Here is a 56,677-nt window from a genome sequence, read left to right on the forward strand (position 1 = left end):
GGCAGGGAGGGGACGGTGGTGAGAGTCTGGCAGTGGGGCTGGCTGCACCCGGGTTCGAAGGTGGAGGTGGGGGTGGAGAAAGGGAACAGCCACGTTGTACAGGCGCTGAGCAAGAGGGGTAACGCCGCCCCCGTGATGAGAATCCCTATCCATGGAGAGAAAAGCGATTTCTTCACGATACCAGGTTCCCGTTTACCAGGAGCACGGGTATCAGCATCACCGTTGGGCGCCCGACAACGGTAATTTCAACCGCAAAACGGATGACGTCACCCTGCACGTGGTCGGTAACCAGCTCAAAGGCAGCCTCGGTGGCGGGCTGGTGAGCCAGCCAGGCGGTGGGGGCAAACAGGCTGCCATCGGCGGAAGGGAAGACCTGCCAGCCATCGGGCAGGTACCAGTGAATACGCAGATGATCCTGAATTTTGTAAAGATTACGAATACGGAGGATTACTTTTTTGGATTGTCCGTCCCGCACCAGTGGATCGGCGCCGAGGTCCACAGAAATTTCATAGAACGGGAATCGGTGGATCACAGCATGCAGGTTGCTGTAATCGGGTGGGGCGGAGGGGCGGGGCGTCAGGCTCTCCAGGGAGCGGATCGAAGGCTCTCTGGCAAACAGGGAATCCGCCTGAAAGCCCGAAAGATCCGTTGCGGCTTCGGTCAGCTGTACGGGAAGGTGGAAGCCGGCCAGCACCTGCCGGGCAATGGCCTCGGTGCGGCGAGTCATTTCGTCCACATCCTGGGGGAGCTGGTTGCCGAAATATCCCAGTTCTCCGAGGTTGAGGCAGGCGGTTTTAATTTTTCGCCCGATGGGTTCGATCCAGCGCGGTGGAATGGCATGGAAGCCATTTAAAATGCCGAAGATCGATCCGGCAGTGGCGGCGGTGCAGTCGGTATCTTCTCCGCAATTGACGGCAGTACAAACGGTGCGGGCAAAGTCATTTTCACCATATAGGAGAGCCAGCGCAAGCAGGCCAAGGTTGGAGGGAGCATCCCAGCCGCGTTTACCCTCGTGAAAACCTTTCTCGCGGTCGGGGAGCGAGGTGAGTTCAGGGACACCCGCGTGGCTGCTGCCGCGGAAGTGTTGCAAAATGAGATCGCGGGCGGCGTCCCAGGGTTGTCCTTCATCGTAAGCCTGCATGGCCAGGCGCACAGCCCCGGAGATGGCGCAATCGGTGGGGATGTAGGAAAGGCCGATTTCGATAAGCCTGCGCAGGTTGTGTTCGACAAAGGCGGCGCTTTCGAGTGTGGCGCAGAAGACAGCCGCAAAAGTCCCTTCTCCATCTCCGTGATCGAGGATGGCATCCTGATAGGCATAATGAGCAGCCAGCTGAGGGCAACCGGGGGCAATGCACGCCCAGATTTCTGAACGAATAAAAGCTCCACAGCTATCCTTATATTCGTTTTGGAAACTGCCCGAGTAGGGGGGCAACAGGCCCAGGCGCATGTTGTTTTTTGCCGTACCGTATTCGGCCCAGTGAGGGGTCACATAAATGCACCAGTATTCGGCCAGGGTGCGGGCATCCAGATGAATGCCCATTTCTTCCAGGGCTACCAGCCAGAGCAGTTGAATATCCAGATCGTCGTTAGGGAGGGGATCGCCGCCCAGATCCTGGGTGTAAAACGTCACCTGGTTGGTTTGCCGACGCCATTCGAAGGGGGCACCGAGCGTCCCGCCGATGTTTTTCCCCATCCAGCAACCGAGCACCCTGTCACGATATTCCTGTAGATTGAGATAGATCATACCAAACCTTCCGTGGGGAAGAAGAGCCCTGGTGAGAGAATTTTCATGCCCCTGAGAAAATGGAATGGAAGCGAACCTTATACTATTATATATCTATGGATGGACGGAAGGATGTGAATGTGGAGGGAAAGATGGAGTGGACCTCAAGGGAAATCGTTCGACGGACGGTGTTGTTTCAGGGGGCACCCCGGTTGCCCTATGATTTTCCAGAACCTTACGGGAGTGATTTTCTCTGGGTGGGGCTTTCTCCTTCCCCGGATAACCGTCCCTCTTCAGGGCAAGATGAGTGGGGGGCTGTGTGGGCGAATAAGGGGTTTACTCAGCTCGGTGAGGTGAAGGATTTTCCGCTTAAGGATTGGGCAGACTTTGAGCGCCTTAAAATTCCGGATATTCGTGAAGAGCGCCGCTGGCGTGTATTGGATGGTTTGCGCGAGCGAGCTGGCGATCGTTTTATTCTGGCTTCGGGCCTATCGATTTACGAGCGGGTGCATTTCATCCGTGGACTGGAAAACACCTGGATGGACATTTATGACGCCCCCGACCGGCTTGGTGAATTGCTTGACATCCTGGTGGATATGAATCTGTACGCCATTCAGCGGTATGCTGAGGCAGGCGCCGACGGCCTGATTTTTAGCGATGACTGGGGATTGCAAAACCGTTTGATGATCTCTCCCCAGGCCTGGCGGCGAATCTGGAAACCGCGGTACGCGCGCATCTTTGGCGCGGCACGCGAAGCCGGTTTGCTGACTTTTCTGCATTCATGCGGCTATATTGTGGATATTCTGGATGACTTGATCGAGATCGGGCTGCAGGTGATCCACATGGATCAGCAGGAAAACATGGGGTTGGAAACTCTGGGGGCACGGTTTGGGGGACGGTTAACTTTCTTTGCGCCAGTGGATATTCAAAAGACCATGGTGTACGGTACGCTGGATGAAATTCGTGCTTACTGCCGCAAAATGGCCGCACTGCTGGGTCGCCCGGAAGGTGGGTTCATTCCCAGGTGGTACACCGACCCGCGTGGGGCGGGTCATCGACCGGAGGCCATTCAGGCCATGTGTGAAGAATTTTTAAAAATCGGCGCGCATGGGATTTGAATTGTGATAGGATAAAGAAACCAGAACCAGCGCATGCCACGATCTCCGGCGCTTCTGGTCGTTATTGCCTTTCCAGGTGGATCGAAAGGAGAGGTTTTATGGTTCGGGTGAAGTATCCAGCGCTGGCAGGAATCGTTCTGGGAATGATCCTGGCGGTGGGCATGGCGGCATGTGGAGGAAAGCCTGCCGCTGAAGAGCCTGCGCGTCCGTTGAATCCCGGTGGGGCAGGTGAGGCGGTCAATCTGAAGGGTGATCCCGTCAAAGGGGCAGAGATTTTCCAGGCGAACTGTGTTTCGTGCCACGGGGAAGAAGGAAAAGGAGGGGTGGCTAACCCGGGCTCTGACGATGGCGAGGTGCCTGCGTTAAACCCGATTGACCCGACGCTCGTGAGCCAGGATGCCAAAACCTTTGCCACCAATATCGACCTGTTCCTGGAACATGGGTCGACTCCGGCAGGGAGCAGCCCTGCCCTTTCGATGCCGAAATTTGGCGATGACGGGATGCTTCAGCCGCAAGAAATTGCGGATGTGATTGCGTATGTAATCCAGCTCAATCAAAAGTAAGTCTCCCGTTTCTGCCTCCTTCCGGCTATAATCGGGGCATGTTTTTCCGCATGCCCCGATATTTTTGGATCTCTTTGCTGGTGCTCCCGCTGTTGTGGCTGGGCCGGGTGAACCACGCCGCGGCACAGGGTATTCCTACCTCGACGCCGATGCCCGATGGTGCGATTGTTCACATCGTAGCGGAGGGAGAAAGCCTGGCGATGATCGCGGCCTCGTATGGGGTCAGTATGGAAGAAATTCGCGGCCTGAATGGCATGGCCCCCACCTCGAACCTGATTTTTCCCGGCCAGAAGTTAATCATCCGGCTGGCGCCAACCGTTACTCTCACCCCCACCATTACACCGGTAACACCACGGCCTACCCGCACGCCAACGCCGGTCACGCCGACCCGCACGCCTGTTCCCACGCGCACTCCTTTGCCAACTTTCACCCCTACCCCCACTCTTTCGCCCCTGATTGCGGCTTCAACGGAGCTGGTAACCCACTTCCGGCGCCCTTTGCTGATCGGGATGATTGTGGTATGCGCGCTGGGGCTGGTCTGGACAATCTGGGCGGGTTTCCGCAAGTCGTGAAAATTACAAATTCTGGCGGAGCGATTCCAGCTCCTGTTCTAACTGTTCTACTTGCCGCAGGAGCTTCTGAAGGTCGGGTGCGCGGTTCTGTGGTTCATTGAGGGGCCGCTCAGGAGAAAAACGGGTTGACTCCCAGCGGTGGGCGGGGTCAAGTAAAAGGTCAAGTAAGCGCGAAGCCTCAGACACTGCCAGTTTTTCTTCCAGCACCAGGTTTTCGACCCGACGGCGGATTTCGTCTTCGACCATGCCCTGAGGGTCAAATGCGGCCAGAAGCCGGGCACGTATGGTTTCCAGGGTTTCATCGCCGGTGCGGATCAGATGGGTGAGCACGGCGCGGGGGAGCAGCTCACCCAGTTTTTTTTCTTCCTGAAAAAGGATTTGCATCAGTGTGAGCGAGGTCAGGTCGCGACCGGTGAGATGATCCACCACCCTGACTTCCTCCCCGCGCCGGATGAATTCTGCAACATCCTCAAGGGTGACGTACTGCCCGGACTGGGTATCGTAAAGTTTGCGGTTGGCGTAACGTTTAATCAGCGGCATGTCACTTTTCAGAGGCTTTTTTCAGCTCCTCGATCTGCCGACTCAGTTCAGCGATGCGTGCGGCAAGGGCTTCGATGTCTGCCCGGGTGATGGGGGTGGCGCCGCTGGTCTTCTGTTCCTGCTGGCGCCGTTCGCGTTCGATCTTCTCGCGGCGCTCCATCACCTCGCGCACCAGCTTGCGGGCATCGGCTTCGGCCATTTCACCACGCTCGACCAGCCGGTCCATAAAGGCCGAGAGTTCGTCCTGGGCCAGCGAAGCTGCGCCAATGGCGGCGAGTAAGAGGGTGCGGGTGGCTTCGTAAAGCGAGCCCCGAACTTTACTCTTTTCTTCTTTTTCTGCAGTCATTTTATCCTCCAATTCTCATGACGCGATGCGTTATTACACTCATTATAACGCGTCGCGTCATCCTGTCAAGCATCTGTAAAGCATGAACGGTGGGGTTTATGCTATACTGGATTTAAAGTCAGCCATTTCGGCGCTTCTCTTCTTTTTCTATCACACTGCATGAATGTTCGTATCCGGTTTTCCTGGCTGGTAGTCTTCAGCTTGCTGGCGGCATTGCTGGCGAGCTTTTTTTCACAATGGTATCAGACGAATCGCCAGATTGCCGTTCTCAAACAGACCTTTGCCGAGAGCGAGCAAGAGGTAACGCATGCCGTTGTAGATGCGCTCACGGATTCGATTCAATGGGATAACTGGGGGCTGGTGGTGCGGCAGGTAGGCTGGCTGCAACAGGCTACCCGTGCCCAGCGCCTGATGCTGTTGCGAGAAAACGGTCAGGTGATTGTGGAAAGCCGCAGCGGTGGCATGGATGATCCGCTCCCCGCGGCGTTGATCACCGAGGCGCTGGATCAAGGACATGCCTTTCGGTGGAAACCGAAGGGTGATGTTTTACAGGTTGCGGTTCGAATTCCTGCGGAAAACCCTCAACAGGCGCGCCTCTTACTTCGCGAAGTTACCCTGCAGCCTGAACTGCTCGATGTCCGCTTGATGCAGTTTGAAGGCATTCTGCGGAGCGTGCTGCTGGCGTTGGTGCTCGGTTTTGCTGCTGTGGGGCTGCTCTGGACGATGAGCGTGCTTCCGCTCGGGCGTCTGCATGACCTGGCGCTGAGAATTTCGCAGGGCGACTGGCAATTGCGAGCCGGGCCGCATGCCCTGGCCGAGCTGGATGATCTGAGCCGGGCGCTCAACCAGATGCTCGATCGGATTGAAGAGCAACAGCGGGAACTGGAGGCGTTGAACCGCAGTCTGGAGCTTACGGTAGCCGAACGTACGGCTGAACTGGAACAGGCTAACCGGGACCTGGCGCAGCGGGCGGCTGGTCTGGAAATGCTTAACCGCGTTATCGCCAGTGCGTCGTCGGCTTTTACGGTGCATGAGCTGGCCGAAAATTCTCTGCGCCTGATTTTACCCACCCTGGGGGCGGAATTTGGGTGGATCGTGCTGGACGGGAAGGTGGTGGCGGCAAGTTACCCGGAAGAATTCCGCCAGCTGGCCGATCAGGTGATGGGATATGTCCATACTCATTACGATGTTCGGCTGGCTGTGCAGGATTGGATGAAAGATGCGCTTCCTCCCGAACAGGCTTTTTATGCCAGAGACATTGTGCAAAACCGCATCCGCACTTCGGTCAGCATGGCGATTCGCGCCGGTCAGCAGGCCATCGGGCGGATTGACCTGGCCAGTTTACAGCCACGGCAGTGGGTAGAAACCGATCTTCACTTGCTGGAGATCATTGGCCAGCAACTGGGGGTGGCCTTCCAGCGGCTGCAGGATTTCCAGGAAAGCCGTGAAAATTCACGGCTGATGAGCCGACTGGCAGGGCTGGCCAGCCTTTTAAATCGCCCGTTGAGCGTTAACGAAGTGATCGATACCATCGGAAATGGCCTGATCGATCTTTCGGGTGCTTCACGGGCGGCAATCTTCCAGCGCGATTCCGAAGGAACCCTGAGCGCGTTGTGGACGCATCATTTACCTGCCCGCCTGGTGCGTTCACTTCTCGCCCGTGAGAAAGCCTCTCCGGGGTTCTTTTTGCCGGTCAGCCCAGCGCCCGAAGTGATAGAGTGCCTGGATGCGCTCCCCGAAGAACCGCGTTCCTTCTGGCAACAGGCAGGCGGGGGAATTCAGGGGTACGCTGCCTGGCCACTGGCAACCGGTGGAGACCCGATGGTTAGCCTGGTCTGCTTCCATGACCGCCCGGTGGCATACAGCGCTATCCAGAAAGAGGTGCTGGAGGCCTTTTCGCGCCAGGCGGCGATTGCCCTGCGGAATGCCCGTCTGCTCCAGGCCGAACACGAACAACGCGTGCTGGCTGAAGCTCTGCGCGATGTAACAGCTGCACTTTCCAGTACACTGGAGTTTGAAGAGGTCATTGACCGCCTGCTGGAAAACCTGGAAAAGGTGGTTGCCCACGATGGCGCCAACCTGATGATGCTGGAAGACGACATGTTGCGAATGGTGCGAAAGCGGGGGAGATCGCAACTGGAACCCCAGGCCCGGGAGTGGCGCTATCCACTCAGCCAGTTTAAAGTGATGGAGCGTGCCTATTCCACCGGCCAGGTGGTCATCATACCCGATACCTGGCGCGAATCAGAATGGGTGCACCAGCCAGAATCGAGCTGGATTCGCTCTTTTGCAACGGCTCCGGTGCACTCGCGCGGGAAGGTGATTGGCTTTGTCAATGTAAGCAGTGCTCAACCGGGGTTCTACCACGAAAAACACAGTGAACCGTTACAGGCCTTTGCCAATCAGGCCTCTGTGGCGATGGAGAATGCCCGGTTGTATCAGGCCACACGCACCCAGGCGGAAGAGACCAACACGCTGTTGCGTGCCCTGGCGCCCCTGTTTGCCGCCGGGAGTGACCTGGCCACAGTGGCGGAAGAAATTACCCGGGCAATGGTGCAGGAATTCAACCGTGCTCATTGTGGCCTTCTGCTGGTTGACCGAGAGCGTCAGCAATTGAATCTGTTCCGTGAAGGGGGAGATATGCCCCTGGGTTCTTTTTCGCTCCCCCTGGATGGCCCCGGCCTGACGGTGGCAGCGGTTAGAAGCGGAGAAGTGGTGTATGCACCGGATGTATCGCGTGACCCGCGTTATATTAATGCCGATCCACATATTCGTTCGGAACTGGTTGTGCCATTGATTGCCGGTGGCGAGGTGATTGGCGCACTCAACCTGGAAAGCCCTGAACTGGACGCCTTTGACGAGAGCCGCCGGCGCATGCTGGTTACCTTTGCCGAGCGGGCCGCCTGGGTGGTGGCCAATGCCCAGCTCCTCGAGTCCACGCGGAAAACGGCGCGCCAATTAATGCTGCTGAATGAGATCACTCAGCTGGCACTGGCAGGGGGAGAGGCCTCAGGTGTGCTGAAGGAGGTGATTCGCCGGGTGGCGGCGCTGGTAGACGCCGATGGGGCGTATATGACGGCCTGGGAGGAGGAGACGAGGCAAACGATCCCTCTGGCGGCATACGGGCCGAATGCTGATTTGTACACACAGGATATCCCCGAACCAGGGGAAATTAATCTTACCTTTACGATGATGCGGGATGGCCGTTCGGTGGTGGTGGAGGATATTCGTCAGAGTTCTATAATTCCTCCGCATGTTGCAAGTATTTTCCCGATCACTTCTCTGCTGGGGGTGCCATTAAAAGTGAACCAGCAGAAGCTGGGTGGTTTGCTGGTGGGGTTTGTGAACTACTACCAGTTTACCCCCTCCGAAATCGCTGTGATTGAGCAGGCCGCCGGACAAATCGCCTTGATCCTGGCGCGGATGAACGCCCTGCACGAGGCAGAACGAAGGGCCGCTGAATCGGAGCGCTTACGGCAGGCCGGACTCGCCCTGACTACTACCCTGGATCTGGGCGAGGTGGCGCAACTTATCATCCAGCACCTTGAAACACTGATTGCCTTTGATACGGCGGTTGTTTATCTTTACACCCCGGAAGGAATACGTCCTCTGGCTTATCGCAACATTCCTATGGGAGAAGCCTTCCTCAGGCAGTGTTTTCCGAAGGATGATCCTTTGCAACGAGACCTGGAGGCCAGGGACCAACCGCTTTTATTGACGGATGCTCAGAGTGATCCGCGTTTTAAAAACTGGGGCGAAACTTATTCGATTCGCTCATGGATGGGTATTTTATTACGGGCGGGGAATGAAACCATCGGGACGATTGCTCTGGGGCGGACGAAGGTGCAGCCGTTTACGTCAGCCGAGGCGTTACTGGCGCAGTTGTACAGTCATCAGGCAGGCATGGCGCTGCAAAACGCTGTGCTCCATTCTCACCAGCAGCAACTGGCCATGACCGACCCCCTGACTGGTTTATACAACCGACGGGGGTTCTTTGAACTTGCCCGGCATGAGCTGGAGCGCAGTCGGCGCTTCAATCGCCCGCTCACTCTGCTGATCGCTGATATCGACCACTTTAAGCTGGTCAATGACCGTTATGGTCACCCGGTGGGAGATGGTGTGTTACGCGAACTGGCGCGGCGCTTTCGCAGTGTGATGCGTGAGGTCGATCTCATTGGTCGGTATGGGGGTGAAGAGTTCTGTTTTGTACTTCCGGAGAGCGGATGCCAGCCTTCTTGCCCGGCGGCTGAACGCCTGCTGGAGGTGGTGCGCTCCAGGCCGTTCCAGGTGGGTGAGGTGAACGTTACAATCACCATTTCGATCGGGGTCACCACCCTCACCGAGCCGACCATTTCGCTGGAAGCACTGGTGAAGCAGGCCGACGAGGCCCTCTATCGGGCTAAAGCTAATGGGCGCGATCGCCTGGAATACTGGCGTCAGGTTTCGCTGGATCAGTCAATCACAGATGCACATCGTGGCAGGCAGGCCGACGAACCGTAAACTGCGATTCCACAGGTGGCGGGTGATGGGGGTATGGTAAGGCTCCAGGAAAGAAGGGGCGCTCTTCCCGCGTTTAGAATATTTGTTGTCCAGATCAGGTTAGCATTCCGGCGCCCCGCGGAAGAAACGTTGACCACCCGGGCCGGGGCAAAGGCCAGAACCCCATCCAATCTTCTGTGACCTTACCGCGCTTCTCTTGGTGGAGATTCAAACCCTGCTATGACCTGTGTAATTCGTCCTTCCCATTTGCGAATACTGGCCAGCATAGGTGATGAGGCTACGCCTTGCCCGACGCGGTAATTTCAGGGACCAAACCCTGGAGGATCATTGGCGTTATCGCGGGTGGGTAGAGATGCGATCCGTGTTTGCCGGAAAAGGATGTGACTGTGACACGAGACCGCCCCCGGCAAAATGGAACCGGGGGCGGTCTCGGTAACGGAAAAAGGTGCGATGGGTGCCTTAAATGACCCGTTCGCGCAACTTGGCGCTCAGGTAGTCCATGCTGGCGACTACGATGGCAATGGCCAGCATCTGGGCGCTGGCCGCACGGTAGTTAAGCAGATTGATGTTCTGATAAAGCAGGAAGCCAATGCCGCCGCCCCCTGCAAAGCCGATGATGGTGGACATGCGCACATTAATATCCCAGCGGTACATGGTAAAAGAAATATACGGGGGAATGATCTGAGGGATGACTGCATACATGATGGTTTGAAGCCGGCTGGCGCCAGTAGCGGATACCGCTTCGATGGGCCCTTCCATGATGCTTTCAACCTGCTCGGAATAAAGTTTGGCCAGGGCAGCTACGGTGTGCAATGAAAGCGCCAGCACCCCGGCAAAGGGACCAATTCCCACCCAGACCACAAAGACAATCACCATAATGAGCGCTTCGATGGAACGCAGGGCATTGAAAATGGTGCGTGAAATGAAGTAAATGGCCATGCCCACAGGCAATTCATCGTGCACGCCCAGGCGCAGGGCAATGACAGCCCCCAGAATGGCCCCGATGCCAGCGGGGATGATTCGGGTTACCAGAGGATTGTTGAATTGATAAAACCAGTCGAGGGCGGCCATCATGAGCATAAGGAGGAGCGCTCCCGCTGCTGCGGCAAGTACTACGTTAAGCATTTTCAGGCCCGATTCTGGAAGTCTCCGGCTGAGGTGGCGCCCGATGGAGCCTGCCAGACTGGTGGCCAGCCCTGCACCCCCAAGCGCGGCGATGACCGAGAGGAGCATGCCCAGAATATCGCCCAGATCAGCGATGAAAGTCCCGATGAACCCGAAATTCCCCAGATGACTCTCCAGCCAGCTGCCGCTGAGGATGAGGATGCTGGAGAAGAAGGAGAAGACGGCCAGGGCAAGAAGAGAGGCCCCAAGGAGCACGAGGATGCGTGCCAGACGCAACCATGGGCCAGGGGAAGCCAGGTCTTCAGGAGGGATGGCCCAGCGAATAGCCAAGTAGACCAGGCTCAGACCTGCTCCCATTCCGAGGAGACTCCACAGGGCGCTGGTGCGGAGCGGAGAGGTCAGGTTCCCGATCAGGCCTGCGGCCTGTGAACCCAGCCAGAACCCTACCGGGAGCAGGAGCAGATTAAGGGCTACTGCCAGAACCGGGCTGGTGACGTCTCTCATCAGGTTATAGGCGGCAAAGAAACTGAGAGGTACAGCCAGTAAGGTGCCGAAGGTGGTGGCCAGAAGGGCCAGGAATACCGTTTCAACGATTTTGTCCCAGGTTTCGATGGCAGTACGCGAGGGCATGGGAGCCCCTACGCTCAGGCGGGTAGTCGCACGCAGGTGCTGTACTTCGGGGCTGTCTCGTTTGGGCAGTTTGACCTGCAACGAGAAGTTGCCCTGTTCGTCGGCCTGGATGGTGCCTATGGTCAATTTAACCCCGCTGGGGGGGATGAAATTGAGCGGGCCTTTGGAATTGGGGGCAAAATGATACCCATGCACGGTGATCGTCTCGCCCGGAGAAGCGCAGGGTGGATCGGCTTCGATATAGGGCCGGGAACGATCTATCGTGGGTTCAGGAACGCCTCCCTCGGGGCAGGGAACATAATAAGGCAGATCAATTTCTACTTCCTGTTGCTGGAAGGTGACCAGGTCGGGTTTGGCCAGTGCCCGTAGAATGCGCACAAGTTGTTCCTGCCGACGCGGTGAGCGGGTTTCATCAAGGTTAACTTTGGTGACCTGAAACCCATAAGCATATACCACTAACCCGAAAAGGATGGCCAGCCCCAGCCCAGCAGATTTAAGCAATTGCCGGTTTGGTTTCTGCATAGTTTCTACCCCACTCGTTCGGCGTCGCGGCCGTAGATTTCTTTGAATTTCTGATCATCAATTTCTCCCGGCAGGCCATCAAATACTTTCCGGCCTTCGTTGAGCGCCACAACCCGGTCGGCATAACGATGTACAAGGTCGAGAAAATGCAGGCTGCAGAGCACGGTGACGCCGTCTTCCTTGTTGATTTTTTCCAGGTATTGCATAATGCTGTGGGCAAGGACGGGATCGAGGGAGGCCACGGGCTCATCTGCCAGAATCATATCCGGATCCTGCATCATGGCGCGGGCAATGCCTACCCGTTGTTGCTGGCCGCCCGAAAGGTCATCAGCACGGACGTTGGCTTTGTCGGCGATGCCCACCCGTTCTAACTGACGCATGGCTTTTTCAATATCCTTCCGGGGAAAGCGGTTAATCAGGCTGAGCGCCGGGTTGACATATCCCAGCCGCCCGCTGAGCACGTTGGTCAGCACGGTAGAACGCTGGACGAGGTTGAAGTGCTGGAATACCATTCCGATCCGCCGACGGATGAGGCGGAGGTCTTCTCGAGATGCAGCGGTGATGTCCAGCCCGTCCCAGAGAATTTGCCCGGAGGTAGGCTCAACCAGCCGGTTTATACACCGCAGCAGGGTCGATTTGCCCGAGCCACTGAGGCCGATGATGGCCACGAACTGCCCTGCGGGCACGTCAAAGCTCACATCGGTCAGAGCCTGGACGCCCCCGGGATAAATTTTGGTCAGGTTCTTAATTTCAAGCATGGGTCATGAATGGTAGAACAGAACGGGCAGGAGTGCCCTGCCCGTTCTGTGAGTAAAAAACGGAATTACTTGCCGAGGCTTTCGAGGGTGATGCCGGCGGCTTCGACCATCTTGCGGACGAAGTCATAGTCGGCGTCCTTGGCCGGGCTGAGGCCCGTCCAGCCGTAGAAATCCTGGCTGCCGATTGATTTCTGCCAGTCTTCGGTCTTGGCAAATTCCACCAGCGCCTTTTCGATCTGAGCGCGCAGGTCGGCGGGGAATTCAGGACCGAAGGAAAGGGTATCGTTGGGGATAGCGGGCGAAATGGCCAGTACGCGCACTTTCTGGATCACGTCGGGGGCTTCCTCACGGATGTTGCGGCGGGCATCCAGAACCGTCCAGCCAGAGCAGTCGATATTCTTCTTGTCTTCGGTGACCTTGCAGGTAGGCACAAGCTCATCGGGAATATCGGGAGCATCCCCTTCCTTCCATTTTGGCTGGTCGGCGGGCTTCAGGGGCGGGGTATAGAACGTGGTGGCGAAATCCACCTCTCCGTTGTACACAGCTTTAACGGCCTGGGGGTGTCCGCCGGTTTCAACTGATTCTCCGGGTTTGATACCGGCATCTTTGAACATGGCCAGAGGAACGAGGTAACCGGAGGTGGAACCGGGGTCGGTGTAACCCCACTTCTTGCCATCCAGGTCCTTCAGTTCTTTGATATCACTGTCGCGAGGGACCAGAATCTGGGCCCAGTAGACATCCGACCCGAAGCGCACGGCCTTGAAAGCCACGTCAACACCACACAGCTGGTTGGCAAGCACATAACCGAGTCCGGGGATAAAGCCGATGGTGTCCTTGGGTGAGGCGCACATTTCCTCGATGGTGGCCGCATAGGAGGTGGGCACGCTCACTTCGAAGGTAAGGCCGGTGGCTTTGTTGAGGGCATCGGCCATGATCTTCCCGCCGGAGACGATGACGTTGGCGTCTACTGAGGGGACGAACAGCACCTTAATGGGGTGTTCAGGAGAGCCAATGGCGGGTTCAGGGGTAGCCGTGGGCGGTTCCGGCGTGGGTGAAGGGGGCACCGGGGTATTAGTAGGTGCCTGGGTGGGGGTAGCCGTCGGTTCGGGCGTTGCCGCTGGCTGGCAGGCCGCCAGCAACAGGGTGGCTGTCACCAGGACAGCCAGAAGAATGTGAGTTAAGCGCGAGACTTTCACTTTCCTCTCCTCGATGAAAAGATTTCGGGTTTAAAGACCCGACAGGAATAATCTTAATCCCATTTGGGTTAACGGACAACTATTTTTAAGTTAAGAAACAGTGATACTGTTATAGGTTCGGGCACTTTACCGGGCGCAACTTTTTTATCTGTGTGGCGTATACCTGAATGATCAGTGAAACATTATCGGATTACCAGGGATGAAAGGAGCATGAGATGATGGGACCAACCGTTACTGTTGAAACCAAACGCAACCCCGGTTGCCTGGTGCAACTTCTGTGGTTTGCTTTTGTGGGTATCTGGCTGGGGCAGATCTGGATGGTGATCGCCTGGGTGCTGATGATCACCGTGCTTGGCCTGCCGATCGGGATTGCCATGTTGAACAAGCTGCCGCGGGTGATTGCACTGCGAGAGCCTGATCGGGAAGTGAAGGTGGTTCGGTTTGAGGATGGCCGGGTGATGCTGAGCGAAGCACAGCGCCCTCAACTGCCTTTCCTGTTGCGAGCCTTATACTTCTTGCTGGTTGGCTGGTGGTTCTCAGCCCTGTGGATGGAGGCAGCTTATCTGCTGTGCACCACAGTGATCGGTATTCCTCTGGGGTTCTGGATGTTTGATCAGGTTCCTGCGGTGCTTACGCTGCGCCGTTAATGCCTGAGTGGAGCATCCAACCAGGGTGCTGGAAAAATCCAGAGGCGCGGGTTATCCTGCCCGCGCCTCTGGATTCTGAGGCTACTGGCCGGTATAAATGACCCGATAGATACGGTTGCTTTTATCGTCTGAAATGAACATTTCACCTCTGGGGCTGGTTACAACATCCGCCGGGCGTCCGTAGGATGAGGAGTCACCACATTTTTGCCCCGGGGCGCGAAAACCATTGACAAAGCTCATACTCCCGGTCACCGCTCCCCCTTCGATCAGAATGCGCTCCACTTTACAATCCCGATAATTGGCGGGATTGTTGGTATTCCATGATCCGTGCAGGGCCAGGTAGAGATCATCGCGATAGGCGGCAGGCCATTCACTGTTTGGCCCCCAGCCCAGGCCGATTGGTGCGGCATGGGCCGGGCCGGTGAAAAGGGCCGGGATGGCCATGGCACAGGTAAAACCGGCCGGCAGAGGCATTCGCAGATCACGGATTTCGGGCTGGGGTGGGTTGTTTAAGCCTGAAACGGGGGTATAACAGTAAGGCCAGCCGTGGCTTTGCCCTGCCTGCACCGGAATGATCAGCTCTTCGGGGGGAAGGGTATCGGGCTGGCCATTGCTATCGAGCAAATTGTCGGAACCGTGAGAACTGGCCCAGAGTTGCCCTGAGGGAGACCAGGTAAAATCCACGCTGTTGCGCAGCCCGTAGGCCCAGACGGCGCGCAACCGGGTATCAGACGCGTTTCTAAAGGGGTTATCGCTGGGAATGGTGCCGTCCGGATTGTAACGCAGGATGGCCGCCCGGCGCGGGTCGTACCCACTGGCCGTATAGGGTCCAGATTCGTCACAGATGTTGCAACTTGAGCCAACCGAGACATAGAGTTTGCCGTCCGGGCCAAAATGAAGGGTACGTGTGGAGTGTCCCAGGGGGCCGGGAAGGTCAATCTGAAAGGAAGGATCACGCTCAAAGAGGCCGTCTCCATTGGCGTCGGTAAAGCGCTGGATTTTATCGTTCTGAGCCACATACAGGAAGCCATCGAACCATTCCAGGTTGTGCGGGCCGCTCAGGCCGTTGATGACCGTCTCCACCCCATCAGCCAGGCCATCCTGGTTGCGGTCAGGCAGGCGCACAATCTTCCCGGCGTCAAGAAGGGCCACATAAAGCGAGCCATCCGGGCCGATTTCCATCAGGCGGGGGCGGGCAGGCAAGCCGGAGGCGTAGATACGAATGGCAAATCCGGGTGGAACGCTGAGACGGTTGCTGGCTTCATCGGGTGGGGGCAGGGGCAGCCCTCCCCGGCTGATTACGGGGAGATAAATGACCGGCCCGGGCGTCACAGCGGTGACGGAAAAGGGGGTGAAAACGCCAGCGAAGAGAAGCAGGGCCAGCGTGACCATTCCCCCCCGCAGCCAGGAAGAAAAAAAGTGGTGCTGGAATGGTTTCTTATTCTCCCTGGAGGCATGTGAGGGTTTTTCAAAACGTTCTTGATTCATCCTGAAGTCTCGATTCCGGGATCTAACTGGTAAGTTTAACTGGTTTTATTTTATCTGATAAGTCTTGTTTTTGGTGAAATGGTTACGCCGTTGAACGCCTTTACAGAAGTCTGGCTGCCAACCTCCTCCGGGAGAACACTTCATGGTAAAACTAAAGCACCACGAGGAGAAACATGCTCGAAGTACAGGAACTCACCAAAACATACGACGGCCAGCCGCTTTTACGAGGGATCACCTTCAGTTTGCAGGAGGGAGAGACGCTCTGCCTGCTGGGACCTTCGGGGAGCGGGAAAAGCACACTCTTGCGCATCATTGCCGGGATTGAAGAAGCTGAAAGCGGGCGAGTTTTATGGTCGGGGGTAGATCTGGCCAGGGTACCGGTTCATCGACGGGGTTTTGGCCTGATGTTTCAGGATTACGCCTTATTCCCGCATTTAAATGTGGCGCAAAATGTGGCTTTTGGCCTGCGTATGCAGGGCCTGCCGCGCGCTGAGGTGGAAGCGCGGGTGGCGGAAGCTTTGAAGCAGGTTAACCTGGAGAAATTCGCCTCCCGCCGGGTGACGGATCTCTCGGGTGGAGAACAACAGCGGGTGGCACTGGCGCGCGCCCTGGCACCCCGCCCGCGACTGTTAATGCTGGATGAGCCGCTGGGGGCGCTTGATCGCACTCTGCGGGAGCAGTTGCTGGAAGAACTTCGTCATTTACTGCGCACTACCCGCATCCCGGCGATTTACGTCACCCACGACCAGGAAGAGGCTTTTCAGCTGGCCGACCGCCTTTTGTTGTTGCATGAGGGGCGAATTGAGCAGGCCGGCACCCCGGATGAGGTGTATACCCATCCGGCCACTCCCTGGGTGGCGGCGTTCCTGGGGCAGATGAACCTGACTCGTGGACGCGTGGTTAAAGTAGAACCGCTTGAGGTTGAAACCTCCCTGGGGCGGTTCCGTGCCAGCCCGGCAGGGGGAGATGTATTTCGGATCGGTGATGAGGCAGTTCTGCTCTTTCGCCCGGAGGGCGCCCGGTTAGAGGGAGCGGATTCAGAAGGGGTTCTTATCCGAGGACACGTAGATGATGTGGTGTTCCGTGGGGGAGGGTATTACCTGGAGTTGCGCCTGCCAGAGGGTGAAGTGTTCTCGTTCCATGTCAATCGAGCCGTCTCCCGGGGAGCAAAGGTGGGGCTTGTGCTTCCGGCTGAGAATATTCTGGCATACCGGGAGGCACGCTGATGGATGATGTGACGGTGATTAAACTGAATATCAGCGGGGAAGAAACCTGGCGGTACCACGGCAGGTTAGTCAGGTGCACCGGGCGGGGGGTGTTTCTGGAAGCACATTTCAACCGCGATGATCTCCCCTTTCACGAGATTGTCATGCGGCGGGGCGACCTGTTCCTGGAGGCCTATTTCAACGACCGCTGGTACAACCTGTTTGAAATCCACGATCGGGAAAGCGGGGAGATCAAAGCCTGGTACTGTAACGTTACCCGCCCGGCGGAGTTTACCGGGCGGGAGATCCGGTATGTAGACCTGGCGCTTGATATTCTGGTTTACCCCGATGGCCGCCAGCTGGTGCTCGATGCAGACGAGTTTGCCCTGCTTGAGCTGGATGCGCCCACAAGGCAACAGGCCTGGGCGGCGCTGGAAGAGCTGAAGAGGCTGGTGAAACCGGAGCAGGGTTTCCGCCTCACGCCTGACTTCCTGCCCGAATAAACCGGGCAGGAAGTCAGGTGACGAAGGGTTTATGCCGGTAGCAGGCGCAGCAGCTGGCTGAAGTTGAACATTTCCTGGACGGGCACGAAAGCCAGAATGACCGCCACCACGACTACACAACAGCAACAGAGCACGGCCAGGACGATGAGCAGAATGACCCACCACTTAAGACTGCCTTTTGCGGCTGGCGCGCCGGGCGGAGGCGGCACAGTGCCGCCCGTCTGAGGTGTGGGGGATGGGGTGAATGGCTCAGCAGGGGGTGGCGCTGCTGGTTGTTCAACCTGGCCGGATGATGCCGCCTCGCCACCGGGGAAGGAAGAAGCATCGATGCTGGGGGGAGCAAACAATTCCGGGGCGGGGGTGGTGTCGCTCATTTCGGCAGGAGGTTCAGCAGTGGGCGGGGTGTAATCTTCCACAGGCTGGTAGGGCTCGCTTGCGCTTTCCTGGGGCTGTTCATCGAAGGGTTGTTTTTCTTCACTCATGGGTTTGTCTCCTTATTACTGTGAATCAATGCGGATAAGCGGCTCTTCCACCCCTGAGGATGAGCTCAGGCGTTGGGAAGGCTTCGGCGGCGGTAAAGCCTCCAGATAATATACGCAGTAAGAAGCACAAGGATGCAGGCGATCAGCACTGGAAGGACAACTGCAATGATCGAAAGCGCGGTTGAGAGGGCATCCTCGGCAATGGAAACTGGTACATTGCCAGCCCCACCGGTGGCGGCAGTAACCGTCGGGCGCACAGCCAGCGATTTAACCGCATGGACACCCCCTGCTATCAGAATCCCGGCTCCAATGGCCAGAATGGGATGGATCTCGGTTATGACGTGCGCACTGGCGGCGAAAGCAATGGCCCCCGCGGCCGGGCGGATAAAGGTCTGGATGAGGTCGTTGATGTGATTGACGGCGGGGATTTTATCGGCGAAAAATTCGATCAACGAAAGCACCACCAGCAGGCCAATGATCCACCAGCTGGTGAGGGCGTCCCAGGGTTTGCTTAACTGGATCAGATGGGTAAAGCGCGCCAGCAGAGCGATGACCAGCAGAGGGATATAGGCGTTCAGGCCAGCGCTGGCTGAAAGCCCGAAGGCTGAGAAAATGCCCAGAAGATCCACGAGTCCTCCCTTCTGACCAAATTAACCGGGGAGATTGAAGCCTGACCAGGTGCCAGTGAGAATGAAGCGCACAGCGTCTAATAGCGCAATTTGCGACAGGGCGGTGGCAAAACCAGCTAGGAGCGGCACCCACGCCTCTCTCCATTGATGATACCTGTTTTCTCGTTTGAAGAAAAGCACCCAGAGGGTAGAATAGGTCAGGGTGAGGATGGAAAGGACGGCCAGACCGCTCAGCACGGCCAGTGGATAAACCAGAAAAGGGTTTTCGCTGAGGATGGCCAGATCGAGCAAGGCAGCCAACCCCAGCAGTGTCAACAGCTCCCGCCAGGAGCCGAGGGACGGGCGCGAATCGAAATTTGCCCAGAGGGCCTGGTTGAATACCGGTGCGAGGAGAGCGCCGATCCCCATACCGACCCCTGTTCCGGTGAGAAGGCGCAGCCAGTTTTGAGAGGGGTACAGGGAGGGTGCCCCTGGAAGGGTGTGTGCGAGTGAATTGACTCCATCCAGCCCGAAGGCCACGGCAAAAACTCCCAGCAGGAGGGAGGTTTTCAGGTCGGGCAGTTCACCGCGCCGTCCCAGGCGCAGGATGAAGATGAGGGTCATTAATCCGCTCAGGAAGGTACCCGAACAACGGGCGCACAGGGGGAGGGGCCGGTCTCCCAGCAGGAAGGAGCGGGCCGGGGCGCGGTGACATACGGCGTAGCCCACGGCATCGGCTTTGCCCAGCAGGCCGGGGGGCGTCTCAATCAGCCAGACACCCAATAAAACCAGGGTAAAGAGCACAAGCAGGGCTTTCCAGAAGAGCGATCGGAACATAAAAGGATTATACTCATAACCATTCTCTGGTGTCGGTTTTTTGATATACTCCAAAGAATGATGAGGAAAAACCCTGTGACCATGAAACTCTTCCTGCGAATGCTGTGCCCGGCGCTGATTCTGCTCAGCGCATGTTCGGTGGTGATTCCCCAGGCCCCAACTCCCACGCTTACTCCAACCCGGGCGCTGCCCACCCCCACTTCTTTGCCGCCCACTTCAACCCTGGCGCCAAGCGCTACCCCTGAACCCACTGCTACTCCGTACCCCACCCCCAATTACCCGCCCCAGGGGATGGGGCCAACGAACTTTCCTGCAGACGTCAACCCTCTGACAGGCTTGAAGGTAGCCGACCCTGCCGTGCTCGATCGGCGCCCCTTGCTGATTAAAGTGGAAAACCTTCCCCGCGACGACCGCCCACAATTTGGGCTTTCGCGGGCTGATCTGGTTTACGAGTATTACACCGAACAGGGCGGTACGCGCTTTGCGGCTGTTTTCTACGGCACGGATGCCGAAAAAGTGGGCCCCATTCGTTCCGGGCGATTCTTTGATACCATGCTTGTGCCCATGTATCGGGCGGTCTTTATTTTTGGTTCGGCGTACTGGGCGGTATGGAATCGGATTGTGAACTCTGACTTCTCGTCTCGCCTGGTGCTGGAGAATAACTTTTCGTGTCCGGCTCTGTGCCGTTTTGAACCAGAGAAGCGGAATTTTCTCATGGCCAACACGACCGAGATGAATGCTTACCTTAAAAGCCGCGGGATTGACAACACCCGTCAGGTGCTGGATGGAATGTTCTTCCAGATGCAGCCCCCGGAGGGCGGCGGAGAAGGCAACCGTGTGTTTGTGCGTTACTCTGGAGCCATTTATAATCGCTGGGATTACGACTCCGTCAGTGGTCGTTATTTTCGCTTCGTCGATGCACAGAATGATGTCAACCGCAACAACGAGGTTTATGTTCAGTTGACTGATCAGCTCACCGGCGAGCCCATTGCCGCCGATAATGTGGTAACGATGTGTGTGCCCCACCAGTATTTTTATCGATCCAATGAAATTGAGGTGGTAGAAATTCTTCTCGATCCGAATGCGGGGCGATATACTGCCTGTGATGGCCAGCAATATGATGGAGGCAGTGGCCCGGCGTGGCTGGCGCGCGATGGAAAAGTGTACAAAGTCACCTATAAGCGGGCCGGAAAAGACACCCCCCTTACCCTGCTGGGGAGTGACGGGCAACCTTTCCCCTTTAAACCCGGCCAGACGTGGTTTGAGGTGATCGGTGCTTCTTCAAAGGTGGAACAGCAGGCGGATGGAGCCTGGCGCTTTACCTTCGGCATTGTGCCATAAAAAAAGCCCGGGTTATGCCCGGGCCGATGGATTGACGGGTTAGAATTTCTCCACATCGTGGGGGCCGGATTCTTCCATGCCAGCCCGGGTAATGGGGATAAATTCGGCTTTTTCCCAAAGCTCTTCGATGTTGCGGGCACCGGCATAACTTAAGCCGGAGCGCAGACCCCCCACCAGTTGGTGGAGAATATCAGCCACTGCGCCGCGTGCGGGCACGACCGCCTCAACTCCTTCGGGTACGACCTCACCCCAGTCTTCCTCACTGATTTCTCCCTTTTCAATGGCTTTGCGCTGGATGTTGGCGGTAAGCGAGGCCATACCCCGCACCACTTTATACCGCCGGCCTCCGCGTACAACTGGCGCACCGGGGCTTTCGTCGGTTCCGGCCAGCATACTTCCCAGCATCACTGTGCTGGCACCAGCGGCAAGCGCTTTCACCAGGTCGCCTGAGTTGCGCACTCCGCCATCTGCGATGATGGGTACCTTCATGCGGTGGCCCATTTCGGCGCATTCCAGGATGGCGGTAAGTTGTGGAACGCCGAACCCGGTAACCAGGCGGGTGATGCAGATGGAACCGGCCCCCACCCCCACCTTCACCGCATCAGCGCCGGCATCGGCCAGGTCGCGCACGCCTTCGGCGGTTGCCACGTTTCCGGCGATGACGGGAACGGAGAAGCGTTTTTTAAGGCTGGAGACCATCTGCAGGGTGTGGTCTGAATGACCATGGGCAATATCCACTACCAGCACATCGGCGCCAGCGGCCACACAGGCGGCGGCACGTTCAAGGTCGTCGGCGCGAGCGCCAACGGCCACGCCCACCATTAACCGCCCGCGCGAGTCTTTGGTGGCATCGGGATGTTGCTCAATTTTCACGATATCCTGGGTGGTGATCAGCCCGACGATGTGCCCTTCCTCATCAACCAGAGGGAGTTTTTCGATGCGGTAAGAGTGCAGTTTGCGGCGGGCGTTTTCCAGCGTTTCGTCTTTGCTGGCCACAATCAACCGTTCGCGGGGTGTCATCACCGTTTGCACCGAATCGGAAGGAGTTTCGGCAAGGAGCACATCGCGGGTGGTGACCACGCCCAGCAAGATCCCGTTTTCATCGGTGACCATCAGGCCGCCGACCTCTTCCTCGGCCATCAGCTGGCGTGCCTGGGCAATGGTGGCGCTGGCACGGATGGAAATAGGATCTTCAACGACCATGTTTTCGGCGCGTTTGACTCGCTCCACCATCTCAGCCTGTTGCTGGATGGTCATGAAGCGGTGGATGATTCCGATGCCGCCGTGCTGGGCCATGGCAATGGCCATGCGTGTTTCGGTAACCGTATCCATATTGGCGGAGACGATGGGAATCTGCAGGCGGATGTCGGGGGTTAACCAGGAAGCCGTGGAAACATCTCGCCGACTGCGGATCGCCGAACGGCGTGGAACCAGTAACACATCATCAAAAGTCAGCCCTGGGTCAGGACGGATTTTCATATTTCCTCCGGTAAAAGTTCATGGCAAAACGAATTTTAGCCAAGTTCTCCGCTTTGCCTGGCGGTTTCTATTGTACAATATCCGCCGTATGCTGTCACCGCTTCCAGCTTCATTTTACGAGCGGAATACCGTCGAGGTGGCGCGCGCTTTGCTGGGGATGCGCCTGGTGCGATGGTATCGGCAAACACGCCTGTGCGGCATTATCGTAGAGGCTGAGGCGTACCGTGGTGAAGAGGATCTGGCCTGCCATGCCCGCTCCGGGTATACCTCGCGGACACGGGTGATGTATGGCCCGCCCGGGCATGCGTATGTGTATTTTACTTATGGAATGCACTGGATGCTCAATGTGGTGACCGAACGGGAGGGGTTCCCGGCGGCGGTGCTGATCCGGGCAGTGGAGGTGGTGGAGGGTCACTCCGTGGTGGCGGAGCGGCGTGCCGGGGTGCCCGCTCACCACTGGACGGATGGCCCGGCCAAACTCTGTCAGGCGTTCGCGATTGATGGTTCTCTCAACTCGGCTGACCTGACCAATCCTGAAAGCGGGCTGTGGATTGAGCCGGGTACGCCCTTCACTGACTCCATCATCCTCAGCGGCCCTCGGGTGGGTATAGACCGGGTGCCCGAACCCTGGCGTTCCATGCCCTGGCGTTTTCGAGTTGATACTCACCGGGGACATCCATTTGAGACAAGTATGGTATAAAAGAATTATGGCCGCAGTTGCTGTGCAAATTCCATCTCTGGAAAATTCAGGACCGATTTGGGTTGCCAGTCTGGCGATCCGTGAGGGGCAACCTGTGGAGCAGGGGCAGTTGTTAGCCGGTTTAGAGAGCCGCCATGAACGGGTGGAATTACATGCCGCCACCAGCGGCTATGTGGTTGGGCTTCACGCCCGTCCCGGCCAGACGGTTCTCCCCGGCGCGGTGCTGTGTTATCTGGCTGAAGCGCCCACCGTGGCTTCGGGTAAGCCCACCGGCAGCCTGGTGCCGTATGCTGAGCAGGCGCCCCTGGAGGCCGCCGGGATTCTGGTTTATGGCGGCGGTGGGCATGGAAAAGCCGTGATCGAATTGCTGAGGGCCATGCGTACTTTCCGCGTGGTGGGGGTGATTGATGATGGTATGCCGCACGGCAGTGATGTGCTGGGGGTGCCGGTGCTCGGCGGGGCCGATCAATTGAAAGACTGGCATGACCGCGGGGTACGCCTGGCGGCCAACGGCGTGGGGGGCATTGGTAATCCGCAATCGCGCCAGCGAGTTTTTGACGTGCTGGCGCAGGCTGGTTTTGCCTGCCCGGTGCTGGTTCACCCGACGGCTGTGGTTGAACCGAGTGCGGTACTGGAAGGTGGGGTGCAGGTCATGCCCAAGGCGTATATCGGCAGTGCCGTGCGTGTGGGTTTCGGCTCAGTGATCAACGTGGGAGCCATTGTGGCGCATGATTGTATTCTCGGCCGGGTTACCAATGTATCACCGGGGGCGGCCCTGGCCGGTGGGGTGCATGTGGAGGAATTCACGCAAATTGGGATGAACGCCACCGTCAACCTGAATGTGAGGGTGGGTGCCGGGTGCATGATTGGAAACGGAGCCGATGTCAAAGCCGATGTGCCGGCAGGCACACGGGTATGGGCGGGAAGCCTCTGGCCGCCCCGCCCGGGGGGCAGTTCGGGAGTGAGGGAGGAAGGGGATGTTTCGTAAACAACAGCCACAGACACCTCCTGTAGCGCCGCCGGTGGAACGGGTTACCTCCGTGCTGGGGCCGGGGATCCTCTGGAAGGGCAACCTGCGAGGTACAGGGGGGGTGCGTATTGAAGGGGCATTCGAGGGAGACATTACTCTGCGGGGGCTGGTGGTGATTGGTGAAACAGGGCGGTTGGTTTGCCAGACGTTACAGGCTAACACGGTGATTGTGGCTGGAACGGTGAGCGGGAATATCATCGCCGAAAAACTGGAAATCCGTGGAACCGGGCGCGTGTGGGGTGATGTGGTGACGACTTCTCTCTCCACAGAAGAAGGGGCTTTCTTGCGCGGACAGGTGCGCATGGAAGAGAAGATCGAGATTGTCATTGAGGAAGAACCGGTGGAGGGTACGCAACCCGCCGGTGAAGAAGCCTGACCTTATTGAGGAATTCCCTTGTATACAACATCCATTGTTGCATTGATTACTGAGTGGCTGGGGGTCATTGCGGTGACCTGGCTGTTATCTCTTTCTCCGCGGTTCAGGCACCCTCCCATTGGCTTTAAGTATGCCCGGAGAGATGGACTGGTTGCCATAACTCTGGCGCTGGTGGTTATTTTATTTTCGTTTCTGTTTGCCACCGGGAAGCTGGGTGGAATGCTTGGGGGGTGGTTCCCATTGCCCGGCGTGGCCGCGGAATTGAGTCGTCCGCTGGCGCTGGCGGTGTTCTCACTGCTGGCTGTGGGAGTGGCGCTGCTCCTGCGCGGGCAGCCTGTGCGCAGTGCGGGGTGGAATGGTGCTGCAACCGGGCCAGCCTTGCGAGTGGGGTTGGCGCTGGCTTTGCTGACGATTTTCCTGCGTAACCGGGTGATGGACGTGGTGAATGGCATTAGCAGTGAAGAGGCCTGGTATCTGCTCGGTGCGTTTGGGATTGCTTTCGCGGAAGAGACGATTTTCCGCGGTTATATCCAGTTACGATTATCCTGGTGGCTGGGAGACGCACAGGGCTGGCTGGTGGCTGGCCTGGCATACGCAGCCTGGCGCCTGCCCCTGATTCTATCCGGGGGTTCTTTGCCAGCGACGTTCATCGGGCTGGGGTTGGTACTGGGGCAGGGGTTGGTTTGTGGCTGGCTCATGCGAAAAAGCGGTCATGTGCTTGCACCGATCCTTTATCGTACAATGTCACTCTGGTTGAACGTCTTCGTTTGATGGCTTATGCAGTTTTTGCGTTTGTTTTCCCAGACTCGCCGTGAAGTTCCCGCTGATCTCTCAATCGTGGGGCAGCAGTGGCTGGCACGAGCGGGGTATATTCAGCCACTGGAGGGTGGCCTGGTGGCGCTGCTACCGCTGGGAGAGCTGGCTCTGCGAAGCCTTGAGGGGCAAATTCGCCAGGGGCTGATGGGGCTGGGGGCGATGGAACTGGGGCTACCGGCCGAGAATTCCGGTTTTTGGTTGTTTTTTGAGCTGGCGCGTTCCCATTTGCGCTCATACCGACAGCTTCCTGAGTTCCTTTACCGTTCGGGATGGCAGGATTTACCGGGCGTGGGCCATGCCTGTGGTTTACTGGGTGGGCGCGCGGCGTGGGGGGTAGAGGTTTTCAGTCTCACCGGTTCTCAGAACCCTCTTACCGGAGAAGGAAAAGAGGGAGTGGAAGAAGTGCTGGAGCGTTTCTTTGCTTCCTGCAGACTGCCTGTGAAATCGGCTGAAGACCTGAGCTCGGCCCGCGAAATGATCGGGCGGAGCTGGTTTTATCCCCACCCGGCAGGGGATGAGGAGTGGCTTTCCTGTGACGGTTGCGGTTATTCTGCAACCCCGGCGGCGGCGCAGTTCAGGCGGCCTCAGGCGGCAGAGGAAGCCCCTGCCCCCCTGGAGCGGGTGGCTACGCCGGGATGCAAGTCGATTGCGGCACTGGCGGCGTTTCTGGGGATTCCCGAATCGCGCACGGCCAAAGCGGTTTTCCTGACCCTGAACGAGTCGAAGCTGGTTTTCGCCGTGGTGCGCGGTGATCGAGAGGTTAACGAGATGGCATTGCGGCGTGTACTGGGTAGTGATCGGGTGCGCCCGGCCACAGAAGATGAAATTCGTGCGGTAGGAGCTGTGCCAGGGTATGCTTCACCGGTGGGATTGAACGGGGCACTGGTAGTGGTGGACGTGGAGGTGACCCAGTCGCCCAATTTGACGGCGGGAGCCAACGAGGAAGGATACCATTTACGCAACGTTTGTTTTGGGCGTGATTACACCGCTGACCTTGTCGCAGAGATTGCCCTTGCCACGGAAGGAGATGCCTGTCCGCGTTGCGGCGGCTCATTACGGGCTCAAAAGGGGTTTTCGCTGGCGGAATCGCGGGGCTATTCTCAAGAATTTGCTGCCGAACAGGGGGTGCGCTTCTTGAACGAAAGTGGGAAGAGCATGCCCCCCCGGGTAAAGATGCACCGTTTTTACCTGACGCGCACCCTGGGGTGCCTGGCCGAAGAACATCATGACGGAAATGGCCTGATTCTGCCAGAAGCGGCGGCGCCTTTCAGGGTTCAGGTGGTGGTTTTAGATTCAAAGAAGCCAGAGGTTGCTGCCATGGCGCGGGCTCTGGAGCAGACCCTGGCCGGCATGGGGATGGAGGCGCTGGTGGACGACCGGCCTGAAAGTCCGGGGGTGAAGTTCAACGATGCGGATCTGATTGGTCTGCCACTGCGCGTGACTGTTAGCGAAAGGGCGATCCAGCAGGGCGGGGTGGAGGTAAAATGGCGTGCACGCCCCGAGAGATGGATTCTCCGGCTGGAGGAAGTTCCCGGGTTATTGCAAGAGAGGATTTGAAATGCTTGAACAGGGGGCGATGCTCAATAATCGTTATCGCATTCGAAATAAACTCGGTGAGGGGGGGATGGGGACGGTTTATCTGGCGTTTGATACGTCCTTGAATATAGACGTGGCCATCAAGGCCAGTTTACGCCCGCTCCCCGAAGTGGAACGTCAGTTTCTCCGTGAAGCGCATTTGCTGGCCGGGTTGCGCCATCCCAATTTGCCCAGAGTAATCGATTATTTCGTGCTGGATAATGTCCCCTATCTGGTGATGGATTATATTCCAGGGCAGGATCTGGAGACCCTGATCAAGAAGGAGGGCCGCCAGAGTGTGGAACGCGTGCTGGAATGGGCCCGGCAGATTGGTGGCGCGGTGAAGTATTTGCATAGCCAGAACCCGCCCGTGATTCACCGGGATATCAAACCGGGGAATATCCGCCTTTCGGTAGAGGGAGAGGCCGTTCTGGTGGATTTTGGCATTGCCAAGACGGTGATGGGAGACCAGGTCACTGAGACTGCCGCGCGCAGTTATACCCCCGGCTACGCTCCCCCTGAGCAATATGGAGCCATGCGCACCGGCCCCAAATCGGATCAATACGCACTGGCAGCCACCCTGTATGCCCTGCTCGCCGGGCAAAAGCCAGCCGATGCCGTTCAGCGAGCCCTGGGAGAGGCGACGCTGACACCGCTGTCTCAACTGGCACCGGAGGTTCCTGCCGGGATTTGTGCGGCTATTGAAAGAGGACTGGCGGTGCGCCCGGAAGATCGTTTCCCGGATGTAGAGAGCCTGCTCCATGCCCTGGAGGATCCTCTGGCTCAACCGACGGTGCCGGTGCCATCGGTTATACCAGAGAGGGCGGCTCACCCTGTGAAGGGGAGAAATATTCCCAAACGCAGGCGATGGTGGCTGGCCGGGGCGGCCCTCAGTGGTGTGATGTTTCTGATGCTCTTCGGGGGTATTTTCTGGCAGGGGGTGGGGCGTATGAGTCAGATGCCTGCTACGCCGACGGTTTCCCCATCCGCTGAGCCAACTTCGACCCATCCACCTGAAGCAACTGCTACGAGGGTGGTTTTGGGGGCGGCTGACCTTTCTCATGAAGCTACCGAAACTCCCGTGTTACCCACCTTCACCCCGGTAACTCCCACGCCCGTTCTGTTACCGGTGGGAGGAACAGGGCGGATCGCCTTTGCCAGCGATCGTGGAGATGGGGTAACTTTACAGATCTGGACCGCGAGGGTGATGCTCACCGACGAGGGCATGTTGGAGGTGTCAGATTTCCAGCAGGTGACGCATTCACCCGGAGATAAGACTCAGCTCCGCTGGTCACCGGACGGCAGATGGATTCTCTTTGTGGCTCCGGCGGAGGGCGATACTGGTCTGGATGTGTGGGCGATACCGGCAGATGGCAGCCTTCCACCCCTAAACCTTACCCGCCGTAAGGGAGATGATACCGAACCGGCCTTTTCACCCGATGGACGCCTGATTGCATTTACCAACAATGGCCGTGAGGATGGGGTGAGACAGCTCTATCTGATGAATGTGGATGGGAGCGGGCAGACCCGGTTGAGCTATGATCAGGAAGAATTCGGGGCGACCTGGTCACCCGATATGCGCATGCTCGCCTTTGTGATGAATGTTTCGGGGCGGCAGATTCTCAACCTGCGCGGGGAGTCAGACCCGGCAGTTGAATCCAGACCTTATTATGTCACACCGCAACGGTTTGATTTTTCGAGCCTGGCGGGAAGTTTGGGGCAGGTGGCGCAGCCAACCTGGTCTCCAGATGGAAACTGGGTGGCATACACGCGGGAAGAGGGGAGCACCCGGCGTATTTTTATGGCACGGTATCCCCTGCGCAACCCTGAAATGGAAGTGGTGCGGTTGAGCGATGGCCCCAGAGATAGCGCGCCGGCCTGGTCAGTCGATGCACAGTGGCTGGCCTTCAACCGTGTGGTGGATGGAGACGCGGAAGTTTTCATCATGCGGGCTAACGGCCAATTCCAGAGAAACCTGAGTCAGTCACCGGGGCGCGATCAGGATGCAGCCTGGTGCCCGGTGCCATAAAAAAACCGGTCTGGTTTTACAGACCGGTCACCTGTGTGATGCTGGTGGTTTACGGACGGCTGGGGCGGGAGCCTTTTTTGCTGGGCGCCGTGGGGGTGAACTTCCGGTTGCGCTGCCTGGGCCGCCCGGCGTTGGGGTTGAGAAGCAGATTGAGCTGGCTGAGAGCGTGAGGGTCGTACTCACGCCGCCCGCACACATCGCAAACCCAGGCCGGAAAGTCGGGCACGGTGATTAATTCGTCTCCCAGCCAGGTGAAATAGGTGACGTAAGCCCGCCGTAAGTGCCCGGCCTGACATTCTCCACAGGAGAAGGTCTGGTTCTCTGATTGATTCATGAAGTTACCTCTCCAAACCCGCTTCCTGAACAATTTTGACTCCTGCACTGCTTCCAAGGCGTGTGGCTCCGGCGAGCAACATGGCGCGCGCGTCAGCCAGGGTACGAACCCCCCCGGCGGCTTTGACTCCCATTGCAGGCCCCACGACCCGCCGCATTAACTCCACATCTGCGGTGGTCGCTCCTCCCGGCCCAAAGCCGGTGGATGTTTTAACAAAATCAGCCCCGGCGGCCTTAGCGAGCAGGCATCCGGCGATTTTCTCCTGCTGATTGAGCAGAGCCATTTCGAGGATGACCTTGATCTGCCCGCCCTGGCTGTGGGTTGCCTCGGTCACAGCCTGAATATCTTCCAGCACGGCAGCATATTCCCCGGCGCGCAACAGGCCGATGGGGATGACCATGTCAATTTCCTGAGCGCCTTCCTCCAGACAGACCCGGGTTTCAAAGACTTTAACACGGGTGGGGGTAGCACCCAGAGGAAAGCCAACCACACAGCAGGTGCGCACGGGGCTTTCTGCCAGCAGGCGGGCCACCAGGGTGACGTAAAGCGGATTAACGCAAACCGCAGCAAACTGGAACTGAAGCGCTTCGCGGCTCAGTTGAATAATTTGCTCGGGTAAAGCCTCTGGTTTGAGCAAGGTGTGATCGATCCAGGAGGCAATGGGGCGGTCACCGGGGTGACCTTCGGGTAAAACCAACGGAGGGAGCTGATGCGTGTATTCTTCGAGCAGGGCACGCACCTGTTGCAAATCCATGCGAGGGGAAAATTCAGTTTGCGGCATTGACCACCGGTGTCTGGTTCAGAATTTTGATGTCGTTGAGGGGCCAGTATACGACCAGAGCCCGACCAACGACGAGGTTACGGGGGACAAACCCCCAGCTGTGCGAATCGGAAGATTGATTGCGGTTATCGCCTAAAACAAAAACCTGGTCTTCCGGCACCACCCATTCTCCAGTGTACTGAGGTGGTGCGGAGATGTACGGTTCGTCGAGAGGTTGTCCATTGATGTACACGCGGCCATCCCTGATGGTGACGGTTTCGCCGGGCAGTCCGACCACGCGCTTGATGTAATCTTCGTGAGGATCACGCGGATAGTGGAAGATGATCACATCTCCCCGTTTAAATTCACCCAGGCGGTATGCCAGTTTATTGACCAGGATGAATTGCCCTGGCCTGACGGTGGGTTCCATGCTGATATTTTCAACGCGCACCCTCCCAAGCACGAGGTCAATCAAAAAATAAAGCACCAGCGCCATGAGAATAGTCTGAATGGTTTCCAAAAGGAAACTGATCACCGGGTTTCTGCGCGGCGCGGGGCGGGTTGGCTCCTCGTTGGGCAGGGGTTCGGAGCGAAACGACTCCAATTTTTACCTCCAGAAATCACCACTAAATCCATCCATACCGGATAATGAGATCATTGATAGGTAAGGATAGAACTCTCTGATTTTGATTATAAATCGCCTTGATAGTCTGGGCAAGGGCAGGAAAGAAGCGTTCAATGGGAAATTCCGCGAATAAAAGTGCTCACGATATACTGAAAACTCACCTCACAATCGAGCTCCAGCCCGAACCCTCCCAGGTTCTCAAGGGTGGTAAATCCGTGCACCAGGCTTTGAAGGCCCCTCACAATGTGAAGTGCCTGTTCACCCTGGTACCCCAGAGATTCGATCACAAGCAGGGCAATTTGAATGATGTCCTGTTGCGCCTCTATTAATTCGATGTCATCCTCAGGCTGAGGTGCACTCAGACTGATCCAGTATAAACCGGGGTTGGCTTTAATATATGCCCGGTAGACGTTTGCCAGCTTTTCTAGCGCCGGTGCGCCCGACTGCCCAATTACGGCCCTTCCCATTTGTTCGGCTAATTGACGGGCATTGAAAAGAGCCAGTTCGCGTAACAAACCGGGCATACCATGAATATGGTTGTAAAGAGAAGGCGGGCGCACCCCCACATGCGCGGCAAGGCGATGAAGCGTGAGGGCGCCAACCCCTTCTCTATTCACCAATTCGACCGCCGCTTCGACGATTGTCTCCCGGTTGAGGCCTGTTTTACGAGGCATGCGTCTCCACAGGCTGGTTTTCCAGCTGTTGCAGGAAAGGCAGGATTCTTTCAAAGGTTTCCCGGGGCATCTCGGCGTGCGGATAGTGACCTGCGCCGTTCACCATTTGATAACTTCCGCGAACCTGTTCGGCCACCCAGCGGGCCTGCCCTTCGGGGTCTTTGAAATCCGGGTCTAAACTTCCCATCAAGATGAAAGCCGGAACACGGGTCTTATTAAGCCGTTCACCAGATGCAGTTTTATCGGCGGCCATCATTTTCTGCAGGGCTTCCATGCGCCCCGGCTGGCGTAGATTATCTCTTAAGGTGGCAATGTATTCTGGAAGATCGTGGGGTGGGCGTGTGGGGTAGAGCCTGGCGTAGTATTTGGTCCAGAGAGAGGGCCCCCATGGGCGGGCGAAAGCGAGCGAGAACAGGAATTTCAGCCACGGATCTCCCTTGCCATGAACAAACGGGCCAATGAGAACCATGCCTGAGATCTGATCGGGGGCTTCCACAGAGGCCCAGATGGAAGCTCCAGCGGCCATGGAAGTGCCAATCAGCGTTGCAGGCCCTGCTTTCAGCGATTCGATTAATGCGAGGATGTCCTGACCGATGGCGGCGACAGAATAGTCTGGCCAGCTGGTGCTGGTTTCCCCATGTCCGCGAACATCCATACTCACCGCCCGAAAACCGGCGGATGTGAGCAAAGGGAGCAAAAACCGATATTCACTGCGCAGATCTCCCATGGAAGGTACGCACACGACCAGCGGGCCTTCGCCCTGGTCGTCATAAGCAATGTTCCCGCCGGAAGTGTGAATGAACCGGGTAGGCATGAAAGTGATCTCCTCGTAAGCTAAATATGTTAGTAATATAACTAATAAGATTAGCTTTGTCAATATTCAATTTAGATAAAATCACTCATGAAAGGGGACTTCGGGAGAGGTGTATGGAAGATTACCGGATAGAGCCTCAGAGAGCGAAAATTTTGATATTTTAGGTGCGGTTCAGATACTTTTCAGTCTATCCATCGACGATAAGAATGTTGATCTGATTTAGTAGAGGGATTGACGCTTTGGGTTCCGTTCCGGCCAGGCCTCTGGAGACACTGGAATCAAAAGTGTCCCTGGCGGAGGTCGAATATCACCCCTCGATGGGGTCTGCGGCCTCTAGTGGCACTGGAATCAAAAGTGCCCCTGGTAGAGGTCGAATATCACCCCTCGATGGGGTCTGCGGCCTCTGGTGGCACTGGAATCAAAAGTGACCCTGGCAGAGGTCGAATATCACCCCTCGATGGGGTCTGCGGCCTTCTAGTGGCACTGGAATCAAAAGTGCCCCTGGTAGAGGTCGAATATCACCCCTCGATGGGGTCTGCGGCCTCTGGTGGCACTGGAATCAAAAGTGCCCCCGGCAGAGGTCGAATATCACCCCTCGATGGGGTCTGCGGCCTCTGGTGGCACTGGAATCAAAAGTGCCCCCGGCAGAACTCGAATCTGCAGCCTTTTGCTCCGCAAGCAAACGCTCTATCCAATTGAGCTACGAGGGCAGGCGCTTGAAATTATACCGCGTTCAAACAAAACGTCAAGGGACGAAATGAGAGGGAACTTGAGCCCTCTTTAATCGGTATGGCCAAAGCCTCCACATTTTCCGGGTGGAGGCTCTGGCCTATGATCTGGAATTTATTGTCCCTGTGAGGGCAGGGCTGGCGACGACTTAAAGTCCAAGAACATGACGGTCAGATCCTCATCGGTAGCATTTTTATAGCAATCCCATGGCATTAATCCGGCGTTGAGCAGTTGTTTGCCGGGGGTGAAACAGGTGCGGATAATCGTGATGAAATCGGTCGTGGGCCAGGGAGCCAGGTCTACAATGAAAGGCGAAATGGATTAAAAAAGGGCTTGACAACCTTCTGGAAACCCTTATAATCACACAAAATACATATTTGAAAGACCATGACGAGGACGAGTACGCGCCACCAGGGCGTCACAGAGAGCAGGGGTTGGGTGAAAACCTGCACGCACAGTAGCGCCGAATGGACCTCTGAGTTGCAGGGTGAACGGTTTTCCAAGTAGCCCGCGCCGGAAATGCCACCGTTATCAGGGCAAAGGGTATCGCAGAAATGGCTGTACCCGTAAACGAGTGAGGCTGGCTTTTTCCCTGTTGTGCATCACAACAGGTTTTTTGGTTAACCGCAGCCTAAGTTGGGTGGCACCACGGACATTAAACGTTCGTCCCAAAGGGAACGAACGTTTTTGTTTTTTAATAAACCAAAGGAGGAATCCCATGTCTGAGCAAACGCGTTTTATATTAACCGAGAACGATATTCCGCGCTTCTGGTACAACATCGCTGCTGATAGCCCCGTACCGCCTACGCCGGTTTTACATCCGGGTACCAAGGAACCGGTGACCCCCGATTTTCTTTCGGCGATCTTCCCGATGGAGATCATCTTACAGGAGATCAGCACCGAGCGTTACATCGAAATTCCTGAACCCGTCTACGAGGCGTATAAACTTTACCGCCCAACGCCCCTCATCCGCGCCCTGCGCCTTGAGAAAGCGCTGGGCACACCGGCTCACATCTACTATAAATACGAAGGAGTATCCCCTTCCGGCAGCCATAAATCGAACACCGCTCTTGCCCAGGCTTTCTACAATAAGGTGGCCGGCACCAAAGCCATGACCACTGAGACCGGCGCCGGGCAATGGGGGTCGGCGCTTTCTATGGCCTGTAAATTCTTTGGCATCGATCTGGAAGTTTACATGGTCAAGGTGTCTTACAATCAGAAGCCCTATCGGCGCTACCTGATGGAAACCTTCGGTGCTCATGTGTATGCCAGCCCAACCCACCGTACTCAGGCCGGACGGAATATCCTGGCGCAGGACCCCGAAAGCCCCGGTTCACTCGGCATCGCCATCTCAGAAGCCGTGGAGGTGGCTGCCACTTCCAATGGTGCCAAGAAATATTCCCTTGGCTCCGTGCTCAACCATGTTTTACTCCATCAGACGGTGATCGGTGAAGAAGCCATCAAACAGATGGACCTGGCCGGGGAATACCCGGACATGGTCATTGGTTGTGTGGGGGGCGGTTCAAACTTTGCCGGTATTGCCTTCCCCTTCCTGCGAGAAAACCTGAAGCATGGGCATCGCACGCGCCTGATCGCGGTGGAACCCAAGGCAGCTCCATCGCTGACGCGGGGGGTTTACGCCTTTGACTATGGCGACACCGCCCAGATGGCCCCTATTGTAAAGATGTACACCCTGGGGCATGATTTCATCCCGCCTTCGATTCACGCCGGAGGACTGCGCTATCATGGCATGGCTCCAGCTTTGTGTGCCCTCTATGATGCCGGGTATATCGAAGCGGTCGCCGTCGGGCAGCTTGGGACGTTTGAGGCGGCGATTCAATTTGCTCAATCGGAGGGCATTTTACCTGCCCCTGAATCGGCGCATGCCATTCGCACGGCGATCGATGAGGCGTTGAAGTGTAAAGAAACCGGGGAGAAGAAAGTTATTCTGTTCAACCTTTCCGGCCACGGGCACTTCGATTTGAGCGCCTATCATAAGTATCTGGCGGGCGAGCTGGAGGATTACGACTTCCCCGAGGAAGCCATTGCATCCATCAAGGAACGGCTGCCTGAAGTCAAGGCTTTTGCGTAGAGGATAGTCAGAATCGCGGGTGGTCTCTGATGGAAAAAAGCCCTTCGGAGACCACCCGCCAGGTTAATCCAGGAGCACGTCAGCCAGTTGCGCTGTATGGGGGAGGATAAGGTCTGCTCCGGCCCGGCGTAATTCTTCTTCCTGCCCAAAACCGCACAGCACCCCCACGGTCTGAGCGCCAGCAGCCTTACCGGCACGAATATCCACCACGGTGTCGCCAACCATTAATAATTCTTCAGGTTTTACCCCCATTTGAGCGGCGGCCCAGCGGATCGGATGCGGAAAAGGTTTGGTAAATTCACAGGTCTGAGAGGTGGCTACGCAACGGAAAAAGGGTTCCAGCTCAAAGTGTTGCAAGAAAGCCAGTGTACCTGCGTGATCACGGGCGCTCACCACCGCCAGTGGAAAATGCTTGTGCAACCTGTGAAGGGCTTCTTGTACCCCGGGGATGAGTAAAAATCGCTGTGAGCGAAGGACCCCGCGCTGCCTGTTCAGCCAGTGGAAAAGGCGGCCTATTTCATCATCCAATCCGAATCGGTCAAACAGGGAATAAACCAGGTTGCCCGGGCTTTCTGCCGCCATGATGGCCCAGCGCGCAAACCGCGACGGATTTCGTTGGGGGAAGATCCAGCTCACGGGTTTAAGCCAGCCAGAAAGACGCGCCACCCACAGGTCATCTGTATCACTCAGGGTGCCGTCTACATCAAAGCAAATCCCGCAAACGCGTTGCCGGTCAATTCCCATAGTCTTATTTACGCTTCTTTGTCCTGCATGCCCCCTTCAACTTCTTCGATGGCCTCGAAGGGGGTGGCACCGCCATAACTCACGCGCAGCAAGCCGGGAAGATAACGGTCCATGGTATGCACGGCGGGATAAATGGCGTTGGAGATCAGGTCTACGGTCAATTCCTGTCCGGCAAAGCCAAGGCTGCTCTTGTAGCGCACTTCACCATCGGCATAATCCAGCTCGAAGTTCCCGATCCGCAGGCCGTAATTGGCGCGGGTGAGGTATTCAGCCACAGCGGGGCGTACCTCTTCCGGAATTTTTACCGGAGCGATGGCATAAAACAGGAATTCTTCTACGTCTACCCGGATGATTGCATAACACCGCAGGTCGCCATGACGCCCGTTGTAGGTCATGGAATAGGAATATTTTCCTCCCACCCGGCGGGGGTACCAGCCATCCTCCTCAAGGAAGCGCCCGAGGACATCGAAGGCTCTCAGGCTGTTGGGATGGTGAGAAGACGATTCAGACAGAGGTTCATCTTCAGGGGTCATACTGCCTCATTAATGGGAGCTGACATATTCAAGGGCATACTTTGCGTCCTGGTAGGTAGGGTTGGCACCCAGAGCTTTCCAGAACATTTCTACGGCTTCATCTTTTTTACCCTGCCGATAAAGCCCCCAACCACGCCAGAGCATGGCTTCTTCGGAGTTAGGGGTGATTTTGAGGGCATACTCGGTAAGGGTAAGCAGGTCGTCGGTGCGCAGGGAATGGAAATATGCCAGGAACGGCCCGAACTGATAACGCAACATCCGCTGAGGCAGGCCGATTTTTCTGGCCTGATCGTAGGCAAGGGCGGCTTCGTTCGCGCGGTCGAAATAGATCAAATTGGTGCCCAGGTTAAACCAGGCAAAGGCATTGCGCGGGTCAGTTTCGGTTTCACGCCTGGCGCGTTCCAGGGCGCGTTGACGGTTAATATCGCGGTCCCATTCCTCGCCAAGGATCGATCGAACGGTGTCTTCCTGTTCGGGGCGGAACACCAGGATGAACACGCGATTAAACGATTGCCAGTTATGATCCAGGTCTGCATACGATACTCGAATATCCGGGCCCACAAAAGAATCCTGCGCGGTAAACAGCTTCAGGGTGTCGTCGTAACCGGTGACCAGCAGGTAATGGCCAGCCCAGCGGTCGTCGTTGGGCCAGTAGCTTTCGGCCATCATGAAGGTTTCTTCGATCATGACGGGAATGCCCGCGGCGATGAAACGGCGCAGTAAATCGGTGCTGCCGCCCACACGGTATTCGGTGCGCAGCCAGCCTACGCGGTTGCGCACGAAGTGATCCAGTTCCTCTACATTGACATTGCGATCTTCACGCATGGGCTTGATCATTTCGGCAATGTCTTTCTGGCTGCCGTCCCAGCCATAAAAGCGCAGATACATACTCAGGGTGGCAGGCCCACAGTTGTTGATATCCTGTTGATCGTAAGCCGGAGCGGGTAGCTCCACTGTGGGAGGCAGGGAAGTGGGTGTGGGAGTGATGGTGGGTGTGAGGGTCGGCGGAGCGGGCGAGGTGGTTCCCTCGGGGGTTGGGGTGGCCGTTGCCCCGACCGTTGAGGTTGGGGTGGTGGTTGGGTCTACGGCGGCCTGCACCACGCGCGGGGTGGGCAGGGGTTTGACCGGATCGATCACTCCACGCAAATAGGTTTTTACCACCATCACCCGCCAGGCAAATCGCTCATGAAATTGAGGGTTGAGGTTGAGAAGCCATACCAGTAGGATCAGGCCGGAAAGGGCCAGTATGGCCCATCCGATTTTGGGTATTTTTTGTTTAAACATAGGGCGAATTTTACCAGATTAAACCGCCCATCCTTCCTAAAGGAAAGTTCCCCCTGCCAGGATGGCCTACTGCCTAAGCATCCATAAAATGCGATCATAAGAAAGTGCATAGTGGAGGATTATGACCACAAGGAAGGCGATGGCCCATCCACTCTGTCTGGCCGCAAAGAGCAGCCAGACAGCTCCACCAAAGAAGCCTATTTCTAACAAGAGACGAACGATGCCGTGCACGGCGATTGGGGCATACCCGGGGTCGCCCGGAACACGGACGGTTCCCCAGAGAAGAGCGGCCAGCAGAGGGAGGATGATCGTCCACAGCCAGCGCTCCAGACCTGTGTGCTGGGTCCACCCCCAGAACCCCATAGCGCCCAGCGCGCCCAGTTCCAGGATAAAACGCAATGCCAGGTTAAGCGGATGATTTGCCATACGCCTATCATACCCTGAAACTGCGCTATACGCAATTTTGTAAGGTAAACGTAATGGGTGCTTCGATAAATCCTTGATATAATTTTTCGCAAGCCCTTTTCAATTTTTACCGAGGCCGCATGGCATTAAAAGGCAACCTGCGCGATTTTTCCATCACTCAATTGCTTAACCTGATTAACCTGGCACAAAAGACGGGCACACTGGTCATTGAAGGTCCCGGTGAAACAGCGCAGATTGCATTTCGCCAGGGCAAACTGGCTTACGCTCAGCTGGGTGGGGAAGATGGCAGCCTGGCGGCTATTCTGCATCAGACCCGCCGGATTTCTGCCAGTCAGTACAGGCTGCTGAAAGAGCGTGCTTCGACGATGAGTGACAAAGAGCTGGGCCTGCTGTTGATTAACGCCGGTTACCTGACCCAGGACGACATTCTCTCCAGCTTACAGACTTATTTTATTAATATTATCCGCCGGCTTTTCACCTGGGTGGAAGGGTTCTTCCGCTTTGAGCCCGATACTCTCCCCGGGGATGGCAAAATTACTGTGCGGGTTGACCTGGAAAATTTGATTATCGAAGGTTCCCGCCAGTTGCGCGAATGGGAACAGCTTCAGGAAGAAATCCCCAGCCTCGATATGGCGCTCAAGTTCACCGAGCGGCCCGGTACAAACCTGCGGAACATCAGCCTTTCGGTAGAAGAGTGGCGGGTGGTCTCTTACGTTAATCCGCGAAACACCATCCGTCAGATTGCCCGTGCCACCAAAATGAATGATCTGGAAATCCGCCGGGTGGTTTACGGGTTAATTCAGGCCGGGCTGGTGGAGATTGTCCGCCCTGAAGGAGCACCGCCGCCCAGACCCCAGGTTCCCCAGGCGCGCCCCTTCCCGACCGCCGATAAGAACGAGCAAAAATCGCTGGTCAACCGCCTGATTAACCGGATTCGATCCTTATAACCAGAGTTGTGAGGGAAAGATTTGATGCAAACTGTCAAGATGGTGGTCACAGGACCTTTCAATGCCGGGAAAACAGCCTTCATCCGGTCTGTCAGTGAGATCGATGTCGTTGCCACCGAACGCCGGATCACCTCGGAGGCGGAAAAGGTCAAAGAAACCACCACCGTTGCCATGGACTTTGGGCGGATTACCGTAGATGATGACCTGGTGCTGTATCTCTTTGGCACACCGGGCCAGAAACGGTTTGACTTTATGTGGGAAATTCTCTCTGAAGGAATGCTGGGTTTCATCGTTATGGTCGATAGCACCCGCCCCGAAACCTTCCGGGAGGCGCGCAGTATCCTGCAAACATTCCGGGCTTATGCGCCAACCCCCTATGTGGTGGCGGCTAACAAACAGGATATGAAAGACGCCTGGGAACTGGAAGATATGCGGCTGGCATTACGGCTTGACCCCAAGGTAAAATTACTCCCCTGTGTGGCTCATAAAAAAGAAAGCGTCAAAGCGGTTTTACTCGAATTGTTGTATTCCATTCTGGCCGAAATGGAAGCGGGCGATGCCTGAAGCCACCCGCTGAAGGGGGTACTTTGTCTTCCATCACGACGGATCAGGGAATTCTTCATTACGAGGTCTTTGGCCGTGGTCGGCCGGTGATTCTCCTGCACGGGTGGCTTGGCTCGTGGGGCCTGTGGCAGGAGACGATGACTTTTCTGGGACGATCTTACCGTACCTATGCGCTGGATTTCTGGGGCTTTGGCGAGTCTGGCACCAAACGAAACACATATAATGTGCAGGATTTCATCAGCCTGGTAGACCAGTTCATGGAGCAGCTTGGCATTCAGCAGGCCCCTCTGGTCGGGCATTCCATGGGGGGAACGGTGAGTCTGTCTGTGGCCATTCAATATCCTCACCGGGCGAGTAAGGTGGTGGTCATCGGTTCTCCCATTGCCGGGTCTTCGCTGGCGCTGGCGCTCAAGTTTGCCGGTTACCGTCCGATTGCGTGGTTGCTTTTTACCTTCTTTCCACTCTTTCGGGCAGCGATGCGGCTGGCCTCTCCTTTCATTTGCCGCGACCCGCGCTTCCCTGACATGATGGATCGCGACCTCTCGCGAACCACCCTGGAATCGTTCCTGGTGAGTATTGCCACTCTGCGCCGCACCGATTTGCGACCCAATCTGGGAAAGATCGGGGTGCCAGTGATGGGCATGTACGGAGATCGTGATAATATTGTGCATCCCCGGCAGTGGCAACCTCTTCTGCAAGGGGTACCTCATGCCCGTATTGAGCGCTTTTCTCGCGCGGGGCATTTTATCATGCTGGATGAACCTCAGGATTGTATGACGAAGCTGAAAGACTTTCTGGATGAACCTGTAGAAGCGAAATGAACCCCGAATCTCAACCTGCTGGATTGATGAACGAGATAGAAATCGTTTTGATGGAGGGGATCAAAGAAATCGTGGGGCCTGAACATGCCGGGGAACTCCTGGCTCATCTGCAGAGAAGGCTGGGGATGGCCAACCGGCAGGCGCCGGTTAATCCGGCGGCTCTCCAGGCGATCTTAACCGAGAGATACGGTTTGTTGAGCGGGCAGGGTGTGGCGCTGCGGAGCGGACGGGCGGCTTTTCATTACGGGTTGCGCCGCTGGGGAGAAGAAAGTGGAATGATCTCTCAGGAATTTCGCCTCCTTCCCTTTCAGCGGAGGGTACGCCTCGGGTTAGAAAAGATGGCCTTCCTGCTCGCGCGGTATTACCAGGCGAAAATCACTACCCATGAGGATGAATTTTACTGGTACTGGAGGGTCGAAGCCTGCCCGGCAGGTAAAGGGATGGCAACCCCTCCGGGTTGTTCACTGGTGGTCGGCCTGCTGCAGGAGTTCATGACCTGGTCGGGCGGTGGAAAGTTCTTCCGCGTTCGGGAAAACACCTGCCTGAGCAGGGAGGACGATTGCTGTGAATTTCAAATTGAAAAGAAAGCTGTTGAATAGTTCCCATTCCGGATACCTGCGATGTTGAAGATCATTCTGCAATCCAGACGCCCCATTGTGCCGTTCAATGAACCGGCGCGTGATTTGCGCGTGCAGAATAAACCCCTCTGGTTGCTTCAGCGCGACGTGCTCGCGCCGTATACCACGCGGGAGATCGAACTCCCCCCGGGGGCGCCACTTCCTCAGGTGCATGAACCGTGTATTGTCTACCGGGATAACCTCTTCTTTGACGATGACTACATTCGGGCCTTTCTGGAAGCGGCCCAGAAAGCGAACCGACCGGTGCGGGCGGCGTTTTCGATCACCGATCCGGCCTTTCGTGAGCACATTCTCCCTCTTTCTTTATCTTATACTCCTGCCGGTGAACTTTATCTGGCTGACCTGTGGTATTATCCACGCGGCCCCGAACCAGGCGCCGAGCCGCTGGTGATCGATCTCCTCTCCCGTGAAATTGGTTATTATCATATTCCTCTGTATATGGCCGCCTCGCAGGGTGACCTTGTCTATCAGGTGCCATTGCGCAGTCTGATTGCCATTGATTCCTGGGTGCACATTTTCATCGCCGACGAAGTCTTCGGGTTGTTCGGGCGCGGGGCGCGTTTTGAAGAACGGCTGAACCGTGATCCTTTCTTCAAGCTTAAGTTGTTCGGGAAAGCACTTTACGAAGGTCGCCAGGTGCTTAAATGTTCGGGTGTGGTGCAAATTGGTCGAAACTGTGTCATTGACCCGGATGCCATTATCCATGGCCCCACCACGATTGGCGATAACGTCACTATCGGCGCCAATGCAGTCATCGAAAACTGTATCATCGGCGATAACGTCAATATTTCGCAGGGATGTCAGCTGATGCTCTCAGTGATCGGCGATGGTACATTCCTGCCCTTCAGGGCTTCCACTTTTATGACGACGGTGATGGATAATTGCCTGATTGCCCAGAACACCTGCCTTCAGATGTGTGTGATCGGGAGAAACACGTTTATCGGGGCGGGCTCAACCTGGACAGATTTCAACCTGCTTTCAGCTCCGATTAAGGCCCGGGATGGCGCGGGGCAATTGAGGCTCTCTAACCGCCCGGTACTGGGCGGCTGTGTGGGGCACAATTGCCGCATTGGGTCAGGAATGATCGTCTATCCTGCGAGGATCATCGAAAGTGATGTGGTGCTCTTTGCCAGCAAGGAACGCCGGGTGATCGACCGCGATATTTACTACGAAGACAGCGATCATCACCGTCTGAAACAGGCCAACCTCCACAAGCGCCTGTATCCCCGCCCTGGCGAAGAAGCCTCTGAAAGCTGGTAATCCTGCCAGGGAACAATCCCAGGAAAGCCACCGGGCCTGCGGGTTCCTTCAGCGAGCCACGGTCTCAGGCCGGGGTGCATACCAGGCGTGGTCTTTAATCAGCAGGGCCAGTGGCATGAGGTGGAGAATAAGGACGATCAGGTCGGATAGCCCAAAGTCATCGAAGATGATCGTCAGAGAGGCAATGGCCAGGGAGAGGATTGCCCAGGGGTAGGCCAGGCGCATGTGCCTGGTCAGACCGAGGTATGCCGCGAGCAAGGCTGCTGCGGCCATCCACGAGAGGATAACCATGGCAACCCTGATCCAGAGCGGGTCGGGCAGGGAAGGGTGAAGCCCGGTAGCGATGAGCACGCCAAGAATCAGCCAGATCAGGCTATCCATTACGAGCAGGGTTAATCCTAAAGGGATTGTGGCAGGTCGCGCTTTCATGAGTCACCTCCGAAAATGATTGTAGCACTTTCGTGGGATCAGGAATTCCCCCTAAACAAGCAGCCCCTTCTCTTGAGGAGAAGGGGCTATCCAGTTTTGGAAAGGTGAGGAGATTAATAAATATCGTTCACAGTATTGTAGACATTGAACTTTCCGGTGGGGGTGACCAGATTAAGAATGCGAGTTTTTTCCTGAAGGGTAGCATCATCATAAACCACGATTTCACCTGTTTCGCCGGGTTTGCTGGCATCTCCCCACACACTGACCCACACCTCGGTACCCTGACGATTGTATTCCATGTGTACAGCGCGGCCGTAGGTGGCAATTTCCCAGCATTGATATACTTTAGAGGGGTCTTTTTTGGCAATCACACAGACGGTGCGGGAAAGGGCCGGGTCAGAATTGAGGGCCATGTCCACCCAGATCCAGGGGCTGTTGGGGTGGGTCTTGATGAACAGGCTGCCCGAGCCAGGGAGAGGTGTTACCCGCACGGCTTTCCAGGCCGAATCGGGATGGCCTTCGGGGTCGGTGCCGATGGAAACGATGGCCCCTTCTCCGAGATGCGAGGTGCTCCACACCGGGCCAAATTCAGGGTCAACCCAGTTGGCGCCGCGCCCGGGATGGGGTACGGCAGGAGTATCGACCAGGGCGGCCAGTTTGCCTTCCAGCGCGTCTACCACGGCGATTTTATTGGACTGGTTAGCCGCCACCAGGAAGTAACGTTTCGAGGCATCCCAGCCGCCATCATGGAGGAAGCGTGCGGCTTCGATCATTTTGATGGTGGGGTTGTTGGGGTCGGCATAATTCACCAGCCAGATCAGGCCGGTCTCTTTGACATTGATAATCCATTCAGGCTTGTATGTAGAGGCAACAATGCTGGCGACGCGTGGTTCGGGGTGATATTCCTCGGTATCAAAGGTGTAACTGCGGGTGCTGACCACCTTGAAGGGTTCCAGGGTTTGTCCATCGAGGATGACGAAGTGCGGGGGCCAGTAACAACCGACAACGGCATATTTATCGGTAAAATCACCTTCCTGGCCATTGTATTTACTCACTTCTACCGAGCGGGCATCGTAACACACCTGAACCTCGGCCACTTTTTGTGGAATCTCAGTCCACAGGTCGATCATGGCCAGTTTACCGTCTCGCCCGATGACGTAAGCATATCGCCATCATGGAGGAAGCGTGCGGCTTCGATCATTTTGATGGTGGGGTTGTTGGGGTCGGCATAATTCACCAGCCAGATCAGGCCGGTCTCTTTGACATTGATAATCCATTCAGGCTTGTATGTAGAGGCAACAATGCTGGCGACGCGTGGTTCGGGGTGATATTCCTCGGTATCAAAGGTGTAACTGCGGGTGCTGACCACCTTGAAGGGTTCCAGGGTTTGTCCATCGAGGATGACGAAGTGCGGGGGCCAGTAACAACCGACAACGGCATATTTATCGGTAAAATCACCTTCCTGGCCATTGTATTTACTCACTTCTACCGAGCGGGCATCGTAACACACCTGAACCTCGGCCACTTTTTGTGGAATCTCAGTCCACAGGTCGATCATGGCCAGTTTACCGTCTCGCCCGATGACGTAAGCATATCGCCCGCTGGCCGACATGCGGGTAATGTGCACGGCATATCCGGTATCTACCCTGTCGACCACTTCGTAGGTGTCTCCATCGATGATGGCCACCTGACCGGCGTCTCTGAGGGTGACGATGAAGTAGTTTTCCCAGTCACGCCTGGTCTGCGGGCTGGTGGGGCGCTTTTCGGGGGGCACGAGGACTTTCCAGGTAGCCTTCATCTGTTCAAGCGACATTTCAGGTGGTGTGGGGGGTTCTTCTTGCAGGAATTTGGCCATGATTTCGGTTTGCTGTTGGGTCAGAAAACCCTGCTTGCCCCAGTCGGGCATACCGCGAGGGGTGCCGTTGAAGATGATCGAAGCCAGAGCAAGGGTGCCTTTGGGCTGGGTTTTGTCAGGAGTGAGCGCCGGGCCTGTGGCACCTTTGCGCAATGTGCCATGGCAGCCTGCACAGCGCTCAAAGTAGACCTGCTTGGCCCAGGCGAATTCCTCTTCATTTATGAGTTCAGTCTGGGTGGCTGGAGTGGGGGCATTCTCTTCTTGAGAAGCGGAGGCTTCTTCTTTCGGTGGATTCATGAGGAATTGCACCATGGCATTGATTTCTTCATCATTAAAAAGATTGGCCAGGGTGGAGGGCATGAGGCCTTTCTGGCAGGGTGCACCGTTGCAGTCGGGGGCAATGTAGGCATCGGGCTGGCGGATCGATTCCGCCAGGAACTCCTGAACCGTCTTCGCCGATCCGTGATATTCTCCTTTGTCCAGAGCGGCCTGTGCCGTCTGGTTGATGTTCGTCAGGTCAGGGCCGATGGTGCCGACGGCCCCTTTGACGCTGGGAATGATATGGCAGGCGCCGCACCCGCCTTTTTGAAAGGCCTGTGCAGCCAGTTCAGGGCCGTATAAGCCAGCCGGCGCGGGTTGAACCGTGGTGGGTGTGGCAGAGGGAGCGGCATTTGTCTCTGCACACCCTGCCAGTACCAGCACCAGAAGCAACAACCCGGCACCGAATGTGCATATTTTTTTCATGGGTTCTCCTCCTGAGGGGCAATAAACAGACTATTTTGATAAGATTATGTTTTTCGGGGGTTAAATTCTTTGCGCCAGCGCAAATGGAACAAAATACAACCTGGCGGGGAAGGCTTAAGCACCCATGCTGAAACATGAACCAGAGTAGCTGCCGGAGGAAAAAGGTCATTGAATCGCCTGGAGACTCATGCTATTATTGTTTTGGATGATTCGTCAAAGCGGCTGAACTCTGGGGCGGCGAAACAACGTTGTGCCGATTCTCTGGATCGATCTCGCCCGATTGCGGACGAGGTTTTTGTTTTTTTGACAGGGAGAGGAGGTGCAGCTATGGCAGTAATCACCATTTCACGTCAGTTTGGTAGCGGAGGCGATGAAATTGCCGACCGTGTCTGTGCATTGCTGGGGTATCGGCGTTTTGACAAGCGTTTGCTGGAGCAGGCAGCTGCCGAGTCGGGGTTATCTGCTCAGGAGGTGATCGATTACTCGGAAGATAATTATCGGGTAAAGGGATTCTTCGAGCGGCTTTTTAACCGGCCGGTCCCTGTGGCTACGGTCAGTGTATGGCGAGAAGATGCCAGCGGGACGCGCAGTGCAGAAAGTATCGTTCTGGATGATGCGGCGGCGCTGGGGCTGGTTCAGAAGGCAGTACGGGCCGCCTGCGAAGCGGGGAATATGGTAATTGTCGGGCGAGGCGGACAGATGATCCTCAAGGACCACCCTGAGGTGCTCCATGTGCGCATCGAAGCCCCGATGGAGGATCGCATTCAGCGCGTCAAAGAACACCTTAAACACGAGCAGAAGGCCTATCGCGCTGATATTACCCTGAGACGAGAAGCGCAAGACCTGATCGTAACCCGAGATTACGCCTCAGCCGATTACATCCGGCAATATTACAAGGTGGACTGGGCTGATCCACTGCTTTATCACATTGTGTTGAATACCGGGTTGTTGGGTATTGAAGAGGCGGCGCAGGTCATCGCGCGCCTGGTGGAGATACGCGAAAAACAACCCGCCTGATGGCCTGCTGATGGCCTGAAGGACAAAGGCAGGGTGCAGGCCAGGCTACGGGAAGGCGCACCCTGCCTTTTTTTTATTTTTTCTGCCGGGCGAGTTGAGCATAATAAGCACCGATAGGAGTAAGGGTTGCGTTTTCTTTCACCAGCTCCACCCCGGGGCCGATGGCCCATGGTGCATCTACTGGCTGGCGATTGGTATAGGCGGCGACACGCTCAATCCAGGTTTGACTCAAGAACCAGCTGGTCATAGAGCGAAAATCTTCCAGGTTCCCGGCGGGTGAGCCGTATTCCGTAACCCAGTACGTCCCGCCGGTGAGGTTGTGATAACTGGTGAGGAAGTCCTGGGCGACGCGGGGGGTGATCCAGGCTTCGGTGTAGGCGTGGACGTGCCAGTATTCCGGTAAGGGAAGGTTGTTGTCGCGGAGTTCCCGGATAAAATTGCCAATCCAATCGGAGGCGAAAACACTCCAGCCGCCAACCACCAGCCGGGCATGAGGCAGTTCCTGCCGCAGGCTGGCATAGCGCCGGGCGGCTTCGGCGGGAGAAAGTCCACACCCATTGGGTGCACCCAGGTTAGGCTCATTGAAAACGAGCAGGTAGCCCTCAAAGTCAGGGGGCAGGTGGCGGATTTTCCCGTCATACGCCATGGGCACGAACGCCGGTGTACTGGCTGTCATGGGCTGTTCGGACCAGTTGTAATACCATGTCACATCGAGCAGACGCAGATCATCAGCCTCGGGCACGGCCAGTGCCAGACCAAAATAGGGCGGGGGAGAGGCTCTGGTGACCAGGGGGAGGAAGACGGTGAAATGATCGGTTGAGGGTGGTTCACTTTGAGCGGTGACGCTGCCAGAAGAAAAACACCAGTGAAGAAGGAGCAAACCAAGGAGAACAGGGGCGAATCCTTTCGTTTTCATCCGGTGATACGATCCTCGAGGGTGAGATGATGGGGCGGCTGCTATCCGTGCATGTGCCCATGGTTATCATCGCCAGGAGGAAAGGCACTTTGAGGCAAGATCTGTAAAAAAGAGGTAAAGCGGGGGTGAATTACAAATAAAAAACCCGGCTGGAAGCGCCGGGTAGAAGAGAGACCACGAACGGTGTGTTCAGATGAGCACGTCAATCACCATGGCGAGGAAAAGGAAGGCCAGATACATGCTCGAGACGCGATACATCATCCAGGCATTTTTATTGCCGCCCCGGCGAAACACCCGCCATGCACTGAGGACCAGCCACGCACCGAGAAACAGAGCCGAGACGAGATACACGCTTCCGGCAAGCCTGAACAGGGGGATGAGTAAGGTGAGGGCGACCAGTTCAAGGGTGTACAAAAAAACCTGTTTGCGGGTGGCTTCTTCACCGCGCACCACGGGGAGCATGGGGACGCCACCGCGGGCATAATCATTGCGCCGCACGAGCGCCAGGGCCCAGAAGTGGGGAGGTGTCCACAGGAAGATAATGGCAAACAGGAACAGTGAGGGAATGTTTAAACTACCGGTGGCGGCGGCCCAGCCCACCAGCGGCGGAATAGCACCTGCCCCTCCACCGATGACGATGTTCTGCACGGTGGTGTACTTAAGCCAGATGCTGTAAATCAACACGTAGTAGACCATCCCGGCCAGAGAAAGCAATGCCGAGAGCAGGTTCACAAACCCGGCCAGCAGGAAAAAGGAAGCCAGCACAGCCCCGGTGCCATAAGCCAGAGCCTCGGCAGGCATCATTCGACCTGAAGGGAGGGGGCGCCGTGAAGTGCGCTGCATGGCCCGGTCGGTCTCGCGGTCGATGTACTGGTTGAGCGCGCTTGAGCCGCCAGCCGCCAGGGCTCCGCCGAGTAAGGTCCAGAAGGTGAGAGAAAGCGAGGGGAGGGTTTTTCTGCCCACTACCATGCCGGCGTAGGTGGTGACGAGCAGGAGAAGGACGATGATGGGTTTATTCAGGGCGATAAAATCCTTGAGACGGCCTCCGAATGGCATTGGCCGGGGCAGAGGAGCCGATTCCTCCGCCGGAGTGCGGAAAACAGATGAGGCCATGGCCAGAATTTGAGCCACCCAGAATGCGGCTGAGGCAACTGCATGAAGGGCATTCAGCTCGGGGGGGAAATTTCGGCTGACCATGAGCGCTCCCAGGAGAATTTGCCCGGCCAACAGGATGAAAGCGGCTGTAGCGGCGGTCAACTCAACCGCGTGGTGCCGCTCTGAGCGCCAGGCACGGAGAAAGAGCATGGTCTGCAGGAAGATGGCGATCAGAGTGAGGGTACGATGGGTGAGCGCCAGACGTGCCAGCGGGGTTTCAGCCGGGCAGAGCGGCCAGGTGGTGCAGGCGGCCCCGGCATGAAGAGCCGAGACAATACTTCCACTGACAAAAAGGGCAAAGAGCACCCCTGTGGTGACAGCCGCCCACCGGGAAAATGAGGTGCGAAGCCCGGGTGTTGAAGCCACGGGAAGTGACGAACCCAGCACGGCCACAGTCAACCATCCGAGGCTGAGCATGGCAAAAATTTGATGTAAGACACCAACAAGAACCCCGGCAGAGAGGTTGCGGGTGGCTGCATACCCCCCCAGAACGACGTTGGCCAGCATGAAAAACGCCGCCGCATAAACTGAAAATGCAACGGTTTTCTTCCCCGGCATGGAGCGCGCCGCCCAGACCGCCGCCAGGCCGGTGAGCAACATAGAGGCGGCAGATAGCGCACGGTGGAGCACCTGCAACCGGGCCTGGTCTCCGGTGGGAAGGGTGAAACTGCCATTGCAGGTGGGCCAGTCAGGGCAGGCATGGGCGGCGTCTCCGATGCGAACCAGCACGCCAAAGGCCATCAATAGAAATGTGAACAGAAGTGCTGCAAAGAGCAGGTAATGGAAGTTTTTATGAAGGTGAGGAGCGGAGATGTTTGCGGACATAGAACGGGTATCCTGCGAGGAAGATAAAAGCGAATGAAAACCATTGCAGGGCATATCCCATGTGCGGGCCTTCACTCAGGTCGGGTTCGGGCAGGCTGCGCGCTGGCAGAGACTGCCCGTTGAGAGGGGCGGCAATCAGGTAGAGCGGAGCGATCGGAACATTCATCTGCTGGCTCAGACGCGGAAGGTCGATCCAATTCCAGGCATCCAGCCGACCCCGGGGAGCATCCACCGCCCCCCCGAGGCTGCGGGTTTGTTGAGATGGCATTAACCGCCCCCGCACGGTGATGCTTCCTTCTTCGGCGTATTTCGTCCGTTTCGATGGGTCGCCATCTTCCAGAGGGATCCAACCCCGATCGACGATCACGGCCTGGGTGCGGCCTTCGATGAGCAATGGGGTCAGGAGATGAAACCCGGGCCGGTTTTCCCAGATCTGATTCCGGAGCACCACCTCGCTGGAAAAGTCGTATTTCCCGGTAACGATGGCATCGCGATAGATGGCTGTGTTCCAGTCGGATGGGTTAGCCTGGTTAAGGTCGAGAGGTGGAAGCCCCATGGCCTGTTGAATCAGGGCATTGCGGGCGCGGCGCTGTTCCAGACGATCCAGTTGCCAGATGCCAAGCCGCACCATCACCATGGCGGCCAGGAGAACGAGCAGGGTGGTGAACAGCCAGCGCGGGGTTAAGAACGCGCGTAAGGGAGAGCCTTGCTTCAGGGCAATGCTACGGGGGTTCATGCTGGGCGCTCCGATGATGGAGAAGGATGGGTTTTAAGGGGAAAAATAAGAAAGGAATAAAGCACAAGCATGAGGCTGGTGGGTAATCCCATGGCCAGCACTCCTTCCAGACGTGTGCTGCCGGTGAGGGCCGGAAGAACTTCGATGCCAAAGACTCTGGATTTCTGGAAGGAACAGTCGTAGGTGTAGCTGTTCGGTGCGCCAACCTCCAGCACCCCACTTGAACCTGGCGGCACCCAGACCGGGCCAAGCTGATGGCTGACGCTGTCTTCATTGCGGACGATTAAAAGATCACCTTCCACAAAGGTCATTGTGGATGGCAGGGTGAGGGCGTCTTCTCCGGCGGCGATGCGTTCCGCGGTGCCCGGTGGAATCACCAGGACAATTTGCCGGGCATCATCACGGGTTTGCGGGTCTTTCAGGAAGTGGTACGAGCTTTCAGAGACCAGCCAGGCTCCTCCAAGGCCGATCAGGAGAGAAATGAAAATGCGCAGGTAAATGGCCATGCTGGTTTTCATCGGCGGTTCCGGATGATGGCTTTGATATCAGAAAGCAAATCTTCTACAGGCGTGCCAAAAGCGTAGGTGACACGCAAATTCCCCTGCGGGTCAATGAGATACAGTCGGGCTGAATGATCCACCAGATATTGCCCGCCTTTACCGGCTGGTTGTTCAGCGCGGTATACGCCGTAAGCCTGCCAGACGGACTCCAGTTCGCTCAGGCTTCCCGTAAGGCCCAGGATGCGTGGATCAAAAGCGGCGGTGTAACCGGCAAGCTTTTCCGGGGTATCGCGTTGAGGGTCTACGGTGATAAAGACGGGGGTTACCCGGTCAGCTAATGCACCCAGGCCTTTGAGAACCTGTTTCATTTCACCGAGGGTAGCCGGGCAGACGTCCGGGCAGTAGGTATAGCCGAAAAAGAGGAGAACGGTCTTTCCGCGTTGCTCACTCAGGCGAAAGTCTCCCAGAGCAATCTCCGGCGCGGGGATGGGTGGATCGATGACAGATCCACGCAGGGCGTGGGGCTGCAGGCTGAAGGCCGTGATGGCTACCACCAGGCCCGTCAGCACCCCGATTACCAGCAACCAGAAAGACCGATGCATATCAAATCGCCATCCCGATCAGATACAATGCGGGGTAGAAGAAAATCCACACCACATCGACAAAATGCCAGTAATTGGCGGCGGCTTCCACTGCCCAGTGGCGTTCGGCAGAATAATGGCCTTTAAGACCGTTCCTGAGAATGATGGCCAGGAAGATGACTCCGGTGAGTACATGGAAGGCGTGCATGCCAGTCATCATATAAAAAACTGCTCCCTGGGGGCCATCGGCAGGGCCAAAATGCGCCATCCGCCATTCCACCCCGATGACCCCCGCGAGGAAGCCAATACCGAGGAGCATGGTGATGAGGGTGCTTGTGATGAATCCACGCTGGTTTCCCTGAGAGATGTGCACCTCGGCGCGGTTCATAAAGAAGCTGGAAATGAGTAATACCGAGGTAACGATCAATCCCACGAACTGATCCAGATCGGGGCGGCGATTACCGAGCAGGTAGAAGCGCGTCACCAGCAGGCCGCCAAACATAAAGGCATCGGACAGGATGAACAGCCACAACCCGATCCGCTGTGTGCGCAGTTTGTAGGCATAACTGTGAGCAGGTTTGAGGGCAGGAACTTCAGCGCTCATTCGTGTTCTCCTTCTTCGCGGAACGCGCGTTTAAGGTGCATAAAGTACCAGATCACCAGCCCGGCTTTGATCAGGGCAATGACCCAGAGAAGGATGACCGGTAATTCATGCGTTCCAATAAAGTATTCGATGGCAGTGAGGATGGCCAGAAAGACGAACACCAGCACACCACGGCGGAGTTCATCGGGTCTGGAGGGAGAAGTTTCAGGTTCCATGGACAGGCTCCTTGAAGATCAGTCAGCAGGTTGAGGAGAATGGGTGAGGTCGGCTTCCAGGCGAACGTAACCGGGAGCTCCTTCCAGGCCATAATCATACGGATCGCCTGTGACCACCACCTCTCCGGAGAAATTGTGTGCAGGGGTTGGCGAAGGAATTTGCCATTCTGGAGAACGCGATTCCCAGAGGTTGCCGGTGGCGGGTTCGCCTTTACGGGCACTGCGGAACATGTTAATGAACAGTAGAAGAACAGAAAGGGCCACGGCAAACCCGGCCAGGGTGATGATCAGATTAGGGAGCTGGAAGCCAAGCGCGGGGTCGTAATCGGCAATACGGCGGCGCATTCCCAGCAGACCAATGCGCATTTGTCCGAGGGACATCACCATGAAGCCGATGAAAAGCAGCCAGAAATGCCATTTTCCGAGCCGTTCACTCATACGCCTGCCGGTGATTTTAGGGTACCAGTAATACAATGCAGCAAAGAAGGGGAAGACATACCCTCCAAACATGGTGGCGTGAAAGTGCCCGACAACGTAGTATGTGTCGGTGGCGTGCAGGTCGGTAGATACAGTGCCCAGCAGAGGGCCGGTGATGCCACCCAGCAAGAAGATGACTATGGCTCCAATGAGGAAGAGCATGGGAGTCTGCAGGCGCATGCGTCCCTGCCAGATGGTGGCCGTCCAGCTGAAGAATTTCACCCCGGTAGGCACGGCGACGAGGAGGGTGCTGTACATGAAGGGTACCCGCAGGTATTCTTCCATACCGGCGGCAAACATATGATGCGCCCAGACGAGAAAACCAACCAGGCCGATTCCAAAGGAAGACATGGCCACCCAGCGGTAACCGAAGAGCGGCTTGCGCACAAAGACGGGCAAGAGTTCACTGACCACTCCCAACCCCGGCAGGACGAAAATGTAAACCGCCGGGTGCGAGTAGAACCAGAAGAGGTGCTGAAAGAGAATGGGGTTACCCCCCTGAGCCGGGTCGAAAAAGCCCATCCCCAGCAGGCGTTCAAAGAGCACGAGCTGGAAGGAAAGACCGATCATCTGGGTGGCAGTGAGGGCAATGATCGAAGTGGAGAGCACTGCCCAGGCCAGAATGGGCATACGGAAGTAACCCATGCCTTTACTGCGCATACGCAGGATGGTGGTGATGAGGTTAAGCGCCCCCAGAATGGATGACCAGCCGACGAACCAGACCCCCAGGAAGAACATCTGCACACCCATGGGGCCGCGTACCGAGAGAGGCGGGTAACCCGTCCAACCAGTCTCGAACCCGCCCAGCGCCAGGCTGAAGACCAGCAGCAGAGCACCGGGCACTGCCACCCAGAAGGAAAAGGCGTTCAGGCGGGGAAAAGCCATGTCTCGGGCACCGATGATCAGGGGAATGACGTAGTTGGAAATGGCCGAGATGCCCATGAGAATGGAGGCAATCAGCACCATACCATGCAGGCCGATCAGTGTGTTGAAGAGGTTAAAACTGAGGAACTGTAACCCCGCCTGTGCCAGCTCTACCCGGAAGATGAGGGCAAATGATCCTCCCATGGCGAGGAGGAAGAGGGAGAGAAAGGCATATTGAACGCCGATGACTTTGTGGTCGTAACTCACACCCCAGTAACGGCGCAGCCCCCGGGGTTCTTCCACTTCTTCAGGCTCGGGCACCTCGTCACCACGTGCCATACGGAACCAGTCGTTGAAAATGCCCAGACCGGTGAGGAAACTGAGTGCACTGATGAAACCGCCCACCACCCATGCCGGTTCAGCTTTGAGCGGCTGGCCGGTGAGCGTCTGCAGAAGGGTTACCAGCCCAAAACCGATGGCCATACCGACCACCTGGGCAAGGAGGCCGCGGATCATTCCGATCGAGAGGATTTTTTTCATGAGTCTCTTTCCTCCGGTTAATGGATGGACTTGATATATTCAATCAGGTCGTTGATCTGATCGTCAGTAAGCAGAGAACTGTAATTGGAAGGCATGACATTGGCAGGGTATCCCTGAGTAATCTGGGCATTGGGATCAAGAATGGCGGTGCGCAGGTAGGTTTCATCGGCTACCACGGTGGTTCCGTCAGCAAGGGTGACGGTTTCACCGTACAGGCCCTTCCAGGTTGGGCCGACGAGTTTCTTGCCGTCCAGCGAGTGGCAGGAAATGCAGCCTGTGTTCTCGGCCCATTTTTTGCCCCGCTCTACGGGATCGGTGATCACTGCACTGACCTGGGTGCCCAACCATTGATCGAAATCAGCCTTGCTGACTACTTTGACCGGGGCATTCATATAGGCGTGGGCTCCCCCGCAAAGTTCAGCACACATCACGGTGTAGTTGCCGATGCGGGTGGGGGTAATGCGCAATTGTTTGACCAGGTTTTCGCCGGGAAGAGCATCCTGCTTGACGCGAAATTCCGGCACCCAGAAAGAATGGATCACATCACGTGAGGTGAGGCTGAGGAGCGCCTGGCGGTCTACCGGAAGATACAACTCGCGAGAGGTGACCCCGAAGTCGGAGTATTCGAAAGACCATCCCCACTGGAAGGCAACCACGCGAATATTCAGGGCCTGGGGTTCAGCTTTCCGTGTTTCGGCGAGGTTGCGGGCCCCAAAAAACGAGAAGGCGATTACCGTTCCCAGCGGGATGATCGTCCAGAGGATTTCAAGGCGGTTATTGCCCTTGATATAAGCTCCTTCTGTTTTCTCCCCGGGCTTGCTTCGGAATACGACAATGCTGTACACCAGGAAGACGACGATCATCGAGAAAAGCAGAGAGATCATGAAAAAATGAGCGTTAAACAGCCGATCGATGGTTGCGGCCTGCTGGCTGGCTTCTTCAGGGAGAAGCCCGATGGAGGTGAGTAAGAAGTAAAGCACCGCTGTAGAAACTATCACGAGCAGGCCAGCAATCAATAGGTGTCTGGTGTTTCCCTTCATTTTGGGGGTTCTCCTGGAGGGGGGATTTGAGGAGGGTTCGGGTTGCCACGGCAGGTTAAGCCAGTCGTTTGCCTGAGCGGGTGTCAGGGTGCGGCGGTCGTATACCACCACGGCCCCGCTTTCCTGCAGTGAAACGAGGATCACCTGCATGGGGCGGCTTCCGGTGATGAAATGGCTGAGGAATTCTTCGCGATGAATGGCCCGGTCATCGTAATCCACGATGACCAGGTCGGGCTGCCAGGAGTCGAGGGCGGCCAGGGTCTCTTCCATGCTGCTGGCCAGGCGGGATTGGATGGCCTGTTGCTGCCAGCGTTCACCGTAGAGTTTCATCAGGCCCTTGCCAAACAAGGGGTTGGCAGAGGCAATGAGTACACGTCGGGGTTTTCTTTCGCCTGTCATGACCGATCCCGTCCGCTCCGCTTCATAAAATAAATTCCTGCATCCTGAATGGATTGTAGGGGAAAGGATCGGGATTGGCTATCGACCAATGTTGATCTAGAGGAGGATTATTCTCTGAATTTCAGGTGATTTTTCCATCACCCCAGGAAAGGCTATCGGCTGATTACCGGCAGGAAAGTCTGCGGACCGTACAAGACTGCCTTTTCGTGGGAATAGGGAATGCCGTTGATGGTGACCTGAATGTCATAAAGGCCATTGGGCCAGGCGGGAGGGGTCACTTCGAGTTCCCAGTAAGTGCCGCGATAAGTGGTGCGGTTGATGGTGGCGGCTTGCCCTCCAACACTGACCGTGAAGACCGGCTCAGGGGTGGCAGAAACCGGGTAAGTGCGTACGAGGAAAGCGTTCAGGCTGGCGGCTGTTCCGGCGTAGGCCGGTTCAAATTCGTTGGGAATCTTCAGGTAATAGAGCTGAAAAGCCTCATCAACAGCCGCACCGGCATTGAGGATGCCACTTCCACAGATTCTGGAATTTGCGCAGGCAGATCCTGTGGGAAAGGGGGTTGAACGCTTCTGGAAGATTTGGAGGATACGGTTGTAGGTTAGCTCAGGGTTCACGGCGAGCATCAGTGCCACCGCCCCGCTGACGTGAGGGGTGGCCATGCTTGTACCGGATTTATAGGAATAAGAATCGCCCCCTGGGGACGTGGTGCCCATATTACCCAGAGATAGAATGGAGCTTCCAGGAGCACTGATCTCCACTCCATTCCCGTAGTTACTGTAGCTGGCCAGGTAACCGTAGGAATCAGTGGCGGCTACGGTGAATATATTCTGACAGCCAGCGGGAGTAAAAGCGGCAACATCGGTAGAGCTGTTCCCTGCGGCTGCTACAGTGAATACCCCGCGGGCGAGGAGTTCATCGATAGCGCTCTGGAAGGCAATCGGGCAGGTGCCTGCCCCGCCCAGGCTAAGGTTGATCACCCGGGCGGGATGGGGATTGATGGAGACTCCCGAGACGTCCAGCCCCCCTGCCCAGCGCATGGCGGCGATGATATCTGAAAGATACCCCGTGCCACAGATTCCCAGAGCGCGTACTGGCAGGATGGGGTTCTGCCAGCTGATGCCAGAAATCCCCGTATTGTTGTTGGTGCTGGCGCCGAAGATGCCTGCCACATGAATGCCGTGCCAGCTGCTGGGAAGAGAGGATGAACAATATATCCCATCGCCGTAAGTGCCGGGATCAGAGGGATCACTGTCCCATCCTCGTTGGGAGTCGCGATCCAGGTCGGGAGAGACGAAGTCGTATCCGGGGAGGAGCCGCCCGGTCAGATCCTGATGCGGTAAAGAACCCGTATCGATCACTGCGACGGGCACCGAAGGGCTCCCGGTGGTCATATCCCAGGCGGTTGAGGCATTCATTCCGAAAGGAGCGGTCAGGTTCCACTGCGAATAGAAGTATGGGTCGTTGGGAACAAGCTGGGTGGTCAGGAGGATATCGGGTTCAGCCGCGGTGACAGCGGGATCATCCAGCAAAGAGTGTACCAGCTCGTCGGTTTGCTCTGCACTCAGGGGGGATGGAAGCCTCAAAACATGCCAGTTCTCACCCAGCGAGCGCTCATAAGTCAGGGCGACACCTGCTCGATGACTCAGCCCCTGTACCTCGGCAGCCGATAATACCCTGCCGGTGCTTTCAGGACGGGAAAGCGGGCGCCTGTATTGCACCAGAATGCGGCTGGTGGGAGGTGCGGCCGGGGCAGATTCGAGCGCGGTGGAGGGCTCCCATGGTGGTGATGCCTGGGCCGTAACGGGAAAGAGAGCCAGAGTGAGGAC

General features: G+C 56.7%; 53 protein-coding genes, 1 tRNA gene, 1 pseudogene and 1 other annotated feature (1 of these 56 cut by a window edge). Of the genes and pseudogenes, 21 read left to right on the forward strand and 34 right to left on the reverse strand.

The window, feature by feature from the left end; all coding sequences use genetic code 11:
* Positions 1–172 precede the first annotated feature (172 nt).
* A complete protein-coding gene (locus ATHL_RS01215; protein ID WP_062188958.1) occupies positions 173–1,744 on the reverse strand; it encodes an ADP-ribosylglycohydrolase family protein in 1,572 nt (523 codons plus the stop codon).
* A 95-nt stretch (positions 1,745–1,839) separates the two neighbouring features.
* On the opposite strand from ATHL_RS01215, the gene ATHL_RS01220 reads away from it, so the two are divergent.
* The 3 genes from ATHL_RS01220 (at position 1,840) to ATHL_RS01230 (ending at position 3,976) form a co-directional block, all read left to right on the forward strand.
* Positions 1,840–2,841, forward strand: a complete 1,002-nt coding sequence (locus ATHL_RS01220; protein WP_062188960.1) for a uroporphyrinogen decarboxylase family protein — start codon at positions 1,840–1,842, stop codon at positions 2,839–2,841.
* 98 nt (positions 2,842–2,939) lie between these two features.
* Positions 2,940–3,404, forward strand: a complete 465-nt coding sequence (locus ATHL_RS01225; protein ID WP_062188962.1) for a c-type cytochrome — start codon at positions 2,940–2,942, stop codon at positions 3,402–3,404.
* Positions 3,405–3,442: 38 nt separating this feature from the next.
* Positions 3,443–3,976 (forward strand): LysM peptidoglycan-binding domain-containing protein, encoded by a 534-nt coding sequence (locus tag ATHL_RS01230; protein ID WP_062188964.1) that lies wholly within the window; start codon positions 3,443–3,445, stop codon positions 3,974–3,976.
* A 3-nt stretch (positions 3,977–3,979) separates the two neighbouring features.
* Here ATHL_RS01230 and ATHL_RS01235 read toward each other — a convergent pair whose 3' ends face one another.
* Positions 3,980–4,516, reverse strand: a complete 537-nt coding sequence (locus ATHL_RS01235; protein WP_062188967.1) for a polyhydroxyalkanoate synthesis regulator DNA-binding domain-containing protein — start codon at positions 4,514–4,516, stop codon at positions 3,980–3,982.
* 1 nt (position 4,517) lies between these two features.
* Positions 4,518–4,862, reverse strand: coding sequence for a hypothetical protein (locus tag ATHL_RS01240; protein WP_062188969.1), 345 nt, complete (start codon positions 4,860–4,862; stop codon positions 4,518–4,520).
* Between the two features lie 159 nt (positions 4,863–5,021).
* On the opposite strand from ATHL_RS01240, the gene ATHL_RS01245 reads away from it, so the two are divergent.
* On the forward strand, positions 5,022–9,362 hold the full coding sequence (locus ATHL_RS01245) for a GAF domain-containing protein (RefSeq protein ID WP_062188971.1): 4,341 nt from the start codon (positions 5,022–5,024) through the stop codon (positions 9,360–9,362).
* A gap of 459 nt (positions 9,363–9,821) precedes the next feature.
* On the opposite strand, the gene ATHL_RS19110 is transcribed toward ATHL_RS01245, so the two are convergent.
* From ATHL_RS19110 to ATHL_RS01260, 3 genes are all read right to left on the reverse strand, one after another.
* Positions 9,822–11,639 (reverse strand): ABC transporter permease subunit, encoded by a 1,818-nt coding sequence (locus ATHL_RS19110; protein ID WP_062188973.1) that lies wholly within the window; start codon positions 11,637–11,639, stop codon positions 9,822–9,824.
* Positions 11,640–11,644: 5 nt separating this feature from the next.
* On the reverse strand, positions 11,645–12,397 hold the full coding sequence (gene phnC, locus ATHL_RS01255) for a phosphonate ABC transporter ATP-binding protein (protein ID WP_062188975.1): 753 nt from the start codon (positions 12,395–12,397) through the stop codon (positions 11,645–11,647).
* Between the two features lie 65 nt (positions 12,398–12,462).
* Positions 12,463–13,593, reverse strand: a complete 1,131-nt coding sequence (locus tag ATHL_RS01260) for a phosphate/phosphite/phosphonate ABC transporter substrate-binding protein (protein ID WP_062188977.1) — start codon at positions 13,591–13,593, stop codon at positions 12,463–12,465.
* A gap of 215 nt (positions 13,594–13,808) precedes the next feature.
* On the opposite strand from ATHL_RS01260, the gene ATHL_RS01265 reads away from it, so the two are divergent.
* Positions 13,809–14,240 (forward strand): YccF domain-containing protein, encoded by a 432-nt coding sequence (locus tag ATHL_RS01265; protein WP_062188979.1) that lies wholly within the window; start codon positions 13,809–13,811, stop codon positions 14,238–14,240.
* Between the two features lie 81 nt (positions 14,241–14,321).
* On the opposite strand, the gene ATHL_RS01270 is transcribed toward ATHL_RS01265, so the two are convergent.
* Positions 14,322–15,728 carry a PQQ-dependent sugar dehydrogenase gene (locus ATHL_RS01270; protein ID WP_062188981.1) on the reverse strand — a complete coding sequence of 469 codons (1,407 nt, stop codon included), beginning with the start codon at positions 15,726–15,728 and terminating at the stop codon, positions 14,322–14,324.
* Between the two features lie 173 nt (positions 15,729–15,901).
* Between ATHL_RS01270 and ATHL_RS01275 the strand changes: the two genes are divergently transcribed.
* Positions 15,902–16,954, forward strand: coding sequence for an ABC transporter ATP-binding protein (locus ATHL_RS01275; protein ID WP_084001082.1), 1,053 nt, complete (start codon positions 15,902–15,904; stop codon positions 16,952–16,954).
* Positions 16,954–17,436 (forward strand): ribonuclease FAU-1 family protein, encoded by a 483-nt coding sequence (locus ATHL_RS01280; RefSeq protein ID WP_062188983.1) that lies wholly within the window; start codon positions 16,954–16,956, stop codon positions 17,434–17,436. Before ATHL_RS01275 ends, ATHL_RS01280 begins: the two co-directional genes overlap by 1 nt.
* A gap of 29 nt (positions 17,437–17,465) precedes the next feature.
* On the opposite strand, the gene ATHL_RS01285 is transcribed toward ATHL_RS01280, so the two are convergent.
* From ATHL_RS01285 to ATHL_RS01295, 3 genes are all read right to left on the reverse strand, one after another.
* Positions 17,466–17,918 carry a hypothetical protein gene (locus ATHL_RS01285; RefSeq protein WP_062188985.1) on the reverse strand — a complete coding sequence of 151 codons (453 nt, stop codon included), beginning with the start codon at positions 17,916–17,918 and terminating at the stop codon, positions 17,466–17,468.
* Positions 17,919–17,983: 65 nt separating this feature from the next.
* Positions 17,984–18,547 carry a DUF4126 domain-containing protein gene (locus tag ATHL_RS01290; RefSeq protein WP_062188987.1) on the reverse strand — a complete coding sequence of 188 codons (564 nt, stop codon included), beginning with the start codon at positions 18,545–18,547 and terminating at the stop codon, positions 17,984–17,986.
* 21 nt (positions 18,548–18,568) lie between these two features.
* Positions 18,569–19,363, reverse strand: a complete 795-nt coding sequence (locus tag ATHL_RS01295) for a DUF2085 domain-containing protein (RefSeq protein ID WP_062188989.1) — start codon at positions 19,361–19,363, stop codon at positions 18,569–18,571.
* Positions 19,364–19,420: 57 nt separating this feature from the next.
* Here ATHL_RS01295 and ATHL_RS01300 point away from each other — a divergent pair, with 57 nt between their 5' ends.
* Positions 19,421–20,704: a DUF3048 domain-containing protein gene (locus tag ATHL_RS01300; RefSeq protein WP_084001083.1), complete on the forward strand. Its 1,284-nt coding sequence runs from the start codon at positions 19,421–19,423 to the stop codon at positions 20,702–20,704.
* A 39-nt stretch (positions 20,705–20,743) separates the two neighbouring features.
* Here ATHL_RS01300 and guaB read toward each other — a convergent pair whose 3' ends face one another.
* Positions 20,744–22,183, reverse strand: coding sequence for an IMP dehydrogenase (gene guaB / locus ATHL_RS01305; protein ID WP_062188993.1), 1,440 nt, complete (start codon positions 22,181–22,183; stop codon positions 20,744–20,746).
* Between the two features lie 88 nt (positions 22,184–22,271).
* On the opposite strand from guaB, the gene ATHL_RS01310 reads away from it, so the two are divergent.
* Genes ATHL_RS01310 through ATHL_RS01335 form a run of 6 tightly spaced genes read left to right on the forward strand, consistent with a single transcriptional unit; the run spans position 22,272 to position 28,709 of the window.
* Positions 22,272–22,883, forward strand: a complete 612-nt coding sequence (locus tag ATHL_RS01310) for a DNA-3-methyladenine glycosylase (RefSeq protein ID WP_062188995.1) — start codon at positions 22,272–22,274, stop codon at positions 22,881–22,883.
* 7 nt (positions 22,884–22,890) lie between these two features.
* Complete coding sequence (locus ATHL_RS01315; protein ID WP_062188997.1) at positions 22,891–23,871, forward strand: NeuD/PglB/VioB family sugar acetyltransferase; 981 nt, start codon at positions 22,891–22,893, stop codon at positions 23,869–23,871.
* On the forward strand, positions 23,861–24,289 hold the full coding sequence (locus tag ATHL_RS01320; protein ID WP_062188999.1) for a bactofilin family protein: 429 nt from the start codon (positions 23,861–23,863) through the stop codon (positions 24,287–24,289). The genes ATHL_RS01315 and ATHL_RS01320 overlap by 11 nt, the downstream gene beginning before the upstream one ends.
* A gap of 18 nt (positions 24,290–24,307) precedes the next feature.
* Positions 24,308–25,060, forward strand: a complete 753-nt coding sequence (locus tag ATHL_RS01325) for a CPBP family intramembrane glutamic endopeptidase (RefSeq protein WP_062189001.1) — start codon at positions 24,308–24,310, stop codon at positions 25,058–25,060.
* 6 nt (positions 25,061–25,066) lie between these two features.
* A complete protein-coding gene (locus tag ATHL_RS01330; RefSeq protein WP_062189003.1) occupies positions 25,067–26,662 on the forward strand; it encodes a proline--tRNA ligase in 1,596 nt (531 codons plus the stop codon).
* A 1-nt stretch (position 26,663) separates the two neighbouring features.
* Complete coding sequence (locus ATHL_RS01335; RefSeq protein WP_062189005.1) at positions 26,664–28,709, forward strand: WD40 repeat domain-containing serine/threonine protein kinase; 2,046 nt, start codon at positions 26,664–26,666, stop codon at positions 28,707–28,709.
* Positions 28,710–28,758: 49 nt separating this feature from the next.
* Here the strand turns inward: ATHL_RS01335 and ATHL_RS01340 are convergent, their stop codons facing one another.
* The 6 genes from ATHL_RS01340 to ATHL_RS01365 all read right to left on the reverse strand — a co-directional run bounded on the left by ATHL_RS01340 (position 28,759) and on the right by ATHL_RS01365 (position 32,626).
* Positions 28,759–29,043, reverse strand: a complete 285-nt coding sequence (locus ATHL_RS01340; RefSeq protein ID WP_062189007.1) for a YgiT-type zinc finger protein — start codon at positions 29,041–29,043, stop codon at positions 28,759–28,761.
* 4 nt (positions 29,044–29,047) lie between these two features.
* Positions 29,048–29,797 (reverse strand): deoxyribose-phosphate aldolase, encoded by a 750-nt coding sequence (gene deoC / locus ATHL_RS01345; RefSeq protein ID WP_084001102.1) that lies wholly within the window; start codon positions 29,795–29,797, stop codon positions 29,048–29,050.
* Between the two features lie 13 nt (positions 29,798–29,810).
* Positions 29,811–30,407 carry a signal peptidase I gene (lepB, locus tag ATHL_RS01350; RefSeq protein ID WP_062189010.1) on the reverse strand — a complete coding sequence of 199 codons (597 nt, stop codon included), beginning with the start codon at positions 30,405–30,407 and terminating at the stop codon, positions 29,811–29,813.
* Positions 30,408–30,538: 131 nt separating this feature from the next.
* The gene (locus ATHL_RS01355) at positions 30,539–31,102 is read right to left on the reverse strand and encodes a TetR/AcrR family transcriptional regulator (protein WP_062189012.1); all 564 of its coding nucleotides are present in this window, start codon (positions 31,100–31,102) and stop codon (positions 30,539–30,541) included.
* Positions 31,092–31,916: an alpha/beta fold hydrolase gene (locus ATHL_RS01360; protein WP_062189014.1), complete on the reverse strand. Its 825-nt coding sequence runs from the start codon at positions 31,914–31,916 to the stop codon at positions 31,092–31,094. The genes ATHL_RS01355 and ATHL_RS01360 overlap by 11 nt, the downstream gene beginning before the upstream one ends.
* Before the next feature lie 636 nt (positions 31,917–32,552).
* Positions 32,553–32,626, reverse strand: a tRNA-Arg gene (locus ATHL_RS01365).
* A gap of 397 nt (positions 32,627–33,023) precedes the next feature.
* Positions 33,024–33,319 (forward strand) — a binding site (T-box leader).
* 44 nt (positions 33,320–33,363) lie between these two features.
* Between ATHL_RS01365 and ATHL_RS01370 the strand changes: the two genes are divergently transcribed.
* Positions 33,364–34,737 carry a TrpB-like pyridoxal phosphate-dependent enzyme gene (locus ATHL_RS01370; RefSeq protein ID WP_062189016.1) on the forward strand — a complete coding sequence of 458 codons (1,374 nt, stop codon included), beginning with the start codon at positions 33,364–33,366 and terminating at the stop codon, positions 34,735–34,737.
* 63 nt (positions 34,738–34,800) lie between these two features.
* Here the strand turns inward: ATHL_RS01370 and ATHL_RS01375 are convergent, their stop codons facing one another.
* From ATHL_RS01375 to ATHL_RS01390, 4 genes are all read right to left on the reverse strand, one after another.
* Positions 34,801–35,481, reverse strand: coding sequence for an HAD family hydrolase (locus tag ATHL_RS01375; protein WP_062189018.1), 681 nt, complete (start codon positions 35,479–35,481; stop codon positions 34,801–34,803).
* 8 nt (positions 35,482–35,489) lie between these two features.
* Positions 35,490–36,014 (reverse strand): type III secretion system chaperone family protein, encoded by a 525-nt coding sequence (locus ATHL_RS01380; RefSeq protein ID WP_062189020.1) that lies wholly within the window; start codon positions 36,012–36,014, stop codon positions 35,490–35,492.
* Positions 36,015–36,023: 9 nt separating this feature from the next.
* Positions 36,024–37,298 (reverse strand): C39 family peptidase, encoded by a 1,275-nt coding sequence (locus tag ATHL_RS01385; RefSeq protein WP_062189022.1) that lies wholly within the window; start codon positions 37,296–37,298, stop codon positions 36,024–36,026.
* A 66-nt stretch (positions 37,299–37,364) separates the two neighbouring features.
* Positions 37,365–37,724 carry a YrdB family protein gene (locus ATHL_RS01390; protein ID WP_062189024.1) on the reverse strand — a complete coding sequence of 120 codons (360 nt, stop codon included), beginning with the start codon at positions 37,722–37,724 and terminating at the stop codon, positions 37,365–37,367.
* A gap of 119 nt (positions 37,725–37,843) precedes the next feature.
* Here ATHL_RS01390 and ATHL_RS01395 point away from each other — a divergent pair, with 119 nt between their 5' ends.
* Genes ATHL_RS01395 through ATHL_RS01415 form a run of 5 tightly spaced genes read left to right on the forward strand, consistent with a single transcriptional unit; the run spans position 37,844 to position 41,954 of the window.
* The gene (locus ATHL_RS01395; RefSeq protein ID WP_062189026.1) at positions 37,844–38,671 is read left to right on the forward strand and encodes a DUF4388 domain-containing protein; all 828 of its coding nucleotides are present in this window, start codon (positions 37,844–37,846) and stop codon (positions 38,669–38,671) included.
* 24 nt (positions 38,672–38,695) lie between these two features.
* Positions 38,696–39,235, forward strand: coding sequence for a GTP-binding protein (locus tag ATHL_RS01400; RefSeq protein WP_062189028.1), 540 nt, complete (start codon positions 38,696–38,698; stop codon positions 39,233–39,235).
* Positions 39,236–39,258: 23 nt separating this feature from the next.
* On the forward strand, positions 39,259–40,056 hold the full coding sequence (locus ATHL_RS01405) for an alpha/beta fold hydrolase (protein ID WP_062189030.1): 798 nt from the start codon (positions 39,259–39,261) through the stop codon (positions 40,054–40,056).
* Positions 40,053–40,655, forward strand: coding sequence for a hypothetical protein (locus ATHL_RS01410; protein ID WP_062189032.1), 603 nt, complete (start codon positions 40,053–40,055; stop codon positions 40,653–40,655). Before ATHL_RS01405 ends, ATHL_RS01410 begins: the two co-directional genes overlap by 4 nt.
* A 21-nt stretch (positions 40,656–40,676) precedes the next feature.
* Complete coding sequence (locus ATHL_RS01415; protein WP_062189034.1) at positions 40,677–41,954, forward strand: DapH/DapD/GlmU-related protein; 1,278 nt, start codon at positions 40,677–40,679, stop codon at positions 41,952–41,954.
* A 48-nt stretch (positions 41,955–42,002) separates the two neighbouring features.
* On the opposite strand, the gene ATHL_RS01420 is transcribed toward ATHL_RS01415, so the two are convergent.
* The 3 genes and pseudogenes from ATHL_RS01420 to ATHL_RS01430 form a co-directional block, all read right to left on the reverse strand.
* Positions 42,003–42,383: a hypothetical protein gene (locus ATHL_RS01420; RefSeq protein ID WP_062189036.1), complete on the reverse strand. Its 381-nt coding sequence runs from the start codon at positions 42,381–42,383 to the stop codon at positions 42,003–42,005.
* A 113-nt stretch (positions 42,384–42,496) separates the two neighbouring features.
* A complete protein-coding gene (locus ATHL_RS01425; protein WP_062189038.1) occupies positions 42,497–43,513 on the reverse strand; it encodes a cytochrome D1 domain-containing protein in 1,017 nt (338 codons plus the stop codon).
* A gap of 38 nt (positions 43,514–43,551) precedes the next feature.
* A pseudogene (locus ATHL_RS01430) lies at positions 43,552–44,550 on the reverse strand (cytochrome D1 domain-containing protein); the annotation flags it as partial.
* Positions 44,551–45,309: 759 nt separating this feature from the next.
* Between ATHL_RS01430 and ATHL_RS01435 the strand changes: the two are divergent.
* The gene (locus tag ATHL_RS01435; RefSeq protein WP_062189040.1) at positions 45,310–45,999 is read left to right on the forward strand and encodes a cytidylate kinase-like family protein; all 690 of its coding nucleotides are present in this window, start codon (positions 45,310–45,312) and stop codon (positions 45,997–45,999) included.
* Positions 46,000–46,072: 73 nt separating this feature from the next.
* On the opposite strand, the gene ATHL_RS01440 is transcribed toward ATHL_RS01435, so the two are convergent.
* The 10 genes from ATHL_RS01440 to ATHL_RS01485 form a co-directional block, all read right to left on the reverse strand.
* Positions 46,073–46,915 (reverse strand): glycosyl hydrolase, encoded by an 843-nt coding sequence (locus ATHL_RS01440; RefSeq protein WP_062189042.1) that lies wholly within the window; start codon positions 46,913–46,915, stop codon positions 46,073–46,075.
* Between the two features lie 189 nt (positions 46,916–47,104).
* Entirely contained in the window at positions 47,105–48,895 is a 1,791-nt protein-coding gene (locus tag ATHL_RS01445; RefSeq protein WP_162787536.1) for a heme o synthase, read from the reverse strand.
* Entirely contained in the window at positions 48,861–49,631 is a 771-nt protein-coding gene (locus tag ATHL_RS01450) for an SURF1 family protein (RefSeq protein WP_062189044.1), read from the reverse strand. Before ATHL_RS01450 ends, ATHL_RS01445 begins: the two co-directional genes overlap by 35 nt.
* Positions 49,628–50,149 (reverse strand): hypothetical protein, encoded by a 522-nt coding sequence (locus tag ATHL_RS01455; protein ID WP_062189046.1) that lies wholly within the window; start codon positions 50,147–50,149, stop codon positions 49,628–49,630. Before ATHL_RS01455 ends, ATHL_RS01450 begins: the two co-directional genes overlap by 4 nt.
* Positions 50,146–50,733, reverse strand: coding sequence for an SCO family protein (locus ATHL_RS01460; RefSeq protein ID WP_062189048.1), 588 nt, complete (start codon positions 50,731–50,733; stop codon positions 50,146–50,148). Before ATHL_RS01460 ends, ATHL_RS01455 begins: the two co-directional genes overlap by 4 nt.
* 1 nt (position 50,734) lies before the next feature.
* Positions 50,735–51,316, reverse strand: coding sequence for a cytochrome c oxidase subunit 3 (locus ATHL_RS01465; protein ID WP_062189050.1), 582 nt, complete (start codon positions 51,314–51,316; stop codon positions 50,735–50,737).
* Positions 51,313–51,531 carry a cytochrome C oxidase subunit IV family protein gene (locus tag ATHL_RS01470; protein ID WP_062189053.1) on the reverse strand — a complete coding sequence of 73 codons (219 nt, stop codon included), beginning with the start codon at positions 51,529–51,531 and terminating at the stop codon, positions 51,313–51,315. Before ATHL_RS01470 ends, ATHL_RS01465 begins: the two co-directional genes overlap by 4 nt.
* An 18-nt stretch (positions 51,532–51,549) precedes the next feature.
* On the reverse strand, positions 51,550–53,412 hold the full coding sequence (locus ATHL_RS01475; protein WP_062189055.1) for a cytochrome c oxidase subunit I: 1,863 nt from the start codon (positions 53,410–53,412) through the stop codon (positions 51,550–51,552).
* 17 nt (positions 53,413–53,429) lie between these two features.
* The gene (gene coxB / locus ATHL_RS01480) at positions 53,430–54,851 is read right to left on the reverse strand and encodes a cytochrome c oxidase subunit II (RefSeq protein WP_062189057.1); all 1,422 of its coding nucleotides are present in this window, start codon (positions 54,849–54,851) and stop codon (positions 53,430–53,432) included.
* Between the two features lie 152 nt (positions 54,852–55,003).
* Positions 55,004–56,677: the 3' portion of a S8 family peptidase gene (locus tag ATHL_RS01485; protein WP_062189059.1), read on the reverse strand. Its footprint extends 33 nt past the window's final position; only the last 1,674 of its 1,707 coding nucleotides appear in the window; its start codon lies off the right edge, out of view; its stop codon occupies positions 55,004–55,006.

This window comes from Anaerolinea thermolimosa (assembly GCF_001050195.2).
Classification (GTDB): Bacteria; Chloroflexota; Anaerolineae; order Anaerolineales; family Anaerolineaceae; genus Anaerolinea; species Anaerolinea thermolimosa.

Bases quoted from the DNA above. Each gene is read 5' to 3' on its own strand.
- ATHL_RS01215 (WP_062188958.1), bottom strand. From the start codon at position 1,744: ATGATCTATCTCAATCTACAGGAATATCGTGACAGGGTGCTCGGTTGC.
- ATHL_RS01220 (WP_062188960.1), top strand. From the start codon at position 1,840: ATGGATGGACGGAAGGATGTGAATGTGGAGGGAAAGATGGAGTGGACC.
- ATHL_RS01225 (WP_062188962.1), top strand. From the start codon at position 2,940: ATGGTTCGGGTGAAGTATCCAGCGCTGGCAGGAATCGTTCTGGGAATG.
- ATHL_RS01230 (WP_062188964.1), top strand. From the start codon at position 3,443: ATGTTTTTCCGCATGCCCCGATATTTTTGGATCTCTTTGCTGGTGCTC.
- ATHL_RS01235 (WP_062188967.1), bottom strand. From the start codon at position 4,516: ATGCCGCTGATTAAACGTTACGCCAACCGCAAACTTTACGATACCCAG.
- ATHL_RS01240 (WP_062188969.1), bottom strand. From the start codon at position 4,862: ATGACTGCAGAAAAAGAAGAAAAGAGTAAAGTTCGGGGCTCGCTTTAC.
- ATHL_RS01245 (WP_062188971.1), top strand. From the start codon at position 5,022: ATGAATGTTCGTATCCGGTTTTCCTGGCTGGTAGTCTTCAGCTTGCTG.
- ATHL_RS19110 (WP_062188973.1), bottom strand. From the start codon at position 11,639: ATGCAGAAACCAAACCGGCAATTGCTTAAATCTGCTGGGCTGGGGCTG.
- phnC (WP_062188975.1), bottom strand. From the start codon at position 12,397: ATGCTTGAAATTAAGAACCTGACCAAAATTTATCCCGGGGGCGTCCAG.
- ATHL_RS01265 (WP_062188979.1), top strand. From the start codon at position 13,809: ATGATGGGACCAACCGTTACTGTTGAAACCAAACGCAACCCCGGTTGC.
- ATHL_RS01270 (WP_062188981.1), bottom strand. From the start codon at position 15,728: ATGAATCAAGAACGTTTTGAAAAACCCTCACATGCCTCCAGGGAGAAT.
- ATHL_RS01275 (WP_084001082.1), top strand. From the start codon at position 15,902: ATGCTCGAAGTACAGGAACTCACCAAAACATACGACGGCCAGCCGCTT.
- ATHL_RS01280 (WP_062188983.1), top strand. From the start codon at position 16,954: ATGGATGATGTGACGGTGATTAAACTGAATATCAGCGGGGAAGAAACC.
- ATHL_RS01285 (WP_062188985.1), bottom strand. From the start codon at position 17,918: ATGAGTGAAGAAAAACAACCCTTCGATGAACAGCCCCAGGAAAGCGCA.
- ATHL_RS01295 (WP_062188989.1), bottom strand. From the start codon at position 19,363: ATGTTCCGATCGCTCTTCTGGAAAGCCCTGCTTGTGCTCTTTACCCTG.
- ATHL_RS01300 (WP_084001083.1), top strand. From the start codon at position 19,421: ATGATGAGGAAAAACCCTGTGACCATGAAACTCTTCCTGCGAATGCTG.
- guaB (WP_062188993.1), bottom strand. From the start codon at position 22,183: ATGAAAATCCGTCCTGACCCAGGGCTGACTTTTGATGATGTGTTACTG.
- ATHL_RS01310 (WP_062188995.1), top strand. From the start codon at position 22,272: ATGCTGTCACCGCTTCCAGCTTCATTTTACGAGCGGAATACCGTCGAG.
- ATHL_RS01315 (WP_062188997.1), top strand. From the start codon at position 22,891: ATGGCCGCAGTTGCTGTGCAAATTCCATCTCTGGAAAATTCAGGACCG.
- ATHL_RS01320 (WP_062188999.1), top strand. From the start codon at position 23,861: ATGTTTCGTAAACAACAGCCACAGACACCTCCTGTAGCGCCGCCGGTG.
- ATHL_RS01330 (WP_062189003.1), top strand. From the start codon at position 25,067: ATGCAGTTTTTGCGTTTGTTTTCCCAGACTCGCCGTGAAGTTCCCGCT.
- ATHL_RS01335 (WP_062189005.1), top strand. From the start codon at position 26,664: ATGCTTGAACAGGGGGCGATGCTCAATAATCGTTATCGCATTCGAAAT.
- ATHL_RS01340 (WP_062189007.1), bottom strand. From the start codon at position 29,043: ATGAATCAATCAGAGAACCAGACCTTCTCCTGTGGAGAATGTCAGGCC.
- deoC (WP_084001102.1), bottom strand. From the start codon at position 29,797: ATGGATTTGCAACAGGTGCGTGCCCTGCTCGAAGAATACACGCATCAG.
- ATHL_RS01355 (WP_062189012.1), bottom strand. From the start codon at position 31,102: ATGCCTCGTAAAACAGGCCTCAACCGGGAGACAATCGTCGAAGCGGCG.
- ATHL_RS01360 (WP_062189014.1), bottom strand. From the start codon at position 31,916: ATGCCTACCCGGTTCATTCACACTTCCGGCGGGAACATTGCTTATGAC.
- ATHL_RS01370 (WP_062189016.1), top strand. From the start codon at position 33,364: ATGTCTGAGCAAACGCGTTTTATATTAACCGAGAACGATATTCCGCGC.
- ATHL_RS01375 (WP_062189018.1), bottom strand. From the start codon at position 35,481: ATGGGAATTGACCGGCAACGCGTTTGCGGGATTTGCTTTGATGTAGAC.
- ATHL_RS01380 (WP_062189020.1), bottom strand. From the start codon at position 36,014: ATGACCCCTGAAGATGAACCTCTGTCTGAATCGTCTTCTCACCATCCC.
- ATHL_RS01385 (WP_062189022.1), bottom strand. From the start codon at position 37,298: ATGTTTAAACAAAAAATACCCAAAATCGGATGGGCCATACTGGCCCTT.
- ATHL_RS01390 (WP_062189024.1), bottom strand. From the start codon at position 37,724: ATGGCAAATCATCCGCTTAACCTGGCATTGCGTTTTATCCTGGAACTG.
- ATHL_RS01395 (WP_062189026.1), top strand. From the start codon at position 37,844: ATGGCATTAAAAGGCAACCTGCGCGATTTTTCCATCACTCAATTGCTT.
- ATHL_RS01400 (WP_062189028.1), top strand. From the start codon at position 38,696: ATGCAAACTGTCAAGATGGTGGTCACAGGACCTTTCAATGCCGGGAAA.
- ATHL_RS01410 (WP_062189032.1), top strand. From the start codon at position 40,053: ATGAACCCCGAATCTCAACCTGCTGGATTGATGAACGAGATAGAAATC.
- ATHL_RS01415 (WP_062189034.1), top strand. From the start codon at position 40,677: ATGTTGAAGATCATTCTGCAATCCAGACGCCCCATTGTGCCGTTCAAT.
- ATHL_RS01420 (WP_062189036.1), bottom strand. From the start codon at position 42,383: ATGAAAGCGCGACCTGCCACAATCCCTTTAGGATTAACCCTGCTCGTA.
- ATHL_RS01425 (WP_062189038.1), bottom strand. From the start codon at position 43,513: ATGATCGACCTGTGGACTGAGATTCCACAAAAAGTGGCCGAGGTTCAG.
- ATHL_RS01435 (WP_062189040.1), top strand. From the start codon at position 45,310: ATGGCAGTAATCACCATTTCACGTCAGTTTGGTAGCGGAGGCGATGAA.
- ATHL_RS01440 (WP_062189042.1), bottom strand. From the start codon at position 46,915: ATGAAAACGAAAGGATTCGCCCCTGTTCTCCTTGGTTTGCTCCTTCTT.
- ATHL_RS01445 (WP_162787536.1), bottom strand. From the start codon at position 48,895: ATGTCCGCAAACATCTCCGCTCCTCACCTTCATAAAAACTTCCATTAC.
- ATHL_RS01450 (WP_062189044.1), bottom strand. From the start codon at position 49,631: ATGAACCCCCGTAGCATTGCCCTGAAGCAAGGCTCTCCCTTACGCGCG.
- ATHL_RS01455 (WP_062189046.1), bottom strand. From the start codon at position 50,149: ATGAAAACCAGCATGGCCATTTACCTGCGCATTTTCATTTCTCTCCTG.
- ATHL_RS01460 (WP_062189048.1), bottom strand. From the start codon at position 50,733: ATGCATCGGTCTTTCTGGTTGCTGGTAATCGGGGTGCTGACGGGCCTG.
- ATHL_RS01465 (WP_062189050.1), bottom strand. From the start codon at position 51,316: ATGAGCGCTGAAGTTCCTGCCCTCAAACCTGCTCACAGTTATGCCTAC.
- ATHL_RS01470 (WP_062189053.1), bottom strand. From the start codon at position 51,531: ATGGAACCTGAAACTTCTCCCTCCAGACCCGATGAACTCCGCCGTGGT.
- ATHL_RS01475 (WP_062189055.1), bottom strand. From the start codon at position 53,412: ATGAAAAAAATCCTCTCGATCGGAATGATCCGCGGCCTCCTTGCCCAG.
- coxB (WP_062189057.1), bottom strand. From the start codon at position 54,851: ATGACAGGCGAAAGAAAACCCCGACGTGTACTCATTGCCTCTGCCAAC.